Raw genomic sequence first — 57,671 nt, forward strand, 5'->3', positions numbered from 1 at the left:
CCTCTCCCGGCCCCCCGCCCCCCCAACGCCGCCGCCCTCGCCCCCCCACCCCCCCCGCCCCGCCCCCCGCCCCCCGGGGGGGGGGGGCCCCCCCCCCCCCCCCCCGCCGCCGCCGTTGTGCCCGGTCACGGCGCGGACGCGGGGGAGTTGGGCACCGGCACAAGCCCACACACCGCGCTCACCCGCGAACGACCAGGTCACCGGCGGAAATCGGGGCTACCCGCGGGTGGACGCGTGACTTCCGCCTCACGTTACGCGTGCGTAACCTCACGGGGATGAGCGGACAGACGACCGTGACTCCCGGCCCGGCGCCGCACCGGGCGAAGGCCCCGGCGGACCGGCTCGACGGCGCCGTACACGTCGTCACGGGGGAACCCGGCTGCGGCCGCACCTGGTTCCTCGAACGCGCCGCCCGCTCCTTCGCCGACGGACCCGTCGTGCGCGTCCGGGCCGACCCGGCGTGCCCGGCCGTCCCCGGCAGCGGTCTGCGCACACTGCTGCGCGCCCTCGGCGACGCCACCGGCCGCGCACCGGCGGGCGGCTCCGGTCAGGCCCTCCTCGGCATGCTGTCCGCCGGCTCCCGCCCGCTGCTCGTCTGCGTCGACGACGCCCACCTGTGGGACCCGCTCTCCCGCACCGCGCTGGGCGACGCCGCCCGGCACCTGCGCCGTACGACGACGGCGGCGCGCCTCCTCCTGACGGTCCCCGGACACCGCCCGCCCGCCCCGGAGTTCGCCGGACTGCCGGTGACCAGGGTGGACCCGCTCACCCCGCCCGAGGCGGCCGCGCTCCTCGACGAGGTGACCGGCGGCGCCGTCGACGGGGGAGTCAGGGACGACATCGTCGATGCGGCCGAGGGCGTTCCGGCCCTCCTGCTGGCCCTCGTACGGCGGCTCTCGCCCGCCCAGGTACGCGGGGACCGTCCGCCGCCCCGCCCGCTGCCCGGCGCCGAGGTGCTGGCGGACGTGGCGGGCGGCTGCCTGGACGGCCTCACTCCCGGCCACCGCGACCTCCTGCTGACCGTGGCCGCCGCCGCACGGGACGACGAGGACACCGCCGTGGACCGAGGACTCGCCCTGCGGGCCATGGCTCACCTCGGGCAGGACAGCGCCGTACCGCTGCCCGATCTGCTCGCGACGGCCGACGACGAGGTCCGTTTCCACAGCGAGCTGCTGCGCAGGACGGTGTACGCGGGGGCGCCGGAGGAACGGCGGCGGGCCGTGCACCTCGCCCTGGCCGGGGAGCTGGCGGAAGGGGACCCGCGGGCGCTGCTGCACCGGGCCTGGGCCGGAGTCGTACGGGGGCGGGAACTGGAAACGGTCGCCGGGGACCTGCCGTCCCGCCGTTTGCGCTGTGCCGCGTACGCCCGTGCCGCCGAGCTGTCCGACGACGGTCCGCAGCGCGCCGAGCGGTACACGGCCGCCGCCGGACAGGCCCTGCTCGGCGGACGTTCCCACCAGGCCCTGCGGCTCCTCGACGCGGCGCGGACCGGCGCCGCCCCCGCCGTCGTACGGGGCCGTGCCGCCCTGCTGCGCGGCACGACGGTGCTGCACGACGGGCCCGTCGACGAGGCCCAGGCCTCCCTCCTGCACGCCACCACCCTGCTGGCCGCCCGCTCCCCGGCCGACGCCGGGACAGCCGCACTGGCCGCCTGCGACGCGGCATGGGCGGCGGGCGACCCGGCGGGATGCCTCGCCGCACTCGAACGCTGCGGGCGGATCGAGGGCCACGACGCCCAGGACGGGTTTCGCGCCGACTACCGGCTCGGGCTGCGGGCCCTGCTGGAGGCGCGGTTCGAGGAGGCGGCGGCACGGCTGCGCCGGGTGGCGCGGCACGACGACTCCGAGTCCTGCGGCGACCCGGAGGACATCCTGCGGGCCGCCGCGGCGGCGCTGATGCTCGGCGACCTCGCCGGCGCCCGCCGGGCGGGCGCGCGGGCACTCGCCGCCGCCCGCACCCTGGACACCGTCGCGGCGGTCCCGCGGGCCCGGGAGTACCTCGCCTACGCCGAACTGCGCGCCGGACGGCACGCGCTCGCCCGTACCCACGCCGAGGAGGGACTGCGCGCCGCGCACCGGGCGGGGCAGCGCAACACGGCCGCCCACCAGCACGCCGTACTGGCGCTGGCCGCGTCCATCGAGGGGGAGACCGAGCTGGTCGCCGGGCATGTGGCCGCGGCGCTCGGCACCGCCCGTCGGCACGGTCTCGCGCAGGCGGCGACGCTGGCGGAGTGGGCGGCGGCCCGCGCCGACCTCGGGCGCGGCCGGCCCCAGGAGGCCGCCGACCGGCTCGGGCCCCTCGTGCGGCCGGGCGCGCGGCGCGGGCACTTCGCGTTGTGGATGCTCGCCGTCCCCTGCTACGTCGAGGCCGCCGTGTCCGCCGGACAGCCCGAGGGTGCCCGGAGCGTGGTCGAGGAATTCGCCCGGTGGGCCCTCTTCGGCGCCGACCCCCAGGCGCCCGCCCAGCTCCTGCGCTGCCGCGCCCTGCTCGCCCCGCCGGACCGGGCCGACGCCCTCTACGGGCAGGCCGTCGACCTGCACGACACGGCCGACGGCGACTTCGAGCGGGCCCGCACCGAACTCCTCCACGGCAAGTGGCTGCGCCGCAGACGCCGCCTGCGCGAGGCCCGTGACCGTCTCGGCGCCGCCCTGGTCGGCTTCGAACGCTGCGGGGCCCGCGCCTGGGCCGAGCAGACCCGCGACGAGCTGCGCGCCAACGGTGCCGAGGTGAGCGGACCGCGGACGGCGGGATCCGCGGACCTCTCCGGGCTGACCCCGCAACAGCTGCGCATCGCGCGCCGCGTCGCCGAGGGCGCGACCAACCGGGAGGTCGCGCTGACCCTGTCCGTGAGCACCCGTACCGTCGACTATCACCTGCGGAAGGTCTTCGCCACACTCGGCGTGCGGTCCCGCCTGGAACTGGCCCGGCTGGTCGAACGGGCGGAAAAGACCGGTGCACACCCCTAGGGACCGACCGGACGGTATGTCATCCTTCGGGGCAGGACCCGCCAGCCGGCGGGACCCGCGCGGACCCGTCGGCCGGCCAGGAGCCGGACGGAGCACGGCCGCGCGGGAGCCGCCGGGTGAACCGACCTCTGGGGGAGGACCGGATGCAGCACGCCCTTCGGCCACGGATCGCGCTGCGCCCCGCGCCGGCCGGGCCCACCGGACCCGGCCCGCGGCCGCGCCCGCGCGTCCGGTCGCTGATCGACGCCGACGCCCTGCACGTGCTGCACCGCGCCGCGCGAGTACTGCTCAACGACCTGCCCGACCTCACCGACCGGCTGGTCGCCGCCCTCCAGGAACTGGAGCCCGCCTACCGCGTCGCCGTGGAGAGCGACCCCGCCACCACCTGGCAGGAGGTCCACCGCTCGCTGCGGCACAGCGTGAACTCGCTCCTCGACCCGCGCGGCAACCGGGACGCGGCCCGCCGCTGCTCCTGGAAGATCGGCGCCACCCGCGCCGAGCAGGGCCTGCCGCTCGACGCGCTGCTGCACGCCTTCCGGCTCGGCGGGTCCCTGGTCTGGCAGGGCCTGGTCGAGGAGACCTCCCGCTCCGCCCCCGAGGACGTACGCCTCCTCGTGCACGTCGCCGCCGACGTGTGGAACTTCGTCGACGAACACTGCACGCTCGTCGCCGACGCCTACCGTCAGGTCGAACGCCAGCTCGCCTGGCGACGCGAGAACCGGCTGCGGCTGCTGGCCGCCGCCCTCCTGGAGGGCACCAGCCGCATCGCCGACCTGCCCGAGGCCGCCCAGGCCCTGGACCTGCCCGAACAGGGCCGCTACGTCGTCGTCGCGGTGTCCGGCGGCTCCCCGTCCGAGGCGGCCGGTGCACGTGCCTCGGTAGGACGCGGTGCGCGTGTGCACTGGCACACCGGGGTCGAGGTGGACTACGGCATCGTCCTGCTCGTCGACGGGCAGGACGAGACGGCGATCGACGGCGGCCCGCCCACGGGCGCCCGCATCGGTGTCGGTACGGCCGTGTCGGGCCTGGCCGCCGTCGGCGACGCCCGCCGGCTGGCGGACACCGCGCTGCGGATGTGCCCGGGGACCGGCGGCACGATCCGCCTGACCGAACACCTCCCCGCGGCCCTGGTGGTCTCCTCACCCGACCTCGCGACCGCCCTCGCCGACCGGGTCTTCGGCCCCCTGAGAACCCTGGAACCCGCCGACGCGGCCGTCCTCCTGGACACCCTCGCCACCTGGCTGGCCTGCGACGGCTCCGCCCAGCGGGCGGGCGAACGCCTCTACTGCCACCGCAACACGGTCCTCAACCGCCTCCGCCGCTACGAACAGCTCACGGGCCGTTCCCTCTCCCGCCCGACGGACGTCGTCGAGATCACCCTGGCCCTGGCGGCCCGCCCCGCCCTCTGAGGAGCGCGGCACCCGCCGGTACGGGCGAGGCGGCCGTGGCGCCGCTCGTGCCTGCCCGCGGTCCTCCGCCCTCTCAGCGGCGCGTGTCCCGCCGGGCCTGCTGGCGCGGCCGGGATCCGGTGCACCGCGACACCGGCCCTGGTGGCGTGGCCCGCACTCCGGTGCACCGCGACTTGGGGCACGGCGGGCGGGCGTAGCGCCGCTCGTGCCTGCCCGCGCTCCTCCGCCCTCCCAGCGGCGCGTGTCCCGCCGGGCCTGCTGGCGTGGCCCGTACTCCGGTGCACCGCGACTTGGGGTACGGCGGGCGGGCGTAGCACCGCTCGTGCCTGCCCGCGGTTCTCCGCCCTCCCAGCGGCGCGTGTCCCGCCGGGCCTGCTGGCGCGGTCCGGGTCTCCGGTGCACGGCGACCTGCGGTACGGCGAGGCCGCCGTAGCGCCGCTCACGCATGCCCGCGGCCCGCGCGCCCGCGTCTGCGCGGCCGCGTTCCCCGCCTGGGCAGCCGCACAACCCCCCGCCCCCCGCACTGGGCCCGCGCAGCGACCCCGTCCCGGTGCCTGTACCAGCCCCTCGGCCCCGTGCTGTGGTGAGCGCCCCCCGTCCCCCGAAGTGCCGTGACCGGCCGGCACGGACCCGAGGAGCCGCGATGCCCGAAGCACCACCGCAGGATCCGCCCGCGCTGCACGTCGAAGGGCTCGACGTCATGTACGGGCGAGCCCTGTCAGCCCTGCGTTCCGTGTCCCTGACCGTTCCGCACGGCGCGGTCGTCGCACTGCTCGGGGCGAACGGCGCCGGCAAGACCACGCTGCTGAGGGCCGTCTCGGGCACCCTGCGCCTGCACCGGGGCACCGTCACCGCGGGCCGGGTCCGCTACGGCGACACGGACCTCGACGGCCGCGACCCGGTCGCGGCGGTCCGCGCCGGCGTCGTCCAGGTGCCCGAGGGCAGGCGGGTCTTCGCCGGCCTCACCGTCGAGGAGAACCTGCGCGCCGGCGGCCTCGGCCTCGGCCGGCGTGCTCCCGCGCTGGTCCGGGAGTCCCGCGACCGCGTCTACGGCCTGTTCCCCGTCCTCGCCGAACGCAGCGGCCAGGCGGCCGGCCTGCTGTCCGGGGGCGAGCAGCAGATGCTCGCCATTGGCCGCGCCCTGATGGCCGCCCCCCGCCTGCTCCTGCTCGACGAGCCGTCCCTCGGCCTCGCCCCGCGCATGGTGTTCCGCATCGCCGAGGTGATCCGCGAGATCAACGAACAGGGCACCGCCGTCCTGCTCGTCGAGCAGAACGCCGGCATGGCCCTGTCCCTCGCCGACCACGCGCACGTCCTGGAAGTGGGCGAGATCCGGCTGTCGGGCCCCGCCGACGAACTCGCCCGCACGGACGCCGTACGCCGCTTGTACCTCGGTGAGACCGCCGACGAGCCGGCCGGCGACCAGGGGGCCGCGTGAACATCCGCACCACCGGCCGTACGGGCACCGGCCCCGCCGCCGGTTCGCAGGCCGCACCCCCGGCGCTCCACGTCCGGGACGTCACCGTCCGCTTCGCCGGTCTCACCGCCCTGGACGCGGTGTCCTTCACCGTCGCCCCGGGCTCGGTGCACGCCCTGATCGGGCCCAACGGCGCGGGCAAGTCGACCTGCTTCAACGTCCTGTCGGGCCTGTGCCGCCCGGCCGCCGGTCAGGTCCTGCTCGGCGACACCGACCTGACGGGACTCGCCCCGCACCGGATCGCCGCGCTGGGCGTGGCCCGCACCTTCCAGAACATCGTCACGACCGAGGGCACGGTCGCCGACAACCTCATGCTCGGCCGGCACGCCCTGTCCCGCGCCGGCTTCGCCGCCAGCGCCCTGCGGCTGCCGAGCGCCGTACGCGAACAGCGCGCCCACCTGGAACGGGTCCGCGAGATCGCCGAACTCACCGGCCTCGGCGCCCATGTCGACACCCCGGTGGCGCTGCTGTCGTACGGCGACCGCAAGCGGGTCGAACTCGCCCGCGCGCTCTGCCTGGAGCCGCGCGTGCTGCTGCTCGACGAGCCGGTGGCCGGCATGAACGGCGCCGAACGCGCCGCCACCGCCGACGTCGTGCGCACGGTCCGCGAGCAGCTCGGCCTGTCCGTCGTCCTCGTGGAACACGACATGGGCCTCGTGATGCGCCTCGCCGACGAGGTCACCGTCCTCGACTTCGGCCGCCGGCTCGCCCACGGCACCCCCGACGAGATCCGCCGCCACCCCGAGGTGCTGCGCGCCTACCTGGGGACCGGCGCCCCCGACGAGACCCCGGAAATCCCGGAGGCCACGGAAATCTCGAAAACCGTCAACGCCACGAAGACCACCGCACCGACCGCACCGACCGCACCGACCGAGCCCACCGAAGAGACCGAAGTGACCGAACCTCCCGGGGAGAACGCTCCGTGACCACCCTCCTCGACACCCTCCTCAACGGCCTCGCCCTGGGCGCCGTGTACGCCCTCGTCGCCCTCGGCTTCGTGGTCATCTTCAAGGCCTCCGGCGTCCTCAACTTCGCCCACGGCTCGCTGCTCCTGCTCGGCGGCTACCTCGTCGCCGTCCTCCACGACGACCTCGGCTTCGCCGGCGCCCTCGCCGTGGCCGTCCTGGCGACCGCGGCCGTCGCCGGCGCGCTCGACCGGCTGCTGCTGCAACGCGGCGATCCCGATCCCAAGGCCGCGCATGTGCAGACCATCGTCACCATCGGCGTGGACATCGTCCTGGTGACCGACCTGTCCCGGCGCATCGGTGGTGACCTCCTGACCCTCGGCGACCCGTGGGGCGACGCGGTGACCGGCCTCGGCCCGGTGACCGTCGCCGACAGCCGGCTCGCCGCGATCGCCGTCTCCACCGTCGTCATCGCCGGCGTCTTCGCCCTCTTCCGGTTCACGCCCTGGGGCCTGTCCCTGCGGGCGGCGGCCGAGGACGTGGAGGCCGCCGCCCTGATGGGCGTACGGCTGAGCCGGGTGCGCATGCTCGCCTGGTGCCTGGCCGGTGCGCTCGCCGCGCTCGCCGCCGTGTTCCTCGCCGCGTTCCCGGCGCCGGGCCTGGAGCGCACCACCGGCCAGATCGCCCTGAAGGCGTTCCCCGCCGCCATCCTCGGCGGCATGGCCTCACCGCCCGGCGCCCTCGCGGGCAGCCTGCTGATCGGCCTGACCGAGGCCCTCGTGGCGGGCTACCAGTCCGAACTGCACGTTCTCGGCGAAGGGTTCGGCGATGTCGCGCCGTACGCCGTGATGGTGGTCGTCCTGCTGGTGCGGCCCACCGGTCTGTTCGGCGCGAAGGGAGCGGTCCGTGTCTGAACTCGTCCCGAAGTGGGGCAAGCTGCTGCTGCCCGCCCTTCTCCTGTGCGCCCTGCCCTTCTACCTCGACGCCTTCTGGCTGCGCATCGGCCTGTTCTCGATCGCCGCCGCCATCGGCGCCGTCGGCCTCGGCCTGCTCAGTGGCACCGCGGGTCAGCTCTCGCTGGGCCACGCCTTCTTCCTCGCCGTGGGGGCGTACGGCTACACCTGGCTGGCCGGCGATCCCGGCCCGGCCCTGCCCCCGGCGCTCGCCGCCGTCCTGGCCGTGCTGCTGGCGGGCGTGGCGGGCGGCCTGTTCAGCCCGGTCGCCGGCCGAGTCCGCGGCATCTACCTGGGCATCGCCACCCTCGCGCTGGTCTTCCTCGGCCACCACCTCCTGCTGACCGCCGACTCCGTCACCGGCGGCTTCAACGGCCGCTCGGTACCGCCGCTCACCCTGGGCGGGTTCGGGTTCACCGCCGACGATCCCGAACTCACCGTATTCGGCGTGCCGTTCGGCGCCGAGGAACGCCTCTGGTACCTCGGTCTCGCCCTGTTCGCCCTCACCTGGTTCACCGCACGCGGCCTGCTGCGCGGCCGTCCCGGCCGGGCCCTCTCGGCCGTCCGCGACAGCGAGACCGCGGCGGCCGTGATGGGCGTGAACGTCGCCCGCTACCGCTCGGCCGCCTTCGTCGTGTCGTCGATGTACGCGGGCCTCGCCGGGGTCCTGCTGGCCCTCGCCTTCCGCCGGGTCGTGCCCGACTACTTCGGTCTGGCCCTCTCCGTCGACTACCTCGCCATGATCGTCATCGGTGGGCTCGGCTCGGTCGCCGGAGCCACCGCGGGCGCCTTCTTCGTCACCGCGCTGCCCCTGCTGATGACCCGGTACGCCGACCAGCTCCCGCTGGTCGCCGCCCCGGGCACCGGAGGCGAGGGCGCCCTCGGACCGACCGAGGCCGCCCGCTACCTCTACGGCGCCGTGATCGTCGTGATCCTCCTGTACGCCCCCGACGGACTGCACGGCCTGTCCCGCCGCGTCCGCGCCCGTCTGCGGCCCGCCCGGTCACCCGACCGGCCGTCGTCCGCACCTCCGCCACCCACCACGGACGCCTCACCCGCCACGCCCGCACGAGCCAAGGAGCACACCCCGTGAACCCCAAGCACCGCACCCGCGGCACCGCCCTCACCGCGGCACTGGCTGCCCTGCTGATCGCGGCCACCGGCTGCAGCTCCAAAGCGGACGGCGGCAGCACCTCCGACGGCGCCGACGGAGTCAAGTCCGGCCCCGGAGTGACCGACAAGACGATCAGACTGGGCGCCCTCACCGACCTGACCGGCCCCTACGCCACCCTCGGCAAGAGCATCGTGCAGGCCCAGCAGATGTGGGCCGACGAGACCAACGCCAAGGGCGGCATCTGCGGCCGCGAGGTGGAGATCGTCGTCAAGGACCACGGCTACGACGTCCAGAAGGCCGTCACCGCCTACGCCGACATCTCCCCGGACGTCGTCGCCCTGCCCCAGGTCATCGGCTCCCCGGTGGTCGCCGCCCTCCTCGACGACATCGAGCGCGACCACCTCCTCACCTACCCCCAGGCCTGGGCCGCCTCCCTGCTCGGCAAGGACTCCGTCCAGGTCATGGCCACCACCTACGACCTCGACATGATCGCCGCCGTCGACTTCCTCACCCGCACCAAGGGCCTGGCCAAGGGCGACACCGTCGGGCACGTCTACTTCGAGGGCGACTACGGCGCCAACGCGCTCGAGGGCTCCACCTGGGCGGCGAAGAAGGCCGGCCTGAAGATCGCCGGCCAGAAGATCAAGGCGACGGACACCGACCTCTCCGCCCAGGTGACGGCGCTGAAGAAGGACGGGGTCAAGGCGATCCTGGTCAGCGCCGGGCCCGCCCAGACGGCGTCCCTGGTGGGCGTCGCCGCCTCCCGGGGGCTGCGCGTCCCCGTCGTCAGCAGCGCCCCGGGCTTCGCCCCGCAGCTGATGAAGACGCCTGCCGCGCCGGCCCTGACGGCGATGCTGAACATCGTCAGCGGCGCCCCGGCCGTCAGCTCCGACATCCCCGGCGTCAAGGCCATGGTCGCCGCCTACACCAAGAAGTACCCGGCCTCCCCGGTCGACTCCGGGGCGCTGTCCGGCTACAGTGCCGCCCAACTCCTGGGCGCAGACCTGAAGAAGGCCTGCGAGGCCGGCAGTCTCGCCCGCGAGGACGTGGTGAAGGCGCACCGTTCGCAGAAGAACGTCGACACCGGCCTCGGCAGCCCGCAGAACTTCTCCGACGTCGGCCGGCCCGCCGCGCTGTCGACGTACGTGCTGAAGCCGGACGCGAAGGCGGCCGGCGGTGTGGTGGGCGTCGAGGACGCGCACCAGGCGGCGGGGGTGGAGGAGTACCTGACGTCGAAGTCCTGATCCGGGTCCGCATTCAGCGGCCCCACTGCTGAATGCGTTCGCTTTCTTCCATTGGACCTCCGAGGCCGGCCGGGGTCAGGCTGGGACGCGTCCGGTGCACCGCGATCACCTTCCGGTGCACCGGACTTCGTCATGTCCCGACTTCCGAGAGAAGTCACGAGCCGGGCACTCCCGGGGAGGACCTCCGCCGATGGCGTCGTCGCTCGACAGACCCCTCGACCACCGCTACCGCGACGAACACCCGATCCGCACCCTCGCCTACCTCTTCCGCGCCGACCGGCGCCGCCTGGCCGGCGCGGTCGTCGTCTTCACCGTCAAGCACAGCCCCATCTGGCTGTTGCCGCTCATCACGGCGTCCATCATCGACACCGTCGTCGAGCACCGGCCCATCTCCCGCCTCTGGACCAGCACCGGCGTCATCCTCTTCATCCTGATCGTCAACTACCCGCTGCACCTGCTCTACGTCCGCCTCCTGTACGGCAGCGTCCGCCGCATGGGCACCAGCCTGCGCTCCGCCCTGTGCACGCGCATGCAGCAACTGTCCATCGGCTACCACTCACGGGTCAGCGCCGGTGTGCTCCAGGCCAAGGTCGTCCGCGACGTCGAGGCCGTCGAGCAGATGGTGCAGCAGACCGCCGAGAACGGGCTGGGCGCGACCACCGTACTCATCGGCGGCCTCGTCATCATCGCCGTACGCACCCCCGAGTTCGTGCCCGTCTTCCTGGTCGTGGTGCCCGCCGCCGCGTTCGTCGTGGCCCGGCTGCGCTCCCGGCTGCGCGCCCACAACGAGCACTTCCGCCACGAGGTGGAGACCCTCTCCTCACGGGTCACGGAGATGACCCGGCTGATCCCGGTCACCCGCGCCCACGGCCTCGAGGGCAAGGCGCTCACCCGCATGGACGGCACCCTGCGCCGCCTGCTGACCTCCGGGATGCGCCTCGATTTGGTCAACGGCCGCTTCGGCTCGATCGCGTGGGTGGTGCTCAACGTGGTCGGCGTGCTGGTGCTGACGGGCGCCGCGCTCGTGTCGTACTACGAGGTCTGGGGCGTCACCCCCGGTGACGTCGTCATGCTCAGCGCCTTCCTCACCACCCTCACCAACTCCACGACCACCCTGACCGGCCTGGCGCCGGTCATCACCAAGGGCCTGGAGTCGGTCCGCTCGGTCGGCGAGGTCCTCCAGGCGCCCGAACTGGAGGACAACGAGGGCAAGGCCGAACTCGCCTCGCTGGACGGCGCGGTGACCTTCGAGGGCGTCGGACACGCCTACGACGCCGACCGGCCGGCGGTGCGCGACTTCACCCTGTCCGTGGCGCCCGGCGAGACCGTCGCCCTGGTCGGCGCCTCCGGCGCGGGCAAGTCGACCGTGCTCAACCTCGTCATCGGCTTCATCCGGCCGACCTCGGGCCGGCTGCTGCTCGACGGCACCGACATGAACAGCCTCGACCTGCGCACCTACCGGCGGTTCGTCTCGGTGGTCCCGCAGGAGTCGATCCTCTTCGACGGCACCGTCCGCGAGAACGTCGCCTACGGCATGGAGGACGAGGCCGACGAGGAGGCGGTCCGCGCCGCCCTGCGCGACGCCAACGCCACCGAGTTCGTCGACCGGTTGCCCCAGGGGCTCGACACCCTCGTCGGCGAGCGCGGGGCCCGTCTGTCGGGCGGGCAGAAGCAGCGGCTGGCGATCGCCCGCGCGCTGATCCGGGACCCCAAGGTGCTGATCCTGGACGAGGCGACGTCCGCGCTCGACACCCGCTCGGAGGCGCTGGTCCAGCAGGCCCTCGCCCGTCTGCTGCACGGACGCACCACCTTCGTGGTGGCGCACCGCCTGTCCACGGTGCGCGGCGCCGACCGGATCGTGGTCATGGGGGAGGGGCGGATCCTGGAGACCGGCACGCACGAGGAACTCCTGCGCCGGGGCGGGGCGTACACGGCCCTGCACAGCGGACAGGCGGCCTGAAGCCACCGGGGGCGGGGGCCAAGTGGCGAAAACCGTGCCCCCGGGGGGTGACATGCGTCCCACGCGTGCATGAATCGCCCGTGTTCGGGCACACGCAGCGCACCACACCTGGAGAAAGGGGCGCTCGTGATCGTTCCGGACCCGAAGACCGTCAGGACGCTGCTCACCCGCTACGCGTCGCTGAGGATCGCTCAGGCCGAGCGGGAGACACCGCACACGGCCCGCGAGCTGGAGGACGTCACCTACACGCTGTGCGTCCTCATGGCCACGTCCGACGTCCGTGAGGCGGTCGCCGCGGCGGACGCCCTGCTCGCCGCCGAGGTACGGCCGCCGACGGCCCGGCTGCCGAAGCAGGACACGGACGCGGCCAGGGACGGAGAGCGGGACGAGGAGAGCGGACTGTCCCTGGCGGTCTGAGAACGCCGGGAGCACGCCTCTGCCCGGCTCACGGCACCGCCGAACCGCAGCGGTCCGCGTGCCGGTCCTCCTGCTGAGCGGGCAACCCGGCCAGCCACTCCGCGATGGTGCGGGCGATCGGCTGGCCGGTGTCCACCTCGACGAAGCCGAACTGCCCCGACTGGTTGCACTCCAGGAACCACCACGTCCCGTCGGCGTCCTCCGCGAAGTCGAAGGCGCCGTACGCCAGTTCGGCATCACGCAGATAGGTGCGCACGGCGTCGGCCAGGCGCGGCGGCACGTCGACCGGGTACCACGGCGCGGTGGACGGGGTGAAGCGCACGTCCACCACCTCCGGGTCGCCGTCGGCGCACACGGCCTTGCGGGCGGCCAGCAGCCGGTCGCCCACCGCGGTCAGCCGGATGTCGGCCCGCTTGGCGACCCGCCGTTGCAGCAGCGTCGGGCCGTAGGCGACGGCGGCGAAGTCGGCGCCGGGCGGGACCCGGGTGGTGGGCACCGCCCGGGGCGGGTCCTGCGGATGCGCCCCGGACACCGGCTTGACCACGAGGTCGGGGTAGCGCTCGGCGAAGTCCCGCGCCGCCTGCGGGAACGTCGTGATGAGCGTGGCCGGCACGGGCAGCCCGCTGCGCTGGGCCAGCCGCAGCTGCCAGGGCTTGTGCCGGGCCCGCCGGGACGCGTCCGGATGGTTCATCCAGCGTGCCTCGCTGCCGCGGAGCATCCCGTACAGCGCCTGCGCGGCCTCCTCCGTGAGCCACGCCGACGGTTCGGGAGCGCGGGCCGCCGCCGCGCCGGGCCGGCGGACCCACACCGAGCGCAGCGAGTCGAGGCTCACCAGCCGCCCGGCGGACGACAGGTGGCCCCGGAAGGCACCGTGCACGTACTCCCCGGAGAGCGCGACGGAGCCGGTCAGGTCTGCGGGATCGAGCCGCACGACGGGAACGCCGGCGGCGTTCAGGTGCACGACCACCATGTCCGCCGTGACGTCCTCTTCACTGGTCAGGATGAGCACGGTCATCTCGGGCGTCCGCGCTCAGTCGTCGAAGTGCGTCTTGGAACCCGCTGTGGAGGTCGTCGTCCCGAGCTCTCTCAGCAGGGCGTGGTCGCGAGCGGCGATCCGGCCGTCGAGGAGCACGTTCAACTGCAGTCCTGGGTCATAGGCGTACGGAGTGGCGAACTCCAACTCCGCTGCCGGGCGTGCGTAGTTGAGCGCGAACGGTTTCATCGTCTCTCCCTCGTCGGTACTGCATCGATCAAGCGGTGCCGCCGTGCGACGTCACTCGGGCCCGCTGCGGTGGTGCGACCTTCGGTGCGGTGGCGCGACCTTCAGTCACTTATACGAATCGAACGGGTGGTTGGTTTCCTTACTCTCCGTGATCATCGCCGGGTCCGGCCGGGCACAGGGAGCTGAGCAGGGGTGATGAGCCCTGCGAGGGGTGAAAACGTCTTCCCGAGCGGTCAGTTGGCGATGCCCGCGCGGTCGGGGGCACGGCGCAGGGAGCGCAGGGCGACGAGCAGGACACCGATGTCGTCGAGATAGACCGGGTCGGGCAGCAGGTCGGTGGGGAGGACGAAGTAGGCGACCGCGCCCCAGAACACCCAGCGGGGGCCGGTCGGCAGGCCCGCCCGCCGGAGGCCGCGCCGGGCCCGGACCAGCCGCACCATGACGGTGGCGGCCACGGCGAACAGCGCCGCCGCCACTACCGCGGCGACGGTGACGAGCGTGGTGGTCGCATCCACGGGCCCTCCCTGTGCGCGGTCCGTCGCGCGGTGTCCGGTGGTTCCCCCGACTGTCGGATTCCCCGTTCTCGATTGCCGAATGCCCCGTCCGGCGCGGGAAAATCGCGCCGATCGGGTGCCGGTCGCCGGCGCCGGCCGCGGGATTCGTCCGCGCGCCCCGCGGCCCGGGGCGCGTTCACACGGCTGCCGCGTCCGAGTGGCGGTACGGGCCGGGGTCCGTAGTAATGGTGATCGTCACATGGCGTGTCGTACCTCGGGGGCGCAGGTGCGACCGCAGTCCTCAGGGAGAGTCAAAATGATCACCCCCTCCACACAGCCCGGTTCGCACCGTGCCGTCACACCGTTCCCGCCCCTCACCGACGCGGACCGCGGATCCCCACCGGGAGACGGCCCGCCGTCCCCGGCGGAGGTCTCCCGCCCCACCTACCCCGACCCCGTCGACGGGCTGCTGCACGCCGCCGCGGCCCACCGGTCGCTGGAGGACGTCACCGTCCTCATATCCCTCCTGGAAGAGTCCGAAGAGGGTCGGCAGGCAGCGGCCGACGTGCTGCGGGTCATCGGGACCGACCGCCCGGTCGAGGACGTCACCCGCCTCGTGGCCGTGCTGTCCCAGCCGCCCTACGACGTCGGGCACGCCGACCACATGATCCGCGCCGCGGCCGAGAACCGGCCCGTCGAGGAGGTGACGAGGCTGATGGCGCTGCTGTACCGGGAACCACTGGACCAGCACTGCGGCGAAGAGGCGGTCCGCGCGGCCGCCACCCACCGGCCGGTGGAAGACCTGGCCGAACTCGTGGCACGGCTCACGCGACAACGCGAGGAGCAGGCAGCCGATCAACGGGCGGCCACCGGTCCGGCGGAGTCGGTCAACGAGGACCCCCTGGCCGCGTTCGACGTCGCCGGCGAACCGCCGCCCGGACCCGCGGGGCCTCCGGCCCGCCGGACGCCCGCTCCCGCCCGCGCGCCCGCCCTGTCGCCATGGGAGGCCTGGACGGACTGGGCGGCCGCCGTGGCGCTGGCGCTGTGCGGTGTCGCCCACGTCCCCGTGCACCGGCAGGGCGTGCCCGTCGGCGCCCTCGCCACCGCGCTGGCCCTGTCCGGGCTCTGCCTCCTGCTCGCCCTGGCGCTGCTGCGCCGGCCCGCCCTGCCGTTGCTGGTGATGGGCGTGCTGGTGCCGGTGGTGTTCGCGGGCGCCCAGGTGTCCGCCGGACGCGTCGACGTGGTGGGGCTGCTGCCGCTCACCGAGGCCACCCTCACCCCGCCGTGGATCGCGGGCCCGGTCGCCACGGCCACCGTCGTGGCGGTGACGGTGGCCCTCCTCGCCCACCTCCTGGGCGACCGCCGCCCGGCCCGCGCCCCGGCGCGCCGGAAGCCCGCGGTACTGCCCGCACGGGACTGATCCGGCCCGACGGCCGGCCCCGCCCACGCGCAGGTGGGCGGGGCCGGCCGTCGGTTCAGTGGCCGGACTCCAGCAGGGCGGTGAGCACCCGGTCCGGGGTGAGCGGCAGTTCTCGCAGACGAACGCCGGTGGCGTGGTGGACCGCGTTGCCCACCGCGGCGGCCGTGCCGACGATGCCTATCTCACCGATGCCCTTGCTGCCCATGGGGTTGAGGTGCGGATCCTCCTCCTCGATCCAGTGCGCCTCCACGTCCGGCACGTCGGCGTGTGCCGGCACGTGGTACGACGCCAGGTCGGACTCCGCGAAGTCGCCGAACGCGGCGTCCAGGGTGCTGCCCTCGGTGAGCGCCATGCCCAGCCCCATGGTCATGCCGCCGACGAACTGGGAGCGCGCGGTACGGGCGTTGAGGATGCGCCCCGCCGCGTACACCCCGAGCAGCCGGCGCACCCGCACCTCGCCGGTCACCGGGTCCACCGCGACCTCCGCGAAGTGTGCCCCGAACGCGTGCCGGGAGTAACGGGAGTCGGCGTCCGCCGTACCGGCTGTGTCGGCGTGTTCCACCAGGCCGTGCTCGGGCACCGGCCCCGGGAACCCGGCCAGCCGCTCCGCGAGCCGGACGCACGCCTCGTGGACCGACCGGCCCCAGGACGCCGTACCGGAGGAGCCGCCGGCCACCGGGGCGGACGGCAGGTCGCTGCTGCCCAGCCGGACCCGGAGGCTCTCCAGGGGGACGTCCAGGGCGTCCGCCGCGATCTGCGCGAGGACGGTACGGGCGCCGGTGCCGATGTCCGTGGCGTTGACCTCGACGAGGAAACTCCCGTCGGGCAGGGCGCGGGCCGCCGCGGCCGACGGGAGCATCATCACCGGGTAGGTGGCCGCGGCCACGCCCGTCCCGGTCAGCAGCGGACCCTGCGGGCGGGAGCGCGGGCGCGGATCACGCCGTTCCCACCCGAACCGGCGGGCTCCCTCGCGCAGGCACTCGACGAGGTGGCGGCTGCTGAACGGCCTGCCGCTGTCCGGTTCCGTCTCCGGCTCGTTGCGGACCCGCAGTTCGACGGGGTCCATGCCCAGTTCCACGGCCAGTTCGTCCATGGCCGACTCCAGGGCGTACATGCCCGGCGCCTCGCCGGGCGCGCGCATCCACGAGGGGCTCGGCACATCGAGGGGCACCACGCGGTGGGCCGTACGGCTGTGCGGGGCGGCGTACATGACGCGGGCCGGAACAGCCGCCTGCTCCACGAACTCCTTCACCCGCGAGGTGTGCGTGGTGACCTCGTGCTCCAGGGAGGTCAGCCGGCCGTCGGCGTCCGCGCCGAGGCGCAGCCGGTGCAGGGTGGGCGCCCGGTGCCCCACGACCGAGGGCAGGAAGCGGCGCGGCAGGACGACCGTGACCGGCCGCCCGGTGTGCCGCAGCGCGGCCATCACCGCGAGCACCACGTCCGGCCGGGGCGTGCCCTTGGAGCCGAAGCCGCCGCCGACGTGCTCGGCGACGACGGTGATCCGCTCCTCCGCCAGCCCGAACAGCTTCGCGAGCACGTCCCGTACCGCCGTGGTGCCCTGGCTGGAGGTGTGCACCGTCAGGTGCTCCCCGTCCCAGCGCGCGGTGCTGGCGTGCGGCTCCATGGGGTGGTTGTGCAGGGGCGGCACCCGGTAGCCGACATCGACCCGGACAGGCGCGGAGGCGAACGCCTGCTGCGGATCGCCGCGTTCACGGACGGCCGGATACCCGCCGTTGGCCTCCTGCGGCACACGGGCGTCCGGATGCGTGACGGACAGCGTGACGTCGAAAGGCTCCGCCGAGCAGTCGACGTGTACGGCGGCGGCGCCGGCCCGCGCGGCCTCCGGGCCGTCGGCCACCACCAGGGCGACGAACCAGCCCCGGTGCGGAACCCGCGCGTTCTGGAGGAGGGCGAGGGTCGCGTCGTCCGGTTCGGCGAGCCGCGGCGCGTTCTCGTGGGTGAGCACGGACACGACGCCGGGCAGGCCGAGCGCGCCCGACACGTCCACGCCCGTGACCCGGCCGCGCGCGACCTCGGCGGGCACCGGGCGGGCGAACAGCCGCCCGGGGAAGGGGAATTCGGCGGCGTAGCGGGCGGTGCCGGTGACCTTCTCGCGACCTTCCCGGCGCTCGACGGGAGCGCCCGTGACAGGGGACCTCATGACGCCTCCTCCCCGTCCCGAGCGAGCCGCGTGAGGACGTCGACGGCGAGGCCCCGCGCGAGGGGCACCTTGTAGGCGTTGTCGCGCAGCGGCCTGGCCCGCTCCAGTTCGATGCCGACGGCCCGCTCGCACGCCGCCTCGGTCGGCGCGACGCCCAGGAGCGCCTCCTCGGCCCGACGGGCCCGCCAGGGCCGGTGCGCCAGCCCGCCGAACGCGATCCCGGCGTGCGCGACCACACCGTCCGACACCTTCAGCGCCACGGCGACGGAGGCCAGCGCGAAGGCGTACGAGGCCCGGTCACGCGCCTTGCGGTAGGCGGACGGCACCCCTGCCGTGGCGGCCGGGAGCAGGACGGCGGTCACCAGTTCACCCGGCTCGACCACCGTGTCCCGCTCCGGGTGGTCCCCGGGCAGCCGGTGGAACTCCGCGGCGGGCACCCGCCGTACGCCCGCGAGGCCGTACAGCTCGACCTGCGCGTCCAGCGCGGCCAGGGCGACCGCCATGTCCGAGGGGTGGGTGGCCACGCAGTGCTCGGAGTGGCCGAGCACCGCGTGGTCGCGGTGGATCCCGGCCAGGGCGCCGCAGCCGCTGCCGGGCTCCCGTTTGTTGCACGGCTTGGACACGTCCTGGAAGTACGGGCAGCGGGTGCGCTGGAGCAGGTTCCCGCCGGTCGTCGCGGCGTTGCGCAACTGACCGGAGGCACCCGCGAGCAGCGCCTGCGAGAGGGCGGGGTAGCGCTCGCGGACCCGGGGGTACGCCGCGAGGTCGCTGTTGCGCACCAGCGCCCCGACCCGCAGCGAACCGTCCGGCAGCTCGGTCACCCCGTCCATGGGCAGACGCGTGACGTCGATGAGGGCGGTCGGCTCCTCCACGCCGAGTTTCATCAGGTCGACGAGGTTGGTGCCGCCGCCCAGATAGCGGGCGCCGGGGTGGGAGGCGTAGGCGTCGGCCGCCTCGGCGAGGCTGCCGGCCCGTACGTAGGCGAAGGGCTTCACCGGATCACGTCCTCGACCGCGTCGACGATGCGGGGATACGCCCCGCACCGGCACAGGTTGCCGCTGAGCCGCTCGCGGATCTCGTCCCGGCCGAGCGGCACCGGTCCGGAGACCGCCCGCACGTCGGTGACGTGCGAGGGGTGGCCGGCCTCCGCCTCGGCGAGGGCGCCGACCGCGGAGCAGATCTGGCCCGGGGTGCAGTAGCCGCACTGGAAGGCGTCGCGTTCCAGGAAGGCCCGCTGGAGCGGGTGGGGCTCCTCGCCGTCCCCCGACAGGCCCTCGACGGTCGTGACGTCGCAGCCGTCGGCGGCGACCGCGAGCAGCAGGCAGCTGTTGACCCGCCGCCCGTCGACCAGGACCGTGCAGGCGCCGCACTGCCCGTGGTCGCAGCCCTTCTTGGCGCCGGTCAGGTCCAGATCCTCGCGCAGGAGGTCCAGCAGCACCCGCCGGTGGTCCACGGTCAGGGTGTGCGGTTTGCCGTTGACCCGCAGGGTCGTCTCGGAACGGTGGGAAGGCGGTGCGCCGACGCCGTGCGCGGATTCGTGCTCGCTGCCCATGTCGTGGATCCCTTCGGCAGATCCGTCGTGCCGTGGGGACCGCGTATCCAGCGGACGGCACTCGACACGTCCCGGGCCGGGAGGAACCGGGCGCGGCGGGTGCGGCCGGTCACCCGTCGGCGGTCCTGCCGTCCTCGCCGTCCGCACTCCCGGCGATCCGGGTGTCGCGCTCCCGCAGGCCCTTCGCCGTCTCCCGGAGGCGCTCCAGGGTCCGGCCCAGCTGCTGGAACGGCGAACCGGCCGGCTTGGCGGGCGGCTGCGGCAGCCCACCCGACTCGGCGGCCGCCTCCCGGTAGGCGGTCAGCGCCTCGTGCGCCTGCTCGGCGGCCTCCCGGTACAGGTCGCGGGACTCCGTCATCGCCTCCAGAGCCTCCCGGTACATGGCCGCGAGGCGGCGCTCACGGGCCAGCTCCTCCTCCAGCGTGAGCAGCCGCCATTCCTCCCGCAGCGCGGTCAGCGCGGCCTCGCCGCCGTCCGGCAGCGGCTTGGGCAGGGCCGCGAACCGGGTCACGGCGTCCAGCAGCTCGGTGGGGTGCGTGCCGTCCAGGAACACACTGCGCACCGAGAAGTCGGCGGCCTCGTACCCGGCCGGGACGGGTGAACCGGGCAGTACCACCGCGCCGCCGCGGGGCAGCTCCACGTCGAACTCGCGCAGCGCCCAGTTGGCGGTGCGCAGCTGATGCGGTGCCGCCCGGTGCTCCACGACACGGTGGTGCAGTCCCGCGGGCAGCAGCGGGATCAGGGAGCGGCGGCCCCGCTCGTCGGGCGTCATGGCCTCGTGCACCACCACGTCGATGGTCCAGGTGTCCCGCTGGGCGCCGCGCAGCACCCGCCGCAGCTCCTTGTCGTCCGCCGGGAGCGGACTGACGTCGAGGTAGCGCCCGCCGGTGACCGTCTCGTGGCCCCACAGGCCGTCCGCGTCCCAGGGCCAGAACATGGAGGCCGGCGACGGCCATCGCTGGTCCCACGGCCGCTCCGCCTCCGCGACCAGCGTCCACTCCTGACCGGACCCGGACCACTCGCCGAGCGTCAGCCGGGCCCGCACGGTGACGTCCTCGGGCACCTGCCAGCGGGCTTCGAAGACCAGTTCCCCCTCGGGGGTGTCGGCGTCGGGGAGCTCCAGGAAATCGTGGAGCGTCCCCTTCTCCTTGAGCGACCGGAGGTTCTTGCGCAGGACGTCCGGCGCGGCGGGCCCGGTGTGGCGGCCGCGGGTCAGCCACACCGTGGAGGGTGTCGGGGCCGGGACGGTCGGGGAGGTGAGCATGAGTCCCTTCGTGAGGAGCGGGGCGACGGGGGACTGTCAGTATCGCCGTCGCGGCGGGTGGATGATCGGCGGGGGTCGGTGCAAATCAGGTCGTGGTGCGCATTCCCACCCGCGGCGTGCGTCACGCGTGGAGCGGGGCACCTGACCGGCGGCCCTCGCGCCGCGCGTACCCGCCGGGTCGGCGAGGGTGGGCGGGGGAGCACCCCGGCCGAGCGACCGTACGCAGGAGGACGAACCGATGAAACTGGATCTCACAGGACGGACGGCGCTGGTCACGGGCTCCTCGCAGGGCATCGGCGCGGCGATCGCCGCCGGCCTGGCCCGCGCCGGAGCCACCGTGGGCGTCAACGGACGTGACGCCGGCCGCCTCGACCGGAGCGTCGGGGAACTGCGGCGGGCGGTGCCGGACGGCCGGTTCGTGGCGGTCGCCGCCGACGTCGGCACCGAGGAGGGTGCCGCCCGCGCGGTCGACGCCCTGCCCGACGCGGACATCCTCGTCAACAACCTCGGCATCTTCGGCGCCCGGCCGGCCCTGGAGATCACCGACGACGAGTGGCGCCGCTACTTCGACGTCAACGTCCTCGCGGCGGTACGGCTCACGCGCGCGTACCTGCCGAGGATGACCGCGCGCGGCTGGGGCCGCGTCCTGAACATCGCGAGCGACTCCGCCGTGGTCATCCCGGCCGAGATGATCCACTACGGCATGACGAAGACGGCGCTGCTCGCCGTCAGCCGCGGCTTCGCCAAGGAGGCGGCCGGCACCGGCGTCACCGTGAACTCCGTCATCGCCGGGCCGACCCACACGGAGGGCGTCGAGGAGTTCGTACGGCAACTGGTCGGCACCGACCTGCCCTGGGACGAGGCCCAGCGGGCCTTCATGCGTGAGCACCGGCCCCAGTCCCTGCTGCACCGGCTCATCGAACCGGAGGAGATCGCCCACCTCGTCGTCTACCTCAGCTCACCGCTCGCCTCCGCGACGACCGGCGGCGCGCTGCGCGTGGACGGCGGGTACATCGACTCGGTGCTGCCGTAGACGCGGCACCGCCCTGCCGTCGTGGCCCTCGGTGTTCGCCGTGACCCGTGCGCGGTCCGCACACGGGGTGTGCGGCGTTCACCACCGGACGCGGGCGCGCACCCGTGGTCCGGGCCGCCGCGGGCGCCGACAATCGACCCGGCGGACAGGGCTCGCCCACCATCCGCGTCGGGGCGGGCCCTGTTCCCGTGCCCGGAACGCCGCCCCCGCCGAGCCGGTGCACCGTCTCCCGGAGCCGGGCCGCACGTTCCAGAGGAAAATGCCAAAGCCGTCCCCCGGGCCCGCCACTTTCCGTAACCTCGGGATCACGCTCTCGGTGCTGCCCCGCGACCAGGCCCCGCCGGACCGGTGACCGCCGCGCCGTCGACACGCGCCGCAAGGCGAAAGGAGACTGGTCATGGCCGTCGAGGCCGAGGTCCTGAACGAACTGCACCGGCTGCGCGCGCGCATGCCCCAGCTGACGGGGGCTCTGGCGGCCAGCGTCGACGGATTCGTCCTCGCCCAGGACATGCCAGGCGTCCAGCCGGAGGGGCTCGCGGCCCTCACCGCGGCAGCCCTCGGCGTCGGCCACCGCATGGTGGACCTCACGGCGCGCGGCGAGTTCCGCGAACTCCTCGTGCGCGGGGCCGGAGGGTACGTCGCCACCTACGCGGCCGGCCCTTCCGCCATCCTCACCCTGCTCGCCGACGACCGCGCCAACGTCGGCCGCCTGCACCTCGAGGGCCGGCGCAGCGGCGCCCACATCGCCGGCCTGATGGCGGCCCGGCACACATCCGACCCGGCGTCACCGGCCCCGGCGTACCCCGCCGTTCCCCCTGTTCCGCCCGCACTCCAGAACCGGCCCCTGAGCGCCCTGCCGACGCGCATCCCGCGGCAGTTCAGACCTCGGCGGGGGTCGGAGTACGGAGGCTGAACCGGCGCCGGCCCGCGCCCCGAGTCCTCCCTCACGCCCCGCCGCCCTCCGCCCGCCCCCGGCGTCGCCCCACCCCGCGCCGCTGCCCGACGACCCGGTCCGCGCCGCCAGGGTTCGCCGCGGGCGTGCCGGGTGCGCTGAACCCACCGGGCACCAGCCGTGGAGGTGCCACGGCCGGGACGGACCGCGGGCGGACGTCCGCCGGGCGCGTTCCGCCAGGACCCGGACCCTGACCGCCGGCGTCGGCCGTCGGCCGCGTCGCGCGGCCGATGATCCGGGTGTGTGTCATCAAGGAGGCGCAGGCCGTGCACACTTCGCTGAGCGTCCACACCTGGCCCACGGCGGGATCGTGCCGCACCACGAGCAGGACCGCGCCCGCGCAGGAGACCCGGGTGCCCTCGTGCAGCGCGCACCGCTCGTGCCGGCACCAGCAGGCGGCGTCGTACCGTACCGTCGCCGCTCTGGCGTGCGCGGCGGCATGGGCTTCGGCGAAGCGGCGCAGGGCCGCGAGGTCGCGCGAGCGCGGCGGCATCGCGCACGCGGAGGAGCAGGTGACCGACGCGGTGCGGTCCCGGTGCCCGACCACACGAATGGTCCAGGAACGGCCGGGACGGCGGGCTGACGGTGCCTCAGGGTACGTTTGAGCCAAGACCACATGTCCTTCGTGGGATGCGGGCGGGGGGAAGGGGCACTCCGGTCCGGAACCGGCACGGCCCGCCGGAAGTGACCTCGCCCAGAGCATGCCCGTGGCCCCGCGGCCCCATTCGCGCGGTGCCCCGTACGGCAGGGGCACGGGGAGGTCACACCGGGGGCACGAGCGGGCGCGCCGTACGCCTAAGCTCCCTTTCCATGAGCACAGGGGGATCCGACAGACGTGTCGTCGACGGCCGGTTCGAACTGGTCGAGCGGCTCGGCGGCGGGGGCATGGGCTGGGTGTGGCGGGCGCGCGACCTCGCGCTGCACCGCGACGTCGCCGTCAAGGAGGTGCGGCCGCCCGATCCGGACCTCGCCGAGTACGACCCGGAGGGCGCCCGCCTGTTGCGCGAGCGCGTCCTGCGGGAGGCCCGCGCGCTGGCCCGCCTCCATCACCCCCATGTCGTCACCATCCACCACATCGTCGACGGCGGCGACGCCACGTACCCGTGGATCGTGATGGAACTGGTGGAGGGCGGATCGCTCCAGGACCGCCTGGACCGCGGCACGTTGACGCCCGCCGAGGCCGCACGCCTGGGCCGGGACCTGCTGTCGGCGCTGCGCGCCGCGCACGCCGTCGGCATCGAGCACCGCGACGTGAAACCGGCCAACGTCCTGCTGCGCCCCGACGGCCGGCCCGTGCTCACCGACTTCGGCATCGCCGCCGTCCGCGAGTCCGTCAGCCTCACCGCCACCGGGGCCGTCATCGGCTCACCCGACTTCATGGCCCCGGAGCGCGTCAGCGGCAAGGAGGGCGGCCCCGCCGCCGACCTGTGGTCGCTCGCGATGCTGCTGTACGTCGCCGTCGAGGGCCACCACCCGCTGCGCCGCGGCAGCACGCTCGCCACGCTGGCCGCCGTACTCGGCGAGGACGTGCCCGCACCCCGGCGGGCCGGACCGCTGACCCCGGTCCTCACCTCGCTGCTCGTGCGCGACCCGCAGGGCCGCCCCGACGCCGAGCAGGTCGACCGGATCCTCGCCGCCGTCACCGGCGGACCGGTTCCCCGGACGGACGCGGACGCCCCGGCCGCCGCCGCGCGGACCTCCTACCCGCTGGCACCCCCCGCTCCGGGAACGCCGGCGACGGGCCCCGCCCCGGCCCGCGTCACGGCGGCCCCCGGACCGCACCGGCCGCGCCGCGCCCGTACCGCGGCCATCGCCGCGGCGGCCGCGGCCACGGCCCTCACCGGCGTGCTCGTGTGGACGCTGCTCCCGGACGGGGGCAAGGCCGACGGCACGGCCGGGCCGCGCGGCACGGCGTCCGCGTCCACCGGGGCGACGTCCTCCGCCGGTGCGTCCCCCAGCGCCTCACCCGTGGACACCACCGGTGACCCCGTCGACCTCCTCAGCGCGGCCGGCCTGCGCACGACCGTGGCGAAGCTGACCGACGCGATGGGCGGCTCGAAGGTCGCCAGCCTGGTCGTGTACGGGGAGTACGCCGTCGCCACCGGTCCCGTCCCCGGCCGTCCCAAGCTGTACGACCGCTACATCTACCGCGGCGCGGACGTGGCGGTGAAGTTCGGGCCCGGCGGCACCATCACGCAGGGCACGGTCCCCGTCGACATGAACGACTTCGCCTGGGACGCCGTACCCGCGCTGCTCACCAAGGCCGACCGCACCCTCGGCATCCCGGACCCGACGAGCCGCTACCTGATCGTCAGCCCGGCCTCCACGACGCTCGACAGCGACCCGACGATGAGCGTCTACCTCTCCGACGAGTACGGCAGCGCCCACCTGGAGGCCAACGCCCGCGGCGAGGTCATCGAGACCCGTCCGCGCGACGACGGCTGATCCCTCACACGGGCGTGTGCCCCTCCAGATGGACCCGCACGGACTCGGGCAGCCCGCCGGCGCCGATCGCCTCGGCGAACCGGACCCAGCGCAGCTGCTCCGGGGTGAGCCGCCCGTCCCCGGACGGGTCCTGCGTGAGCAACTGGCACACCACGGCCGAACCGCGCGGGTCCAGTGGCGACGAACCGTCGACCGGATACCCCGTCAGCTCGTACACCAGGCGCGCCGCCGTGGCCTGCGGGGACTCGGCGGGCTCGGGAACACCCGAGGGCAGCCCCCAGCCGCCCGGTACGTCCACCAGCAGCAGGTGTCCGTCGTACACGACGACCGCTTCCACCGAGCCCGGGGCAGCCTGCTCCGGCGTCATGGCCCACCGTTCCTTCCCGTACCGCGTGACCGTCCGGCCCCGTCCGGGCCCTTCCCCCCGTACGGCCCGCCGCAATGACGGAAGGACCCGCGGACGGCAGTCCACGGGCCCTTCCCACCGACGGTCACGCGCCGCTTCCGCGGCCGGTCACGCGCCGCTCTCGCGGAGCATGTCCTCGCGCTCGACCAGCTTCACGCGCTCGCGGCCCTGCGGCTCGCCCAGCGCCTTCTCCGCGGCGTCCAGCTTGTACCAGCCCTCCCAGGTGGTGAAGCGGACGTCCCGCTCGGCGAGGAACGCGTCCACCGCCTCGGGAGCGGGTGCGGACGGCGTGTGCAGACGGCCGTTGGAGAAGTCGTCCAGCAGGTTCGACACCGTCTCGTTGGCGTCGCCCTTGGTGTGGCCGATCAGACCGACCGGGCCGCGCCGGATCCAGCCGGTGACGTACGTCGACTGGAGGTGCGCGCCGCTCTCCTCGATGACCCGGCCGCCCTCGTCCGGGACGGTGCCCGAGTCGAGGTCCCAGGGCAGCTTCGGCAGCTTCTCGGACAGGTAGCCGACGGCGCGGTAGACCGCCGTGACGTCCCAGTCCTTGAACTCGCCGGTGCCCTTGACGTTGCCGGTGCCGTCGAGGGCGGTGCGCTCGGTGCGCAGACCCACGACCTTGCCGTCCTCGCCGAGGATCTCCGAGGGCGACTCGAAGAAGTGCAGGAACAGCTTGTGCGGACGGTCGCCGGTGTCGCGGATCGCCCAGTTCTCCAGCGTCTTGGCGACCATGTCGGCCTGCTTGTTGCCGCGCCGGGTGGCGATCGAGCCGTCGTCGTAGTCGATGTCCTCGGGGTCGACGATGACCTCGATGTTGGGGGAGTGGTCCAGTTCCCGCAGCTCCATCGGGGAGAACTTCGCCTGGGCGGGGCCGCGGCGGCCGAAGACGTGGACCTCCAGCGCCTTGTTGGCCTTGAGGCCCTCGTGGACGTTCGGCGGGATCTCGGTCGGCAGCAGCTCGTCGGCCGTCTTGGCGAGGATGCGGGCCACGTCCAGGGCGACGTTGCCGACGCCGAGGACGGCGACCTTCTCCGCCTCCAGCGGCCAGGTGCGCGGCACGTCCGGGTGACCGTCGTACCAGGACACGAAGTCGGCGGCGCCGTAGGAGCCGTCGAGTTCTATGCCCGGGATCGACATCTCGCGGTCGGCCATCGCGCCGGTCGAGAAGATCACGGCGTCGTAGAAGGCGCGCAGGTCGTCCAGGTTCAGGTCGGCCGGGTAGTCGACGTTGCCGAAGAGACGGACCTGCGGCTTGTCGAGGACCTGGTGCAGGGCGGTGATGATGCCCTTGATCCGGGGGTGGTCGGGGGCCACGCCGTACCGGATCAGACCGAACGGGGCCGGCATGCGCTCGAAGAGGTCGATGGAGACACCGGGGGCGGTGGCCACATCCGACTTGAGCAGCGCGTCGGCGGCGTAGATCCCGGCGGGGCCGGCTCCGACGATGGCTACCCGCAGGGGGCGGGGCATGATCAGGTTCCCTTCGAGCGGCGACAGATCGACTCGGGGGAAGCCTAAACTAAGGCAAACCTTACCCGGTACGCGGGTCCGGTCTATGAGCCCATAAACGTCATTTATGAGCCGGGAGGGCTTCACGGGACGGCTCGGCGGGCCCTCCGGGCGCTCTGCGGAGTGCGCTCAGGGCAGCGACTGCTCCGCCCAGATCACCTTCCCGGTCGGCGTGTAGCGGGTGCCCCAGCGGTCCGTGAGCTGGGCGACCAGGAACAGCCCGCGCCCGCCCTCGTCCGTCATGGCCGCGTACCTCAGGTGCGGCGAGGTGTTGCTGCTGTCGGAGACCTCGCAGATCAGCGCCCGGTCCCGCAGCAGCCGGACCCGGACGGGCGGGCTGCCGTACCGGATCGCGTTGGTGACCAGCTCGCTGAGGATCAGCTCCGTCGTGAACGACAGGTCCTCCAGGTCCCAGCGCGCCAGCTGACGGGCCACCGCCGCCCGTACCTCGCCGACGGCCGCCGGATCCACCGGCACCTCCCACTCGGCGACCCGGTCCGCGCCGAGCGCCCGGGTGCGGGCCACGATCAGGGCGATGTCGTCGTTCGGGCGGGCCGGCAGCAGCGACTCCAGGACGGCCCGGCAGGTCTCCTCGGGCGAGCCGTCACCGTGCCCGAGCGCGGCGCGCAGCCGCTCCAGACCGGTGTCGATGTCCTGCTTGCGGTCCTCCACCAGCCCGTCGGTGTACAGCACCAGCCGACTGCCCTCGGCCAGCTCCATCTCGGCCGTCTCGAACGGCAGCCCGCCCAGCCCCAGCGGCAGACCCGCGGGGACCTCCAGGAACTCCACCCGCCCGTCGGGATGGACCAGCGCGGGCGGCGGATGACCGGCGCGGGCGACGGCGCAGCGCCGGGACACCGGGTCGTAGATGGCGTACAGACAGGTCGCCCCCGCCACCGGCGCGCTGGTGCCGTCGGCCGTCTCGTCCTGGTCGATGCGGCTGACCATCTCGTCGAGCAGCACGAGAAGTTCCTCCGGCGCCAGGTCCAGGGCGGAGAAGTTGTGGACCGCGGTGCGCAGCCGCCCCATGGTGGCCGCGGCGTGCAGCCCGTGCCCGACGACGTCCCCGACGACCAGTGCGACGCGGGCCCCCGACAGCGGCAGTACGTCGAACCAGTCGCCGCCGACGCCCGCCTGCGCGGGCAGATAGCGGTAGGCGATGTCCAGGGCGCCCTGCTCGGGAAGGGTGCGCGGCAGCAGGCTGCGCTGGAGGGTGACGGCCATGCCGTGCTCGCGGGTGAAGCGGCGCGCGTTGTCGATGGAGATCGCGGCCCGCGCCACCAGCTCCTCCGCGAGGGCGACCTCCTCCGGGTCGAAGGGCTGGGGCCGCTCCGAACGCCAGAAGCTGACCACTCCCAGCACCAGGGCCCCGGCCCGCACGGGCACGGTGATCAGCGAGTGGATGCCGAACTCCACCACCTGCTCGGTCCGCTCCAGGTCCTGCGCCCGCCAGCCCGGCGACTCGGCGAGCCGGGCCTCCAGGACGGGCCGCCCCTCGGCCAGGCCGCGGGACTGCGGGGACGACTCCACGAACGTGATCTGCTCGCCCACCGCGTACAGCGGCGCGCCCTTGCGGATCGCGCTCATCGCGGTGCGCCGCAGCGCCCCCCGCGGCTCCGGCTCCTCGCCCGCCAGCACGGCGTCGAAGAGGTCGACGCACGCGAAGTCCGCGAACCGGGGCACCGCCAGCTCCGTCAGCTCCTCCGCGGTCCGCGTCACGTCCAGGCTCGTCCCGATGCCCACCCCGGCCGCGTACAGCATGTCCAGGCGCTCGCGTGCCGCCTCGGCCCGGCCGGACAGGGCGCGCAGCTCGGTCGAGTCACGCAGCGTGGCGACGCTGCCGGCCGGCCCGCCCGCGACCTCGGTGGGCCGCTGGTTGATCGCCAGCAGCCGCTCCCCGACCAGGTGCACCTCGTCCGTCGCCATCCGCCCGGAGGCGAGCAGCTCGGCGGTGTCGGCGTCCAGGCCCAGGTCGAACACCTTGCGGACTTCGGCGTCCGGCGGCAGGCCCAGCAGCCGGTGCGCCTCGTCGTTGGCGAGGAGCAGCTCGCCCTCGCCGCCGACGATGATCACCCCTTCGCGTACGGCGTGCAGGACCGCGTCGTGGTGCTCGTACATCCGGGTCATCTCGCGCGGGCCCAGGCCGTGCGTCTGGCGCAGCAGACGGCGGCTGACCAGTGCCGTGCCCGCGGTGGCCAGGACGAGGGCCGCCACGGTCGTGCTCAGCACCAGCGGCAGCTGACGGTTCGCGTTCCCGCCGACGTGCTCGGTGGTGATGCCGGCCGACACCAGCCCGGCGACCCGGCCGTCGGCCGCCTTCACGGGCACCACGGCCTGCACCAGCCGCCCGATGGTCCCGTCGACCTCCTCGACCACCGTCCCGCCGGCCTGCGCCGGGGCCAGCGTGCCGACGAACTGCTTGCCGATGCGGTCCGATTTGGGGTGGGTGTACCGGATGCCGTCGGTGTTCATGACGACGATGAAGTCGACATCCGACGCCTCGCGGGCGGCCTCCGCCCGCGGCTGGAGCACTGCCGTCGGGTCGGGGCCGCGCAGCGCCTCCAGCATGCCCGGGGAGTTCGCGAAGGTCTCCGCGACGGCGAGCGAGCGGTTGCGGGCCTCCTGGGTGGTGTCGTGGCGCGCCTGGAGCACCAGGGCGACGACGGCCGCGACGCCCAGCAGCAGGACGACGACCACTTGCAGGACGAACACCTGCGCGGCGAGGCTGCGCCCGCCGAGCGTGGTCTCGGGCGTGCGCCGCACCAGCGGGCCCCGGGGACGACGGGCCGGCCGGGTACCCGATCGCCCCAGGAGTCGGACCATGTGCCATGTCTACACTGCCCGGCCCCGTCAGGCGAGGGGCGTTACGCGGTGTGACGGACCCCGGCGCCCGGACGGCGCGGTGCGTCCGGACGGCCCTGTGGCGGCGGTCGCGGTGACGCCGAACCCCCGCCCCCTCCGGCAGTTCCACGACGTGCGTACGTCCGTCGGGGTGGCGGGACATCGGTGGCGGGCAGCGGCGGAGAAGGAGGAGGGCGTCTCGCAGGAGGCCCGCGCCGCCCGGTGCCGCCGTCTACGCGGAGGCGGCACCGGCGGTCCGCAGCGCGCGGGCGTGGGTCAGGAAAGCGGTCAGGCCCACCTCGAAGGCGCGGTCCGCCCGGCCCTCGGGCACGGCGGCGAGGGCGCGGGCCAGCCGCGGGGTCGGGGCACGGTCGGTGAGTTCCCACATCGTCTCGGGGGCCGCGAGGTCGAGGGCGGAGCCCAGGACCAGGTTCTCCAGGGCGATGAGCAGCGGCATCACCTCGCCGACGGCGAACCCGGCGTCCAGCAGCAGCGTCACCGCCCGCTCGTACTGCTCCAGCACCCGCGGCGCCCGCACCGGCGAGGTCATCAGCAGCGGAATCGCGCGGGGATGGGCGGCGAACGCGCCACGGTAGGAGCGCGCCCAGGCCTCCAGCGCGGCGTCCCAGGGCGAGCCGTCCAGGGTCGCGGGGTCGATCGTGGCCGCCACCCGCTCGCGCAGCAGTTCCACGATGCCGTCCCGCCCGTCCACGTGGTGGTACACCGAGCCGGTCTGCACCCCGAGCCGCCGTGCGATCTGCGGGACGCTGAACTCCCCCTGCTCGTCGACCAGTCGCAGCGCGGTCGTGGTGATGCGCTCTCGATCGAGGAGCGGTGTGCGCGGCCGTCCCATGGTCAGCGTTCCCCCTGAGGTCTTTCTGAGGTCTTCCCGGATGCCCAACGGAAGGTTACATTGCGGAAACCGAAAGCCTTTAGATTTACGGCTCCCGGCGCACGCCACCCCCGGTGTGCCGGGACCGTCGGCGCGACCTCCGTCGCCCCCGCATGCCACCCCGCGGCCGCCTCCACACCGCCCGGAACCGTCCCCTCCGCCGTCCGAAGGGCTCTCCATGTCCCTGACCACTCCCGAGCCGCCCCAGGAGAGAGCGCCGTCCGCCCCGGCCGGCCTGCGCTCCGGCACCCTCGGCACCTCCGACATCGCCTTCTTCGTCGTCTCCGCCGCCGCACCCCTGACCGTGATGGCCGGCGTCGCCCCTCTGGCGATCCTCCTCGGCGGCATCGGCGCCCCCGTCGGCTACCTGGTCGCCGGCCTCACCCTCGCCGTCTTCGCCGTCGGCTTCACCACGATGAGCCGGCACGTCACCAGCGGCGGAGCCTTCTACGCGTACATCACCCGCGGTCTCGGCCGCCCGGTCGGCGTCGGCGCCGCCCTGCTCGCCCTGGTCGGCTACAACGGCATGGAGATCGGCGTCTACGGCCTCCTCGGCACCGCCACCCAGGACACCGTGCACGCCCTCTTCGGCGTCGACGTGCCCTGGCTGCCGATCTCCCTGGCCGGCCTGCTCCTCGTCGGCTACGGCGGCTTCCGCTCCATCGACTTCGGTGCCAGGCTCCTCGGCGTCCTCCTCGCCGCCGAGACCGGCATCCTCGTCCTCCTCGCCGCGGGCGTCCTGCTCGAGGGCGGCGCGCACGGCCTGTCGGCCGCCTCCCTCGCGCCCGGAAACGTCCTGGTCCCCGGCACCGCCGCCGTCCTCGCCTTCGCGTTCGCCGCGTTCACCGGCTTCGAGTCGACCGTCATCTACCGCCGCGAGGCCCGCGACCCCCAGCGCACGATCCCGCGCGCCACCTACCTCGCCGTCGGATTCCTCGGCCTCTTCTACGCGTTCGTCGTCTGGATCGCCGTCCAGGCCTTCGGCGACGCCGAGGTCGTCGGGGCCGCCGCCAAGGACCCGGCCGGCCTGTTCTTCACCGCCATCAGCACCTACGTCGGCGGCTGGGCAGCCGACCTGATGCACGTCTTCATCGTCACCAGCGTCCTCGCCTCCCTGCTCGCCTTCCACAACGCCATCAACCGCTACGGCCTCGCCCTCGCCGAGGAGGGCGTGCTGCCCCGCGCCCTGGGCCGCGTCCACCCACGCCACGGCTCGCCGTACATCGCGGGGCTCGCCCAGACGGTCCTCGGCGCGGTCGTCGTCCTGGCCTTCTGGGCGGCCGGCGCCGACCCCTACGGACAGCTCCTGCTGTGGGTCAACACTCCGGGAATGCTCGCCCTGTTGCTGCTCCAACTGCTCGCCGCGATCGCCGTACCCTGCTACTTCCGCCGCGTGAGCCACCAGGAAGGCGCGCTGCGCACCCTGGTCGCGCCGATCGCCGCGACCGTCCTGCTGACCACCGCGATCGTCCTCGTCGTCGGCCACCTCGACCTGTTCACCGGCGCGTCCCCCCTCGTGAACGGCGTCCTCGCCGCCGTCGCCCCCACGGTCTTCGCCGTCGGCCTCCTGCTGGCCCGGTGGCTGCGCCGCCGACGGCCGCAGGTGTACGCCGACTTCGCGGGCGACCGCGCCGAATGACCGTACCGAGGAACCGAACGACCGCACCGAACAAGGGAGTTCACCCCATGCCCACCGCCGACCTGATCGTGACCGGAGCCCGGGTCCGCACCCTCGAACCCGCCCGCCCGAGCGCCACCGCCGTGGCGGTACGGGACGGGATCGTCGTCGCGGTGGGGGAGGAGGCCGACGTACGCGACTGGCGCGGGCCCGGCACGCGGGTCGTACCGCTCGGCGGCGGGCATCTCGTGCCGGGTCTGGTGGACGCGCACAGCCACCCCGTCTGGGGGCTGGACATGGCCACCGGTACCGACCTGTCCCGCGTCACCGACCTGGCCGGGCTGCGTGCCGCGCTGGCGTCCGCCGAGCGCGTCGACGGCTGGGTCCTCGGCCACGGCCTCGACCACAACGCCTTCGGGGGACGGCCCGTCGACCGCGCCCTCGTGGAGGACGTCCTGGCCGGATCACCGGCCTTCCTCCGCCTGTACGACGGCCACTCGGCGCTCGCCGACGGCAAGGCGCTGGCCGCCGCCGGGGTCAGCGGCCCGCGGCACTTCGCGCAGCGCTCGGAAGTGGTGTGCGACGCCGACGGGCGGCTCACCGGGCACCTCGTCGAGCACGCGGCGATGGACCTGGTCGCCGCCGTCGCCCCCCGCCCGTCCCCGGCGACCCGCCGGGCCCGGCTGCTGGAGCTGCTGTCCGCGATGGCGGCCACCGGGCTGACCGGCGCGCACGTCATGGACGCCGGAGACCCCGACCTCGTGACGTCCGTGGCCGAGGAGACCGTCCTGCCCGTACGGCTGCGCTTCGCCCCCTGGTGCATGCCGGGCGCGGACGCCGCCGACCTCGCGGAACTGATCGAGGCACAGGGCAGGGGCGGGCGGCACTGGCTGGTCGGCGGCGTCAAGTTCTTCATGGACGGGACCGTGGAGGGCGGCACCGCCTGGCTGGAGCGCGCCGACTGCCACGGTCGGGGCACCGACGCCTTCTGGCCGGACCCCGACGGCTACGGCACCGCCGTACGCACCCTGCACGCGGCCGGCGTACGCACCGCCACGCACGCCATCGGCGACGCGGCCGTCCGCCATGTCCTGGCCACCGTCGCCGCGTTGGGTCCGGGCGGCCGGGGCAGGCACCGCATCGAGCACATCGAGACCGCGCCCGACGACCTGCTGCCCCGCTTCGCCGAGGTCGGCGTGGCCGCGTCGATGCAGCCCCCGCACACCGCCTACACCCGCGCCGACGGCAGCGACGAGTGGTCCCGCCGGCTCGGCACGGACCGCGCCGCCCATGCCTGGCGGCTGCGCGACCTGCGGGACGCGGGCGCCACCCTCGCCCTCGGTTCCGACTGGCCGATCGCCCACCACGACGTCCGGGCGGTCCTGGCCACCGCACGCGCCCCGCGCGGCGCGGCCGCCCGGCGGCCCGGCCTGACCGGCCTGGAGGCGCTGGAGGGCTGCACCACGCACGCCGCCCGCGCCGCCGGGGAGTCGGACCGCGCGGGCCGCATCGCGCCCGGATACCGGGCCGACCTCACCGCCCTGGCCGTGGACCCGGTCGAGGCGCCCGCCGACGAACTGGCCGACGCACCCGTCCTGTTGACGGTGACGGGTGGTCACCTCGTCCACCGGGCCGGGTGACCGGCGGCTGACCCGGCCCGTCCGGGGTAACCGGCCGCCATGGGCGAGATACTGACCGGCTCCTGTTCGTGGACGGACCGGGCACTCCTCGGCAGCGGCTGGTACCCGGCCGGACGGCGGGACGCGGAGGGCCGGTTGCGGCACTACGCCGAACGCTTCCCCCTCGTGGAGGCCGACGCGACCTACTACGCCCTGCCCTCCGAACGCACCAGCCGGCTGTGGGCGGAGCGCACCCCCGACGGGTTCGTCTTCGACGTGAAGGCCTTCTCCCTGCTGACCGGCCACCCCACCCGGTCCGCGGTGCTTCCGCCGGGGCTGCCCGACGACATCCGCTCCCCGAAGGCGCTCGACGAGGTGTGGCGGCGCTTCACGGACGGCATCCGGCCGCTGCGCGAGGCGGGCCGGCTGGGCGCCGTCCTCTTCCAGTTCCCGCCGTGGCTGCGGCCCGGCCCCCGCGCGCGTGCCGTCCTCGCCGGGTGCCGGGAGCGCACCGCCGGGTGGCCGGTCTGCGTGGAGTTCCGGCACCCCGACTGGTGGCGCGGCGAACAGCGGCCTGCCACCGAGGAGTTGCTGCGGTCGTACGGTTTCGCCGCCGTCGCCGTCGACATGGAGCCGTCACTGCCGTCGTCGATCCCCCCGGTCACGCCGGTGACCTGCGAACGGCTGGCGGTCGTGCGGTTCCACGGCCGCAGTCACGCCTGGGGCACGGGGAGCAAGGAGGACCGCTTCCGGCACGAGTACACCGACGACGAACTGCGCGAGTGGCTGCCCAGGGTGCACGCGCTCGCCGAACGGGCCGAACGCGTGCACGTGCTGTTCAACAACTGCTGCGCCGACGCGGCCGTTCGGGCGGCCACGCGGATGCGGGAGCTGCTGGCCGGCTGAGCGACCTGCCGGGCCGGGCTGCGTCAGGCAGTCGCCTTCAGAGTGCTCCTGGCCAGCTCGTAAGCGGGCAGCATGGCCTCGTGCTCCTCGGTGTCCATGCCCCCGAGGTGGACGACGACCGGGCCGTCGGGCGTGCTCACGGCGAGGGCGCGCTCCTTCTTCGTCTCCTCCAGCAGCTCGCTCGTCGTCGTGTACTCCACCTCCGTACCGGAGAGGGAGCCGGCCTTGAACGCGCGGTACTTCTCCCCGCTCGCCGTCTTCTCGGCGCCCACGAAGCCCTCCAGCACGGTGCGGGCGTCCGCGTCCCCCGGCCTGCCCGTCCACACGCGGAGGAAGCCGAGCTTTCCGGCCGGCTTGGCGTCGACCTCGCAGGCCATGGTGACCGGGCCCTGGTGCAGGAAGGCGTCGGTGAGCGCGTCGGACACCTCGTTGCCGCTGTCGCTCTCCTGGGAGGCCGCGTCGATCTCCTCGGCCTCCCAGAACTCGGCGATGTCGAAGGTGACGGGAAGCTCACAGGCCGAACCGGCGGCCCCGATACTCCCCCCGCGCGCCGCGACCTCGGCGGTGGCCGACGCCTTGCCACCGGCCGAACCCGAGTCCTCCCCCGATTCTCCGCACCCCGCCGCCATCCCCGTCAGCAAGACCGCCGCCGCAAGCCCTCGCCAACCGTTCCCCACCCCGAAGCGCACCGCTGTCTCTCCTCTGCTCGAAACCGGCTTCTGTTCGATACCGGCGGAGCACTGTAACCGAGAGGCACGGGAATGACCTCGCCTCCTCCGCTGTTGCACATCTCGACTGGCATGCACCGCTCAATGAGTGCGATGCCGGTGAAAGGAGGCCCCCATGGCACGCAGCACGGCGCGCCCTGTCGTCACCCTGAGGTCCACGGCCGGTACCGGCGCGACCTATGTGACCCGCAAGAACCGCCGCAACGACGCCGACCGCCTGGTCCTGCGGAAGTACGACTCCGTCGCCGGACGGCACGTCACGTTCCGCGAGGAGCGCTGACCCGAGGAGCGTCGGCGCCACGGCGCTGACCCGAGGAGGGCCGCCCCAGTGCGTCGGCCCGAAGGTGGAACAGAGGAGGCAGTCATGAAGGTGCGCAATTCCCTGCGTTCCCTGAAGTCCAAGCCCGGAGCCCAGGTCGTGCGCCGGAAGGGGGTCACCTTCGTCATCAACAAGAAGGAGCCCCGCTTCAAGGCCCGCCAGGGCTGACAACCCGGCAGCCGCCCGGTGGACCCGGTCCCGACCAGCCAGGGGCCGGGTCCACCGGGCTGCCGCCGCCGGTCACCCGGCCCACCCACCCGCCGGGCGGTTTCCGTGCCGTCGTCCTACGGTGGGGGAGCGGCCGGTTCCCCAGGGGAACCCCAGCCGCTCCCGGCCGGCGCCGACTTCCCCCGTCTCCGATCCGGCCGGGAACCCGCACCCCTCGCCACGCGAGGGGTGCGGTCCGGCGTTCTTCCTGATCACAGCACCGGAGTGATCCCCGAAGGCCTTCCTGGCGTCTCCATGGGCGTACGACCCGGCGCGCGGGTCCGGCCGACCGGGCCGGTACCGCCCGCACGGGTGCCGGGTCCGGCCGTGCGCTCCCCGCGTGCGGCGAGTGGTTGGGGAGAGCTTGGGGATCGTGCGTCCAGCGGAGGAACGGCGCGGAGGTGCCGACGAGGACCGCGCCGTGCGCGACAGGGCGCCGGGCCTACCGGCCCGTGCCGGCGCGTTCGTCCTGCGCACGCTCCGGAACGAGGCCCGCAACATCCTCGTCGGCCCGGTACGGCGACTGCGCCGGCGCGGACCCGCCGGGCTGCTGCTCGCCGGTGTCGCCGTCGGGGGCGTCATCTTCTTCCACGCCCTCGCCCAGCGGCCGGCCGGGGCGGACGTGGTCCGGGCCGTCGGCGGCGTCCAGGGAGACCTGCCCCTGTGGCTGGCCCTTCTGCGGACCCCGGTGTCGCTGTACGTCCCCGCCCTCGACCTGCCGGTCTGGGCCGGCATCACCCAGCTGTTCCTCGCCTTCGCGCTGGCCGAGAACAGTCTCGGCCGGTCCCGCACGCTCGCCGTCGCCTACGCGACCACGCTGGCCGGCACCCTCACCGCCCGTGTGATGATCATGGCGGGCCCGGACCGGTGGGGGTTCGGCCTCCCGCCCGAGGCGGGGCAGGTGCTCGACACGGGCCCGTCGGCCGCGGTCGTCGGCCTGTTCACCTACATCTCCGTCGTCCGGCGGGCCCCCGTCGTGTTCACGCTCACCGGCGGCTCGATGGTCTGGGAGTCGATGGCCAAACCCAACCTGGCCGGCCGCGAACACCTGGTGGCGGTGGCCGCCGCGATCGTTCTCGGTCTGCTGCACGGCCGACGCCCCGCCTGGCTCCCCGACCCGCGCCGCCTCCTGCGCCGGCCCGCCGAGATCCCGTCGTCCAGGGCCGACGCCCGGGTAAACATGGATATCTGAGAAACTCCCATGAATCCGTGGGGCGGTTGAACACTCCTGGGTCCGGTTGCGTATAGAGCCGCGGGGATGTCATGTCCTGGCCGCCGACGACGTTTTGGAGCACTTCGTGGGACACACAAGGCGCAGGCGCCCGACGGGCGGACGACGAGCGACGTTCGCCGCGGTCGCGCTGATGCTCGGCGGCGGAGGGTTGATGGCCGCGAATGTCTACGCCTCCGCCACCGAGGACGACCAGGGGCCCTGGACCTCCGGTTCCGTCACCGTCGACTGCCCGGACGTGGGCAGCCGGCTGACCTCGGTTCCGGACGGCGCGGGCGAGGAGGTGGACCGCGAACTCGCCCTGCTCGACCAGCAGATAGCCGCCGCATACCAGCAACTCCAGGGTTCGGCCCAGGCCGTGCGCGACGACGCCGGCTTCGCCGACAACGCGGTGATGAACCCGTTGAAGCAGAAGCGCGCCGCGACCATCGAGCGCATCGGCATCGCCATCGACCGCGTGGCCGACCGCCCGGAGGGCCTCTCCGACCTCGCCGCCTGCACCTTGCGCACCGCCGACGACAACGCGGGCGAGGAGCCCGGGGGCAACGGCGGAGACGGCCAGAACCAGGGCGACGGCCAGGACCAGGGAGACGGTCAGCAGGGCGGAGAGGGGCAGCAGGACAACGGCGGCGAAGGCGACGGCCAGCAGGGCGACGGAGGCAACGAAGGCAACGGCGGGCAGGCGGGCAACGGCCCCGTGGCCGCCGACTTCGTCGACATCACCACCGTGCAGCCCGCCCAGCAGGCCGCCGACCCCGGCGCCGGCCCCTCCAGGGGCACCTTCGCCACCAGCTGCGGCGTCAACGCCAACGGCCTGTTCAACTCCGACAACGTGATCGTCGCGCCGGGCGTCACCAACGGCGCCCACCACTTCCACGACTACGTCGGCAACCAGGCCAACGACGCCTTCGCCTCGGACGACGACCTCGCCAACGGCGAGACCACCTGCGTGGACCAGGGCGACAAGTCCTCGTACTTCTGGCCCGTGCTGCGGCTGCAGAACGGCACCCAGGAGCAGGACGCCCAGTCGCCCGGCGGCGGCGTCGAGGGCAACGCGGGCGAGATCGTCACGCCCAAGGAGGTCACCATGACCTTCGTGGGCAACGCGCGCTCCGAGGTCACGGCCATGCCGCGGCTGCTGCGCATCATCACCGGCGACGCCAAGGCGTTCGTCAACGGTACGGCCAACGCGAACGCCTCCTGGAGCTGCACCGGCTTCGAGGACCGGCAGCTGAAGGACAAGTACCCGGTCTGCCCGAACGGCAGCGACGTCGTGCGCTCGTTCCGCTTCCAGAGCTGCTGGGACGGCAACAACATCGACAGCGCCAACCACCGCACGCACGTGGCGTTCGCGGCGGCCGACGGCAGCTGCCCGGCCGGCTTCGAGGCCATCCCGCAGCTGGTGCAGCGCATCGTCTACGACGTCGACGCGCCGAGCCTCCAGGACGGCGGACGTACGACCCCGCTGTTCGCGGTGGACTCCTTTCCCGAGCAGCTCCACAAGCCGGTCACCGACCACGGCGACTTCATCAACGTCTTCGACGAGGACCTGATGAACGAGATGGTCGCCTGCATCAACGAGGGCCGCACCTGCGGCGCCGGCGGTGACAACGGCGGCGGTGACAACGCCGGTGGCGACAACGGCGGCGGTGACAACGCCGGTGGTGACAACGGCGGTGACAACGCCGGTGGCGACAACGGCGGCGTGGACCAGCCCGACCAGGACCAGGGCCAGGGCCAGGGCCAGGACGACGGCCAGCAGGAGCCCCCGGCCCAGAACTCCGAGAAGCCCCAGAGCGAGCCCGCTGCGGGCGACGCCGGCTCCGCCGACACCCCCCGCACCGCCGAGCCCCGCGTCTACACGAAGCCGAGCGCCAAGGCGACCGAGCCCACGGCGGAGACCCCCGCCCAGGACAGTGGCGCCAAGAGCGAGATCGGCACCCCCGCGACGGCGGCCCCGGACCAGAGCCCGGTCGCGGCGGACACGGGCGACACGCCGTCCGTCGTGCCCGCACCGCAGGCCCAGGGCGGCCTGGCCGAGACCGGCGCCAACCTGTGGCCGGCGGCCGCGGGCGCCCTGCTGCTGATCGGCGGGTTCGTCATCCTGCGCCGTTCGGCGAAGCGGCCGTAACCGAGTTCCCGCCGAGGCAACCGCCGCGCACGGGCACGAACGGGTGCTCCCTGACGCGAGAGGCCGCCCCGCCACCGGGCCGCACGGTATATGTCGCTCGGAGTGACCGCACAGGTCGCTCCGGGCGGCACCGGCCCCGGACCGGCGGGGCGGCCGCGCGACCAGGGGAGACCCATGCAGCACACGCACACCGACACCGACCCGGAGTACTACGACCTCGGCAGCCACCGCCGTACGGTCACCACCTCCTCCGCCGAGGCCCAGCTCTGGTTCGACCGCGGCCTGGTCTGGTCGTACGCCTTCCACCACGAGGAGGCGGTCGCCTGCTTCGAGCGCGCCGCCCGCGCCGACCCGGACTGCGCGATGGCCCACTGGGGCATCGCCTACGCGCTCGGCCCCAACTACAACAAGCCCTGGGAGTTCTTCGACGACCAGGACCTCGCACGGACCGTGGAGCGCACCCACGCCGCCGTGGAACTCGCCCACGAGAGGGCCGTACACGCCACCCCCGTCGAACGCGCGCTGATCGGCGCCCTGCGCGCCCGCTACCCGCAGGAACGGCCCGCCGAGGACTGCTCGGTGTGGAACGAGCCCTACGCCGACGCCATGGCCGCCGTGCACGCCCTCGCCCCCGACGACCTCGACGTGGCCGCCCTGTACGCCGACGCCCTGATGAACCTGACGCCCTGGCAGCTGTGGGACCTGCGCACGGGCGAACCCGCCGACGGCGCGCGTACCCGCGAGGCGCGGGCCGTGCTCGACGCGGCGCTCGCCACGGAGGCCGGCGCCCGCCACCCCGGCCTGCTGCACTTCTCCATCCACCTGATGGAGATGTCCCCGACTCCCGAGACGGCCCTGACCGCCGCCGACCGGCTGCGCGACCTGGTGCCGGACGCCGGCCACCTCCAGCACATGCCCTCGCACCTGGAGGTGCTGTGCGGCGACTACCGAGCGGTGGTGTCGGACAACACGCGGGCGATCGCCGCCGACGACAAGTACGTGGCCCGGTCCGGCGCGATGAACTTCTACACCCTCTACCGCGCCCACAACCACCACTTCAGGATCTACGGCGCGATGTTCCTCGGCCGGTCGCAGGTCGCCCTGGAGGCCGCCGCCCGGCTCGAGGAGTGCCTGCCGGAGGAACTGCTGCGCGTGGAGAGCCCGCCCATGGCGGACTGGCTGGAGGCCTTCCTCGCGATGCGGGTCCACGTGCTGATCCGCTTCGGCCGCTGGGCCGACATCCTGGAGCTGCCGGAGCCCGCCGACCCGTGGCTGTACAGCACGACGACCGCGATGCGGCACTACGCCCGCGGTGTCGCCCTCTCCGCGACCGGCCGGGTCCCCGAGGCGGAGGCCGAGCGCACGCTGTTCGCGGCGGCCGCCGCCCGGGTCCCGGAGACCCGCATGCTGTTCAACAACACCTGCGCCGACATCCTCGCCATCGCCGCCGCCATGCTCGACGGCGAACTGGAGTACCGCAAGGGCCGGCACGAGGCGGCGTTCGCCGCCCTGGAACGCTCGATCGAACTCGACGACAACCTTCCCTACGACGAGCCCTGGGGCTGGATGCAGCCCACCCGGCACGCCTACGGCGCCCTGCTGCTCGAACAGGGCCGGATCGCCGAGGCGGAGGCGGTCTACCGCGCCGACCTGGGCCTCGACGACTCGCTGCCGCGTTCCGCCCAGCACCCCGGCAACGTCTGGTCCCTGCACGGACTCCACGAATGCCTCGTCCGGCTGGGCAAGGACGGCGAGGCGCGGATCGTCGCCCAGCAGCTGAAGTTCGCCGCCGCGCTGACGGACGTACCCGTCGAGGCGTCCTGCTTCTGCCGTCTCGACACCACGACGGGGACCCCCGGCACGAGCGGCTGCTGCGGCATGGACAATTGACCGACCACCCGCCCGGGATGCCGAGCCGCCCCGCCGTCCCCACGATGGACGCAGAAGGCGGCACCAGGCAGTCCGAGCGGAGGGGAGAGCGATGGCGCAGGCCACGCGGAACAGGGGGACCTCGGACCATGGCGGGCGCAGGGTGAACGAGACGCGCACGAAGAGAACCGCGGGCACGAACAGGCCACACGGCGGGATCGGCCGGGCCCGCGGCTGGGCGCGGCTGGCCCTGGCGCTGGTCGCCGGCTGCGTCGCCGTCGTCTTCTCCGGCTTCGACTCCGGCGGGTGGCTGATCCTGCTCACCGGGTTCGCCGGGCTCGCGCTGGCCGGGGCGGGCGTCTGGTGGATGCTGGCGCACCGCGGCGGCGCCCGGCTGCTGGGCGGCCTGCTGGCCGTGGCCGCACCCGTGGGCGTGCTGGTGCTCTACGCCGCGTCCGGGCTGTGGATCGTGGCCGTCGGCGCACTCGCCCTGTGGGCGGCGGCGCTCGCCTCGGCCCGCTCCGCGCTGCGCAATCTGCGCCGCCCCCGCGGCACGCACACCCGCAAGGCCCCGCCCCCGAAGCGTCCGGTGCTGCTGATGAACGTGCGGTCGGGCGGCGGGAAGGTCGAGAAGTTCGACCTCGTCAAGCGCGCCGAGGCGCTCGGCGCCCGTGTGATCGTGCTCGGCCCGGACACCTACCCCGACCCCGTGAAGGTGGCCCGGCAGGCCGTGGCCGACGGCGCCGACCTGCTCGGCGTCGCGGGCGGCGACGGTACCCAGGCGCTCGTGGCCTCCGTGGCCGCCGACCACGGACTGCCCTTCCTGGTCATCGCCGCGGGCACCCGCAACCACTTCGCCATGGACCTGGGCCTGGACCGCGCCGACCCCGTGCGCAGCCTCGACGCCCTCACCGACGGCGTGGAACTCCGCGTCGACCTCGGCGACGTCGGTGGCCGGCCCTTCGTCAACACGGTGTCCTTCGGGGCGTACGCGGAGATAGTGCAGAGCCCGGAGTACCGCGACGCCAAGGCCGCCACCGTCCTGGAGCACCTGCCCGACCTGCTCGCGGGCGAGGGCGGCACCGTCCTCGACGTCCACACCGACGACACCCATCTGTACGCCCCGCAGGCCCTCCTCGTCAGCAACAACCCCTACGCCCGCGCCGACCCGCTCGGCGGCGGCCGCCGCCCCCGTCTGGACACCGGACAGCTCGGGGTGATCGGCGTCCGCGTGGAGGGCCCGGGGCAGGCCGCCGAACTGGTCCTGCTCGGCGAACGCGCCAGCGGCATCACCTCCGTGACGTCCCGCCGGGTCACCGTGGAGGCACCCGAGGGACACATCCCGGTGGCCGTCGACGGCGAGGCGCTCGACCTGCCCGTCCCGGTCGTGTGCACGCTGCGGCCCGGCGCGCTGCGGGTCCGGGTGCCCCGCCACCGTCCGGGCGCCCCCTATGCGCCGCCCACCGTCGACTGGCGGCGCATCGTCCGCCTCGCACTCGGCCGCACCGATCCCCGTACGATCCAGGAGACGCACGATGTCTGACCGCCGAACCGAGCCACGCGTCCGCATGCCGCACCTGGTCCGCGACCTCGCCACCCTGGACCAGGCCCTGTACGAGACGGTCACCATGACCAGGACTCCCACCCTGGACACCGCTCTGCGCCGGCTGTCCGCGGCGGCGGACCACTCCAAGCTGTCCTTCGCCCTCGCCGCCGCGCTCGCGCTGCGCGGCGGCCGGTCACGGCGCGCGGCCGCCCTGGGCGTCGCGGCCGTCGGGGTGGCCTCGGCGAGCGCCAACCTGCTCGGCAAGCGCCTCGTCCGCCGTCCGCGCCCGCACCGCGCCGTCGACTCGCCGTTCCCGGGCCGGCACGTGCCGATGCCGGACTCCGCGTCGTTCCCGTCCGGGCACACCGCGTCGGCCGTCGCCTTCGCGGCAGCCGTCGGCCCGGCGTTCCCGGTCGCCGCCGTCCCGCTGGGCCTGCTCGCCTGCGCGGTGGGCTACTCGCGCGTCCACACCGGCGTGCACTACCCGGGCGACGTCGTGGCGGGCGCACTCCTCGGGACGGGTTCGGCGGCCCTGGTGCTGGCGGCGGCGGCCCGGCTGGACGGCTGAGGACAGGGGCGCGGCGCCGGAACCGGAACCGGCGCCCCTACTCCCGTCCGCAGTGCAGGAAGACGTGCGGCTCGGGTACGGCTTCGGGATGGTCGGGGGTGAACAGCAGGTTCTCCTCCGCCAGTACCGTCAGCCCCGCGCCCGTCACCATCCCGACGAGATCGTCGCGGGCGAAGCTGGTGACCCGCACCGGCTGCCCCATGAACACCGCGTCCACGCCCTCCACGTCCAGCGGCACGGTGGCGAGGACGAGGCTGCCGCCCGGCAGCAGGGCCCGCGCCAGCCGGCCGACCAGAGCGCTCTGCTGCGCCCGGTCCATCTGGAGCAGGGAGAAGTACACGCAGACCGCATGGAACGAGCCATTCTCCAGCGGGAGTTCACGCACGTCCACGCAGCGGAACGTCGCCTCGGGGACCTGCCGGGCGGCGAGAGCGACCATGACGGGGGAGACGTCGACGCCCAGCACGTCATGCCCGGCGCCCGCCAGGGTCTCGGCCGTCGGCCGGCCCGTCCCGCTGCCCACGTCCAGCACCCGGCTGCCCGGCGCGAGCCGCCCGAGCAGCCACCCCAGCGACCGGTGGTGGGCCTCCGAGTGCGCGAACGCCTTCTCGTACCCGGATCCCAGCGCGTCGAACACCGCCGCCGCGCGCCGCTTCTCGTCCTCGCCGGTCAAGTCGGTCTCCCGTCGTGGTGGGCAGGTCCCGCGCCCGAGCGGCCCTGACGGCGCCTCAGTGTAGGGCCGGGCCAGCGGAGCGGTGGCCGGTTTCCGGAAGCAGCCGGAATCCGAATTCCCACTACCGTCAGTAACATGATCCACTCTCCTTCCGAGAGGGGGCTACTGGCGAGTAGCTGAGGCCCCGCGACCGTCGTTCCCTTCGGAGGACCCCCGATGACCTCGCCCGAGGAAGCCCTGCAGCAGGCCCGTGCGACCTACGAGGAGCACGCCCGCACCTGCCGGCAGTGCCACTTCGACGCCGTGCCGTGCGCGGTGTCGAAGCATCTTCTGCGCGCCTACAACAATGCCCGCCGGGAGCAGATGCGGGCGAACTCGGGCGTGCGTTGAGCGATTTTCGTCACACCGGGTGACCGGGCCGGGTGGCGTCAGGAGGGACGTACCGCTCCGCGCAGTGCGCCCTCGCCGAGGGCGTGGACCGATTCCTCGCGGATGGCGGCGCCGGGGCCCGGGGCGTGGATCATCATGCCGTTGCCCGTGCACAGACCGGTGTGGCTCAGGTCGTCGTAGAAGAAGACCAGGTCGCCGGGGCGCAGATCGTCCAAGGCGACCCGGGTGAAGGCCTGCGCCTGGTCCAGCGCCGTCCGCGGCAGTGTCACCCCCGCGGCCCGCCAGGCGGCCTGGGTGAGGCTGGAGCAGTCGTACGACTCCGGCCCTGTCGCACCCGTCACGCACGGCCGCCCGATCTGGGCGCGGGCGAAGGCGAGGGCCTTGTCCGCCTTGCCGAGGTAGCCGGTTCCGGTCGCGTGGACGGTGAGGCCGAGCGGGGACGGGGCGGGAGTGGGGGCGGAGCCGGGCCCGGGGCCGGTCGGGAGCGTGAACTCCGGGAGCGCGAGGCCGAGTTCAGGGGCGGGGAGAGGGAACTCGGCGACGGCGAAGGCGGGTTCGGGCGTGGGGAGCGTGGCGTAGACCGGCTGGGGCGGGACGGCCGGGGCGGTGTTCCCCGCCGTGGGCGCGAGCAGGTCGCCGTAACTGGCCGCCAGGAGGCCCGTCTCGGGCTCGGGAAAGGCGTTCGAGGGTGGCGCGATCGGCGGTTGAGGCACGGCGAAACCGGACGTGGGGACGGGGAAGTCGTACGTGGGGGCGGGGAAGTCGTACGACGGGACGGGGAAGTCGTACGACGCGGCGCCGGAATCCGGCGTGGGCATGGGGAAGCCGGCCTCGGCCGTGGGGAGAACGGCGTTCTGGCCGGTCGACGTGAGGGCCGTGCTGCCGGTGGCGGCCTGCTGTCCCGCCCAGGTGTCCGTCTCCGGACGGTAGGCCTGCTGCGGCCCGGTGTCCCAGGTCCGCTCGACCGGCCACGACTCGATCGCGGGCAGTGACGGCATCGGCTGCGGGACGGCACGGGCCAGCACCTCGCGGGCGATGGCGAGCTTCCGCCCGATCCTCTCCTTGCCGCTGCGCAGGGACGCCTGCGGCGCGGCCGGGGCGGGGGAGGGGGCGGAGGCCGGGGCCGGCATCAGCGCCCTGGTCTCCTGCTGCGGGGCCTCCTGGGCCGCCGGCAGGGCGGCCACGGCCCGCCCGGTCAACTCCGGTGCGCGTCGGCCGCCCGCCTCCAGCTCGCGTACGGCTCCGCCGCCGGGCGGCAGCTCCGGTGCGCTCCGCGGGCGCGCGGCGAGTGCCGGACGGTCTGGCAGGCGGTCGGTGGGCAGGCTGGCGGGAGTCGTCGGTCCGACCCGGCTGCGCGCCATCTCGAACCACTGACGGGTCACGGCCTCCAGCGAGGGATCGGCCGCCGGGCGCCCGCTGTTGGCGACGGAGGTGACGGTTCGGCGACCGCCTCGGCCCGACCTGGCGCGGGTGGCGTTGAAGGTGCCGGTGTCGGTCTCGGCCCGGTCGTACAGGGCGCTGACCCGCTGCTGGATCTCCGCACGGCTCGGTGTGCCGGCGTCCTCGATGCGGGCGGAACCTGTCCCTGTGGGGAGCGTGGTGCGATCCGTCGCCATGGAAGACGTACTCCTTCCGTGCTCCGCCGGCCGAGTGGGCGGTGGATCCGGGAGCGGTCCTTGCAGCAAGGTGCTCCCAAGCTCGCAGCCCGTCGGGCGGTCGAGCATCTCACCCCGGGGATGGACGGTCCCGGCTCCGGCCGCGGCACTGCTGTCACGGACTCGGCGGAGGTCGCGCGGCCGGCGGGGTTCGCCGGAGTCGGTCGCGCGGCCTTGCGTCAACCTAGCCAACTTGTGTGACTGGTGTGAAGATTGAGGTGTTAAATGTCCGATACGTATTCGTGACCTTGGTCTCTCTTCACCGCAACGGCGTTTGGATCGGCCACACTTGACCTGCGCGCCCGGCCGCTGCGGTCGCGTCGTGGATCCGGCGCGCTCGCTCCCCCGTCGGCGTCCCTTTCGGGGCTGAGGGTGCGGTCCGCCTCGTCCTGGGCGAGCAGTGAGAGCAGGGCCGCCACCGTCAGGCCCGCCTCGGCCGGGTGGCGCAGTACCTTGCCCGGATCGATCCGGTAGATGTTGCCGCGCCCCTCCCGGGTGTGCGACAGGTAGCCGTCCTGCTCGAGGTCGGCGATGATCTTCTGGACGGCGCGTTCCGTCAGCCGACAGCGGGCGGCGATGTCGCGGATCCGGGCGGTCTGGTTGTCCGCGATGACTGCCAGCACGCGGGCATGGTTCGTCAGAAACGTCCATCCGGTGTGCGATTCGGGCACTCCCTCCATGGGGCCATGATACGGCCAGGGATTCATGTATACAAACACTGGAACTCTTTTTCGTGTATCAGTTGACGTATGACGGGTATCAGAGCGAGCCTGGGACGGTGAGAAAGAGTGACCGGGGAGGCGGTCATGGCAGAGCCTGCGTACGACGCGGAAGGTGACGCGGGGGCGGGTGGCCTGCGGGCCGAGGCGAGCGGCGCGCCGCATGCCCGGCCGCTGCCCGAGATCGCCCTTCGTGCGGAAGGCGAGCGGGTGGCCGTGGAGATCGACGGTGAGCTGGACCTGGAAAGCGCCGAGCAGCTGGAGCATGCCCTCCGGGCGGCGTTGGCCGCGGCGGTCGGTGCCGTGGACCTGGATCTCGCCGGGGTCACGTTCTGCGACTGCGCAGCCCTGAACGTGCTGCTCGAAGCGCGTGAGCGGGGCCTGCGGCAGGGTAAGCCGGTCGTCATCCGCTCGGCCGCCCCCGTGGTCGAACGGCTCCTCGACCTGACCGGCACCGCCCCGCTGTTCGCCGGCACCGACCCCGATCCCCACCATGACGACGACGCCCCTGTCCCGCCGGAAGACCACGGCGGCGAACAGGACCTGCGTGTCGAGGTCGTCCAGCTGCGGCGGGCCATGCAGACCCGCCCGGTGATCGACCTCGCCCGCGGCATCCTCATGGCCTCCTTCGCCCTGAGCGCCCAGGACGCCTGGCGGGTCCTGGTCGACGCCTCCCAGCACACCAACACCAAGCTGCACCACCTCGCCCACGACCTCGTCGACGCCGTGGAGGGAGACCCGCCACCGGAGGCCGTACAGGAACAGGTGGCGGCGGCCGTCGCCAGGGTCCGGTCCGCCTCCCCGGCGGGGGCGAGGGCCGATCACGTCGACGAGTGACCCGAGCGTGACGGCCGTCGCGTCGCGCGCCCACGGGCACGAGTGCGTCCTCGGTCGAGGCCAGGGGCGGCGTCCGGCCGGGCCCGGTCGGTCGGGTAGAACTGGCGGCATGCGCATCGACTACGCCCCCGAAAGCCTGGGCGCCGGAGCCTTCTACCAGCTCCTCACCTCCGTCGTCGTGCCCCGGCCCATCGCCTGGGTGTCGACCCTCGCGGCCGACGGCACCACGGCGAACCTCGCACCGCACTCGTTCTTCACCGTCGCCTGCACCTCTCCGCCGATCGTCCAGTTCACCTCCGTGGGACGCAAGGACTCGCTGCGCAACATCGAGGCCACCGGCGAGTTCGTCGTCAACCTCGCCCCCGAACCGCTCTTCGAGCAGATCAACGCCAGCGCGGTCGACTTCCCCGCCGAGGTGGACGAGTTCGCGGCCGTCGGCATCGAGCGGGAGCCCTCGCTGCGCGTCGGTCCGCCCCGCGTGGCCGCCTCCCCGGTGGCGCTCGAATGCCGGCTCCATTCCACCCTGGGCATCGGCAACTCCACCCTGGTCCTCGGCCAGGTCGTGCACGCCGCCGTGCACGAGGACGCCGTCGTCGACGGCCGGCCCGACATCCGCAGGCTGCGGCCGCTGGCCCGGCTCGGCGGCAACGAGTGGGGCACCATCGGCGAGGTCCGCGAACTCGCCCGCATCCCCTACCGCGACTGGCCCAAGGCCTGACCCCGCGGCCGTCGCCGCGGCCGACGGCGCCTGACCGAGGGCGGCGCCATCCGGCTTCGTAGAGTGACCGTGTGATCCAACACGACGCGCCCGATGCCCATTTGCCGCCGCTCACCGTCGCCCGAGCCGACCGCCTGCGCGCCCTGACGGCCGACCATTTCGCCGCCCGACACGGCATACGGCCCACCGTGGAGGCGGACGCCGTCGAGCACGCCGGCCACCGGCACCCACTGCTCAACCTCGCCCGCTGGTGCGAGGACGCGCCCGAGGAGGCCTGGCCCGAACTGGTGCGGCAGCACTTCGCCCGGCTGGAGTCCGCCTCCCGCGGCGACGAGGACGCCGAGCAGCTGCTGAGCCGCACCTTCCTGCGGCTGCTGCCGTCCGACGCCCTGCCCGCCGACGGACAGTTCGCGTACGTCCGTCCGGTGGCCGAGGACCTGATCGCCGCGCTGGCGCTGGACGGCCCCGAGTCCGTGCGGATCCTCGGCGACCGCGACGTGGAGCGGGCGGGACTCGACGACCTGTGGGCCGCCGGGCGGGCGAACCTGCTGGCCGAGCCCGTCGAACACGCCGAGTTCCCCGGCCCGTCCGGGGCGGTGCTGCACTCCGTGTACGGCGACTCCCACTTCGTCGCCGGCAAGGCGCTGGTCCTGCCGGAACTGGTCCGCGACCTCACCGGCCGGGACCTGCCGGAGGCCGGCGCGCTCGTCGCCGTACCGACCCGACACCTCCTGGCCTTCCACCCCATCGTGGACGGCACCGTCGTCGACGCGGTCAACGACCTCGGGACGTACGCGCTCGGCGCCCACCAGGACGGCCCCGGCTCGCTGAGTCCTCGGCTGTACTGGTGGCACCAGGGGCGGCTGGACCGCCTCACCACCTTCGACCACGACACCCGCGCCCTGTCCGTCGTACCGCCGCCGGAACTGCTGGACCTGATGAAGCGGCTGCGCGGCGGCGGGGAGCCGACCGCCGGCCCGAACGACCCGAACGGCCCGAACGATCCGTACGACGTGGACCGGCTGGCGCGCGTCGTCGCCGAGTCGACCGGGCGCCTCGCGGACGATCCGGCCGGCTTCGGGCCCGCGCTCGACGCCGCCGTGGCCCACGCCCACGCCCTGTGCGCGGACGACCCGCGGGCGGCGAAGGTGGAGACCTGGGCGGCCTGGGTCACCGCGACGCAGATCGGCGGCGCCCTGTTCGGCACCGCCCTCGCCCGCGAGGGCACCGTGCGGTGCCGGATCGGCCACGAGACGTACACCCTGCCCGCCACCGGCCCCGCCCCGCACGCCGACGCCCGCGCCTGGCTCGACGCCTTCTGGACCGCCGTCGTCTGCCGCGACGGCGACCGGCTGCGACTGCTGTGCCAGGTTCCGGTGGAGGACCTGCGCCGCTCGGGGCCCGACCTCGACGACTACGTCTTCCACTGGATCGACACGTTGCAGAGCTACCTGGGCTCCGTACCCGCGGAGGACCTGGTGAAGAAGCTCGTCACGACGATGGAGACCTCCGACCCCAAGGTGGCGACCCGCACCCCGGCCGATTTCCTCAACCTCGTCGACTACCAGCCCATCGCCCTCTTCCACCGCGTGCTGACCCGTCAGGAGGACCACTTCACGCGGGCGCTCGCCGAAGCCCTCGACCACCACGCCGTCTACTACCGGGACTCCACCGACCCGCGCGGCCGGGTGGCCCTCGGCCCCCTCGCCCTGGTGTGCCTGGCCCGCGACATCGGGTTCGCGGTCGACACCACCTCGCCGTACCTGCCGAAGCACCTCGTCGAGGCGTCCTGGTACGGCGAGTTCGACACGTGAGACAGGGATGAGGCAGGGGCGGGACGGCGGAGGGGCGGGGGCGGGGTGACGCGCTCGCCCACGCCCTCGAACGCCCGGTGCCCACAGCGCACCGGGCGTTGTCAGTGGTCACCGGTAGCTTCGTTCTTGTCGCGCCGACTCCGGTGCGACAGCCCCCCTGCGCTGCGCCGACCTGGCGCGACCGGGCTTTGTGCTGCAAAGGAGATGGTGCGTTGTCGCACTGGGAGAAGTCGAGCACGGCACGGGTGGTGCCGCCCGCGCGGCCCCGCAAACTCGCCAAGGTCCCCTTCGTCGAACTGGCCGACGGACGCCTCCAGGGCGTCGTCTCCAGCGGCTCGGACATCGAGCGCGTGTACGTCTCCTCGGTGGCCGCCGCGACCTACGCGTTCGCGTGCAGCACCAACAACAACCGCCCCTGCGGCGGCGCCCGGGGTTCGTTCTGCAACCACATCCGCGCCCTGATCACCGAGGCCGTCCTGCAGTACGGCGCCGAGCGCGTCGCCCGCTATCTGCGCGTCGAGCCGGCCGGCGGGGAGGCGACGGTCCCCGGCATCACCGGCGCCATGACCGCCACCCGGCCGGCCCCCGCCGACGGCAAGACCGCGGCCGCCTCCGTCTTCAGCCGGTTCCTGCGGCACCTCGCCTACCTCGAACTGGCGCCCACCACCGCCCCGCTGCCCGAGATGCAGTGGTTCCCGCCGACCAGGACGGCGGCCGCCACCGAGGTGCCCCCGCGGGCGGCCGAGCCGGTCACGGAGGAGCGGCGCGCGGACCCGCTGACCATGCCCGTCGAGGGACTCGGCGAGGCCCTCGCGGCGGTCGACGCCTTCGACCGGGAAGGTCGCGGCCGGAGCCGCGGGCGAGGACCATCTCGTCGCCCTCGCCGCCGCCCGCACCGCACTGCTGGGCGCGGCACACGACGCCCTGGCGGCCCGCGCCGACGAGAGCACCGGCCGCGCCCGCGGCGAGGCCACGGCAGCCGCTCCGGAACAACAACAGACCGTCAACCTGCTGTCGGCCGCCCGGACCTGGCTCGCCGACCTGGCCCGCGCCGGCTGGCAGGGCATCGACCACGAACTGGTCGGTTCGGCCGCGCAGATCGTCTCCGCGATGCTGCCCGACCCCGCCCTGCGCCGACTGGCCACCCTGCTCGACGGCTTCGCCGCCGAACTCGCCGCCTCCTGCCCCGGCGCCTCCCTGGACCGCTTCCCGGCCCGCCGCTGGGGCGACCTGTGGGCGCGCGCCCTGCTGCTGACCCGCCCCGGCGCCGCCGCACCCCGGCCGGCCGCCCCCGCCACCGGCCGCCTGCTTCCCCTCGGCATCGACCTGCACGAGCACGCGACGGCCGCCCAGGCGCAGGTCCACGCGGTGTTCGAGCCCACGGACGGCGGCACGCCCCGCCTGGTGCGGGCGAGCGTCTCCGTGCCCAAGCCGGACACCGTCGTCGCGGCCGGCGTCTGGCAGCTCCTGCGGCCGCACCTGCCGCTGCTCACGGCCCTCGGCGAAGGCCGGTCCATGCAGCTCACCGACATGCCCCTCACCGAGGACGGCGACCTGATCTGGGACGACGACCGGGCCCGCGCGGGCGGACCGGCCGACGCCTTCGCCACCGCACGCGTCGCCCTCCCGGTCGCCACGGCCCCGCCCACCGCACCCCTGGACCGCCACACCGCGCGTCTCGCCGAACCGGTGTTCCTGGAGGGCTACGCCACCCGGCAGGACGACGACTCCCCGCTCACCTTCGGCTTCGCCGGACACTCCCTCACCGTGGACACGGACCGCATCCCGGCCGCCGGTCCGCTCACCCCCGAGGCGGTGGCCGCCTCCAGCGCCTGCATCGGCCTGCTGCGCTGGGACGACGGCGAGTTCCACGTCCAGCCGCTCGCCGTCGAGACCACGGTGCGCAAGAAGACCGTCGCCCTCCAGGCGGGCGCCTGGGCGGGCGGCACCACCGACAAGACCGGCGCCAAGGCGGAGAAGGCCGCCACGGACGCCGTGACCGTCCTGCGGGAGCGGGCGGGAAGGCTGCTGCGCACATGAACCAGCCCGAGACCACCCTCGCGCACTCGGCCGAGCACGCCGCCGAGGCCGAGCCCCACCACAACCGCCGGCAGGTCCTCTACTGGAGGCTGCTCGCCCGCCTCTTCGACCCGGAGGAGCAGGCCGCGCTGGAGTCCGCGAGCCTCGCCGTCGTCGAGGACATCGGCCTGCCGCCCGCCCTGCTGGACCCGGGGGCCTCCGTCGACTCCATCGTGCAGCGCCACCCGGAACTGGCCGCCGAGTTCGACGGCCTGATGGTCCCCGAAGCCGAAGCCGAAGCCGGAGCCGGAGCCGGAGCCGGAGCCGAGCCCGACGCGGACGCGGACGCCGGTGAAGATGACGCCCGCGACCGCCCGGCCGAGGTGCGGCGCGCGGCCCTCGTCTCCAAGGTGCTGCTCAACGTCTTCTCCACCGGCACCGGAGCCGTCAGCGCCGGTCAGCTGGCGCGCTGGCAGTCCGACGCCGGCTGGCTGGAGCGGGCACTGGGCTGCACACCCGGCGACCTGCGAGGCGGCCGGGCGGGCGGCGGCCGGGGCGTCGGCCCGACCGGCTCGGGCGGCAACGGCAGGACACCCGACCTCAGCCGGCTGATCCCGCAGATCGGACCCGAACTCGGCGCCCTCGAAGGCGATCTGGTCAAGCGGATGCACCTGCGCGAGGTGCTCGCCGATCCCGCGCTCGCCGCCCGGCTCACGCCGAGCATGTCGCTGATCGAGCAACTGCTGCGGGACAAGAACAACCTGTCCGGCGTCGCCCTCGCCAACGCCAAGGCGCTGATCCGCCGGTTCGTCGACGAGGTCGCCGAAGTGCTGCGCACCCAGGTCGAGAAGGCCACGGTCGGCGCCATCGACCGGTCCGTCCCGCCGAAAAGGGTGTTCCGCAACCTCGACCTCGACCGCACCATCTGGAAGAACCTCACCAACTACAGTCCGGAGGAGGAGCGGCTCTACGTCGACCGCCTCTACTACCGGCACACCGCCCGCAGGACGACACCGCAGCGGCTCGTCGTGGTGGTGGACCAGTCGGGCTCGATGGTCGACTCCATGGTCAACTGCACCATCCTCGCCTCGATCTTCGCCGGGCTGCCCAAGGTCGACGTCCACCTCATCGCGTACGACACGCAGGCACTCGACCTCACCCCCTGGGTGCACGACCCCTTCGAGACCCTGCTGCGCACCAACCTCGGCGGCGGCACCGACGGCACCGTCGCCATGGCCCTCGCTCAGTCGAAGATCGCCGAACCGCGCAACACCGTCGTGGTGTGGATCTCCGACTTCTACGAGTGGCGCAGTGAGCCCCTCTACGACAGCATGGCCGCCCTGCACCGCTCCGGGGTCAAGTTCATCCCCGTCGGCTCGGTGACCAGCTCGGGCCGCGGCAGCGTCAACCCCTGGTTCCGGGAACGCTTCAAGGACCTCGGCACGCCGGTGCTCTCCGGCCACATACGCAAGCTCGTGCACGAGCTGAAGACGTTCCTGACCTGAGACGCCCGCTCCTCTCGCTCTCCCTCCCTTTCTCACTTCCTTCTCGCCCTTCCGCAGAAAGGCATGTCGATGTCCGACCTGTTGCGCGCCCCCGCCGAGATCAAGTACGCCGAGGAGCTGGACTGGCTGGAGTCGGTCGACGACGGCCCCAAGCCGTTCTCCTGGCGGCTGTCGCCGAAGACGGTCCGGCTGTTCGTCCTCGGTTCCGAGCGCGCCGACGGTCTCGACCGGGACGTCTCGCAGAAGTGGTTCGGCGACCGCAGCATCGTCGAGCGGGCCATCGTCACCCTGGCCTCCGACCGAGGTCTGCTGCTCATCGGCGACCCGGGCACCGGCAAGAGCTGGCTGGCCGAGCTGCTGGCCGCCGCGATCTGCCGCAACTCCACCCAGGTCGTGCAAGGCACGGCCGGCACCACCGAGGACCACATCAAGTACTCGTGGAACGTGTCCATGGTGATCGCCAAGGGCCAGTCCCGCGAGTCGATGATCCCCTCACCGATCATGACGGCGATGGAGACCGGCACGATCGGCCGCGTCGAGGAACTCACCCGCTCCACCAGCGACGTCCAGGACGCCCTGATCTCCATCCTGTCCGAGAAGTACATCTCGGTGCCCGAACTCGACAGCGACAACATCGTGTTCGCCCAGCCGGGCTTCTCCGTCATCGCCACCGCCAACAGCCGCGACCGGGGTGTCAACGATCTGTCCTCCGCGCTCAAGCGCCGCTTCAACTTCGTCCGCATCCCGGTCGTGACGAACAGGAAGAGCGAGGCGGAGATCGTCCGCTTCCGCACCGAGGAACTCCTGCGCCGCCACCAGATCGAACTGGACGTCCCGCCCACCCTGCTGGACGTGCTGCTCCAGAGCTTCGCCGACCTGCGTGCCTCCTCCGCCGCGGCGGCCGGTGACGACGAGAAGCTGGAGTCCGCGCTGTCCACGGCCGAGCAGATCGGCGTGCTGGAGGACGCCATCCTGCGCAGCAACTTCTTCGGCGAGCGCGCCCTGACCGCGCACGCCCTCGCCTCCTCCCTGGTCGGCTCCCTCGCCCGCCGTGAACCGGAGGACCTGGCGATCCTCAACAAGTACCTGCACGGCGTCGTCGAGCCGCGCAGCAAGGAAGAGGGGGGCTCCTGGCCGGAGTTCCTGGAGGGCGGCCGCGACGCGATCGCGACCCTCTCGTGAGCACCCCGCCCGAGGGCACGTTCACCGCCCTGCGTACCCAGCTCCAGGACGCCGCCACGGCGTTCGCCGACGGACCCGGCGCCCTCGAAGGCATCCTGCGGGGCATCGTCGACGACGTCGAGCGCGCGGTGCGCGAGCCGCTGGAGATCTTCCCCGTCTGTCACCACTCCCCGGCCTCGGCGCTTGCCATGGCCCGCCGGCTCCGCGAGAAGCAGCCGAAGGTGGTCTACCTGGAGCTGTGCGAGGACATGGCGCCCCTCCTCACCGAGCTGCGCAACTGCCGCCTCCCGGTGGCGGTACAGGCCTTCGCGTCCGAGCTCGAGGGCTTCCCGGCGGACTGGGCGCCGCTGTCCGTCGTCGCGCCGGTCACCGAGGCATCCGCCGAGTACCAGGCGATCGCGTACGCCCTCGACACCCCGGGCGTCGACCTCGTCCTCGTCGACCGCTCCTCGGACCACGTCTTCCAGTGGGAGACCCCGCCCGCCGCGGACGCCGGAACGGACGCCCCGCCCGCCGACGAGGAGAGCGCCCTGCACGGCGACGCGGTCGGCGTCGAGATCGGCGACCTGCGCCCCCGCTTCGCCGAACTGGAGGAGCACCTGCTGCGCCACGGCCGCGTGCGGCACTGGTCGGAGTGGTGGCACCAGTACGTCGAACTGCCCCTCGGCGGCAGCGACCACGACACCTACCGCCAGGTCATGCTGCTCGTCGGCAGCCTCTTCCGGCGCCTGGCACCCGGCGACCAGCGCCGGGTCCGGGTCGACGAGGACCGCGAGCGGTACATGTGGACGCGGATGCGCGAACACCTCGCGGCCACCGGCACCGACCCAGCCGACTGCCTCTACGTCTGCGGCGCGTTCCACGCGGCCAGCCGCGTCGAGGAGTTCGGCGTCGAGGGCAGCGACACCTTCACCATCAGCCCGCCCACCCCCACCGCGTGGCGGCACGGACTCATCCCCTCCAGCCACGCCGCGATCGAGGCGCAGTTCGGCCTCGCCGCCGGGTCGGTGTCCATCGCCGCGACGGAATGGGCGAAGAACCTCAAGCGCACCGGAGTGCGGCCCTACCGCCTGGAGGGACAGGCCGGCACGAAGAGGAGCAGCAGGCCGAGAAGGACGGCCGTGCCCGCGCTGTCCGCCGCCGCGGCCCCACCCGCCGACCGGCTCACCGGGTTCCTCCAGCGGCCGCCGGCCCTCGACCCCCTCGACGAGGCCGAACTGCTCGGCTGGTCCGTGGAGATCGTGCGGGCCGCACGGCGGGGCGGCTACCTCGCCTCCACCGCCGACGCCATCGCCGTGTTCGAGACGTCGATCCTGCTGGCCGGGATGCGCGACCGGGTCCGCCCGACGCCGTACGACTTCCAGGACGCGGCCGTCACCTGCATCGAGAAGGAGGCCGTACCGGGGCGGCGCGATGTCGCGCGGCTCGTCGAGATCATGATGGGCGGCGACCGGATCGGCCAGGTCGGGTACGACGCGCTGCCGCCCCTCGCCCGGGACGTCCACGACCGGCTCGCCCCGCTGAACCTGAAGCTCCAGCAGCGCGGCGTACAGCGCGCCCTGCTGGACATCGCCGGCCGGCCGGAGCTGGAGCGCTGCTCCGACCTGCTGTGGATGCTGCGGCGGCTGCTGCCGCACGGCGCCGCCCGGCCGATCATGGGCGACCGGCGCCTCGGGGAGCGCGCGATCCAGGAGTCCTGGGACCTGGCCCTCGGCACCCACCAGCGGGCGCTCATCGAGCTGGGCTACGAGGGCGTCAGCATCGAACAGGTCCTGGAACAGCGGCTGCGGCGCGCCGCGTACGCCCCGCAGGCCACGGCGGCGCAGGTCCTGGAGGCCGTCGAGGACGCCATCCTTCATCTGCGCAGCCGTCGCCTCGCCGACGAACTGGGCACCCGCGCCCTGGAGGTCCTCGCGGGCGAGCGCAGTGTCGACGGGGCACCCGAGGTGCTGCGCCGCGTCCGCCGCCTGCTGGCCTACTACCGCACCGGCGAGCCGGTCCTGCCGCCCTGGATCGAGTCCTTCGTCAAGACCGGCTACGCGCACTACTGCACGCTGCTGCCGACGGCGTTCACCGACGAGGACGCCACCGTGCGGCAGGTCGCGGCCATGCTGGGCTTCCTGTTCGGCATGGAGGGCCTCGCCCTGTCCCTCGGCTGCGACCGTACGCAGCTGGAGCTGGCCCTCGCCCAGTCCCACCCGCAGGAGCCGTCCCGCACGGCGCTGCTCTGGGCGGCGCAGACGCACCTGGGCACGCTGTCCCGGACGGACCTGCGGGCCCGCTGCGACGAGCTGCTCGGCAACCCGCTGGTGGTGCCCGCGTACCCGCGCTATCTCAGCGGGTTCGTGCACGCGCTGGAGCCGGTGCCGGGGCTGGCCGACTTCGTCGTCGAGGCGGTGTCGAACGCCTTCGCGCGGCTTCCGGATCCGGTCCTGCTGCCCTGGCTGCCGACGCTGATCACCAGCCTGCGGGCGGGCGGTGCGGAGCTGGCCCCGCTGCTGATCCGTGAGGCGGGCCGGGTCTTCCCGGCCCGGCTGGCGCAGCTGGACTCCTGGGTGCCGCCGTGGCGTGCCCCGCAGGAACTTCCGGCCGTCCGGCCGGGACAGGTCACCGGAGCCCCCGGAGGTGTCGCCCTCCTCGCCACGCATCCGGCGACCTGCGACGCGCTGGCGGAGCTGCTCGGCTGCGACGGCACCTGGGCGAGCCCCGAGGCGACCGCCCCGCGGGGCGCGGAGCTGCTCGCCGGTCACCCGGCGACCGCGACGGCACTGGAGGCGC

46 protein-coding genes and 2 pseudogenes (1 of these 48 only partly in view) are annotated in these 57,671 nt (G+C 74.0%); 32 read left to right on the forward strand and 16 right to left on the reverse strand.

Features of this window, described 5'->3' with window-relative positions; translation table 11 throughout:
- The first annotated feature begins 275 nt into the window (after positions 1-275).
- The 9 genes from ACFWJX_RS26515 (at position 276) to ACFWJX_RS26555 (ending at position 12,445) form a co-directional block, all read left to right on the forward strand.
- Entirely contained in the window at positions 276-2,966 is a 2,691-nt protein-coding gene (locus ACFWJX_RS26515) for a LuxR C-terminal-related transcriptional regulator (protein ID WP_383247969.1), read from the forward strand.
- A 143-nt stretch (positions 2,967-3,109) separates the two neighbouring features.
- Positions 3,110-4,375, forward strand: coding sequence for a PucR family transcriptional regulator (locus ACFWJX_RS26520; protein ID WP_383247972.1), 1,266 nt, complete (start codon positions 3,110-3,112; stop codon positions 4,373-4,375).
- A gap of 643 nt (positions 4,376-5,018) precedes the next feature.
- Positions 5,019-5,813 carry an ABC transporter ATP-binding protein gene (locus ACFWJX_RS26525; protein WP_383247975.1) on the forward strand — a complete coding sequence of 265 codons (795 nt, stop codon included), beginning with the start codon at positions 5,019-5,021 and terminating at the stop codon, positions 5,811-5,813.
- A complete protein-coding gene (locus ACFWJX_RS26530) occupies positions 5,810-6,778 on the forward strand; it encodes an ABC transporter ATP-binding protein (protein ID WP_383247978.1) in 969 nt (322 codons plus the stop codon). Before ACFWJX_RS26525 ends, ACFWJX_RS26530 begins: the two co-directional genes overlap by 4 nt.
- A complete protein-coding gene (locus tag ACFWJX_RS26535) occupies positions 6,775-7,671 on the forward strand; it encodes a branched-chain amino acid ABC transporter permease (RefSeq protein WP_383247981.1) in 897 nt (298 codons plus the stop codon). Before ACFWJX_RS26530 ends, ACFWJX_RS26535 begins: the two co-directional genes overlap by 4 nt.
- Entirely contained in the window at positions 7,664-8,803 is a 1,140-nt protein-coding gene (locus ACFWJX_RS26540; protein WP_383247984.1) for a branched-chain amino acid ABC transporter permease, read from the forward strand. Before ACFWJX_RS26535 ends, ACFWJX_RS26540 begins: the two co-directional genes overlap by 8 nt.
- Positions 8,800-10,068: an ABC transporter substrate-binding protein gene (locus tag ACFWJX_RS26545; RefSeq protein WP_383247987.1), complete on the forward strand. Its 1,269-nt coding sequence runs from the start codon at positions 8,800-8,802 to the stop codon at positions 10,066-10,068. The genes ACFWJX_RS26540 and ACFWJX_RS26545 overlap by 4 nt, the downstream gene beginning before the upstream one ends.
- Before the next feature lie 190 nt (positions 10,069-10,258).
- The gene (locus ACFWJX_RS26550) at positions 10,259-12,028 is read left to right on the forward strand and encodes an ABC transporter ATP-binding protein (protein WP_383247990.1); all 1,770 of its coding nucleotides are present in this window, start codon (positions 10,259-10,261) and stop codon (positions 12,026-12,028) included.
- 126 nt (positions 12,029-12,154) lie between these two features.
- Positions 12,155-12,445, forward strand: coding sequence for a DUF5133 domain-containing protein (locus tag ACFWJX_RS26555; protein WP_383247992.1), 291 nt, complete (start codon positions 12,155-12,157; stop codon positions 12,443-12,445).
- 28 nt (positions 12,446-12,473) lie between these two features.
- Here ACFWJX_RS26555 and tgmB read toward each other — a convergent pair whose 3' ends face one another.
- The 3 genes from tgmB to ACFWJX_RS26570 form a co-directional block, all read right to left on the reverse strand.
- Positions 12,474-13,460 carry an ATP-grasp ribosomal peptide maturase gene (gene tgmB, locus ACFWJX_RS26560; protein ID WP_383247994.1) on the reverse strand — a complete coding sequence of 329 codons (987 nt, stop codon included), beginning with the start codon at positions 13,458-13,460 and terminating at the stop codon, positions 12,474-12,476.
- 15 nt (positions 13,461-13,475) lie between these two features.
- Positions 13,476-13,667 (reverse strand): putative ATP-grasp-modified RiPP, encoded by a 192-nt coding sequence (tgmA, locus tag ACFWJX_RS26565; RefSeq protein ID WP_086773196.1) that lies wholly within the window; start codon positions 13,665-13,667, stop codon positions 13,476-13,478.
- A 233-nt stretch (positions 13,668-13,900) separates the two neighbouring features.
- Complete coding sequence (locus tag ACFWJX_RS26570; protein ID WP_383247996.1) at positions 13,901-14,182, reverse strand: DUF1232 domain-containing protein; 282 nt, start codon at positions 14,180-14,182, stop codon at positions 13,901-13,903.
- Between the two features lie 295 nt (positions 14,183-14,477).
- Between ACFWJX_RS26570 and ACFWJX_RS26575 the strand changes: the two genes are divergently transcribed.
- Entirely contained in the window at positions 14,478-15,581 is a 1,104-nt protein-coding gene (locus tag ACFWJX_RS26575) for a hypothetical protein (RefSeq protein WP_383247998.1), read from the forward strand.
- A gap of 55 nt (positions 15,582-15,636) precedes the next feature.
- Here ACFWJX_RS26575 and ACFWJX_RS26580 read toward each other — a convergent pair whose 3' ends face one another.
- From ACFWJX_RS26580 to ACFWJX_RS26595, 4 genes are all read right to left on the reverse strand, one after another.
- Entirely contained in the window at positions 15,637-17,742 is a 2,106-nt protein-coding gene (locus tag ACFWJX_RS26580; RefSeq protein WP_383248000.1) for a xanthine dehydrogenase family protein molybdopterin-binding subunit, read from the reverse strand.
- Positions 17,739-18,737 (reverse strand): FAD binding domain-containing protein, encoded by a 999-nt coding sequence (locus tag ACFWJX_RS26585; protein WP_383248002.1) that lies wholly within the window; start codon positions 18,735-18,737, stop codon positions 17,739-17,741. The genes ACFWJX_RS26580 and ACFWJX_RS26585 overlap by 4 nt, the downstream gene beginning before the upstream one ends.
- The gene (locus ACFWJX_RS26590) at positions 18,734-19,294 is read right to left on the reverse strand and encodes a (2Fe-2S)-binding protein (protein WP_383248004.1); all 561 of its coding nucleotides are present in this window, start codon (positions 19,292-19,294) and stop codon (positions 18,734-18,736) included. Before ACFWJX_RS26590 ends, ACFWJX_RS26585 begins: the two co-directional genes overlap by 4 nt.
- Positions 19,295-19,403: 109 nt before the next feature.
- Positions 19,404-20,558, reverse strand: coding sequence for a hypothetical protein (locus tag ACFWJX_RS26595; protein WP_383248005.1), 1,155 nt, complete (start codon positions 20,556-20,558; stop codon positions 19,404-19,406).
- A gap of 238 nt (positions 20,559-20,796) precedes the next feature.
- Between ACFWJX_RS26595 and ACFWJX_RS26600 the strand changes: the two genes are divergently transcribed.
- Positions 20,797-21,591 (forward strand): SDR family NAD(P)-dependent oxidoreductase, encoded by a 795-nt coding sequence (locus ACFWJX_RS26600; protein ID WP_383248008.1) that lies wholly within the window; start codon positions 20,797-20,799, stop codon positions 21,589-21,591.
- A 397-nt stretch (positions 21,592-21,988) separates the two neighbouring features.
- Positions 21,989-22,504 carry a roadblock/LC7 domain-containing protein gene (locus tag ACFWJX_RS26605; protein WP_383248010.1) on the forward strand — a complete coding sequence of 172 codons (516 nt, stop codon included), beginning with the start codon at positions 21,989-21,991 and terminating at the stop codon, positions 22,502-22,504.
- 31 nt (positions 22,505-22,535) lie between these two features.
- On the opposite strand, the gene ACFWJX_RS26610 is transcribed toward ACFWJX_RS26605, so the two are convergent.
- On the reverse strand, positions 22,536-23,090 hold the full coding sequence (locus ACFWJX_RS26610) for a hypothetical protein (RefSeq protein WP_383248012.1): 555 nt from the start codon (positions 23,088-23,090) through the stop codon (positions 22,536-22,538).
- Between the two features lie 263 nt (positions 23,091-23,353).
- Between ACFWJX_RS26610 and ACFWJX_RS26615 the strand changes: the two genes are divergently transcribed.
- Positions 23,354-24,988, forward strand: a complete 1,635-nt coding sequence (locus ACFWJX_RS26615) for a serine/threonine-protein kinase (RefSeq protein WP_383248014.1) — start codon at positions 23,354-23,356, stop codon at positions 24,986-24,988.
- 4 nt (positions 24,989-24,992) lie between these two features.
- Here the strand turns inward: ACFWJX_RS26615 and ACFWJX_RS26620 are convergent, their stop codons facing one another.
- The 4 genes from ACFWJX_RS26620 to ACFWJX_RS26635 all read right to left on the reverse strand — a co-directional run bounded on the left by ACFWJX_RS26620 (position 24,993) and on the right by ACFWJX_RS26635 (position 30,600).
- The gene (locus ACFWJX_RS26620; protein ID WP_383248016.1) at positions 24,993-25,355 is read right to left on the reverse strand and encodes an NUDIX hydrolase; all 363 of its coding nucleotides are present in this window, start codon (positions 25,353-25,355) and stop codon (positions 24,993-24,995) included.
- Positions 25,356-25,502: 147 nt separating this feature from the next.
- Positions 25,503-26,867, reverse strand: a complete 1,365-nt coding sequence (locus ACFWJX_RS26625) for an FAD-dependent oxidoreductase (RefSeq protein WP_383248018.1) — start codon at positions 26,865-26,867, stop codon at positions 25,503-25,505.
- A gap of 168 nt (positions 26,868-27,035) precedes the next feature.
- Positions 27,036-29,729, reverse strand: a complete 2,694-nt coding sequence (locus ACFWJX_RS26630) for a SpoIIE family protein phosphatase (protein ID WP_383248020.1) — start codon at positions 29,727-29,729, stop codon at positions 27,036-27,038.
- Positions 29,730-29,979: 250 nt separating this feature from the next.
- The gene (locus ACFWJX_RS26635) at positions 29,980-30,600 is read right to left on the reverse strand and encodes a TetR/AcrR family transcriptional regulator (RefSeq protein WP_383248022.1); all 621 of its coding nucleotides are present in this window, start codon (positions 30,598-30,600) and stop codon (positions 29,980-29,982) included.
- A 217-nt stretch (positions 30,601-30,817) separates the two neighbouring features.
- On the opposite strand from ACFWJX_RS26635, the gene ACFWJX_RS26640 reads away from it, so the two are divergent.
- Genes ACFWJX_RS26640 through ACFWJX_RS26650 form a run of 3 tightly spaced genes read left to right on the forward strand, consistent with a single transcriptional unit; the run spans position 30,818 to position 34,782 of the window.
- On the forward strand, positions 30,818-32,278 hold the full coding sequence (locus tag ACFWJX_RS26640; protein ID WP_383248024.1) for an APC family permease: 1,461 nt from the start codon (positions 30,818-30,820) through the stop codon (positions 32,276-32,278).
- A 47-nt stretch (positions 32,279-32,325) separates the two neighbouring features.
- A complete protein-coding gene (locus tag ACFWJX_RS26645; protein WP_383248026.1) occupies positions 32,326-33,897 on the forward strand; it encodes an amidohydrolase in 1,572 nt (523 codons plus the stop codon).
- Positions 33,898-33,936: 39 nt separating this feature from the next.
- The gene (locus ACFWJX_RS26650; protein WP_383248028.1) at positions 33,937-34,782 is read left to right on the forward strand and encodes a DUF72 domain-containing protein; all 846 of its coding nucleotides are present in this window, start codon (positions 33,937-33,939) and stop codon (positions 34,780-34,782) included.
- A 23-nt stretch (positions 34,783-34,805) separates the two neighbouring features.
- On the opposite strand, the gene ACFWJX_RS26655 is transcribed toward ACFWJX_RS26650, so the two are convergent.
- Positions 34,806-35,411: a lipoprotein gene (locus tag ACFWJX_RS26655; protein ID WP_383248029.1), complete on the reverse strand. Its 606-nt coding sequence runs from the start codon at positions 35,409-35,411 to the stop codon at positions 34,806-34,808.
- A gap of 214 nt (positions 35,412-35,625) precedes the next feature.
- On the opposite strand from ACFWJX_RS26655, the gene rpmG reads away from it, so the two are divergent.
- The 7 genes from rpmG to ACFWJX_RS26690 all read left to right on the forward strand — a co-directional run bounded on the left by rpmG (position 35,626) and on the right by ACFWJX_RS26690 (position 43,381).
- On the forward strand, positions 35,626-35,790 hold the full coding sequence (gene rpmG, locus ACFWJX_RS26660) for a 50S ribosomal protein L33 (RefSeq protein WP_073498959.1): 165 nt from the start codon (positions 35,626-35,628) through the stop codon (positions 35,788-35,790).
- A gap of 84 nt (positions 35,791-35,874) precedes the next feature.
- A complete protein-coding gene (gene ykgO / locus ACFWJX_RS26665; RefSeq protein ID WP_383248031.1) occupies positions 35,875-35,997 on the forward strand; it encodes a type B 50S ribosomal protein L36 in 123 nt (40 codons plus the stop codon).
- Positions 35,998-36,409: 412 nt separating this feature from the next.
- Positions 36,410-37,228, forward strand: a complete 819-nt coding sequence (locus tag ACFWJX_RS26670; RefSeq protein WP_383248033.1) for a hypothetical protein — start codon at positions 36,410-36,412, stop codon at positions 37,226-37,228.
- Between the two features lie 193 nt (positions 37,229-37,421).
- The gene (locus ACFWJX_RS26675; protein WP_383248035.1) at positions 37,422-39,398 is read left to right on the forward strand and encodes a DUF1996 domain-containing protein; all 1,977 of its coding nucleotides are present in this window, start codon (positions 37,422-37,424) and stop codon (positions 39,396-39,398) included.
- A gap of 174 nt (positions 39,399-39,572) precedes the next feature.
- A complete protein-coding gene (locus ACFWJX_RS26680) occupies positions 39,573-41,288 on the forward strand; it encodes a hypothetical protein (RefSeq protein WP_383248037.1) in 1,716 nt (571 codons plus the stop codon).
- A 142-nt stretch (positions 41,289-41,430) separates the two neighbouring features.
- Positions 41,431-42,810 (forward strand): diacylglycerol/lipid kinase family protein, encoded by a 1,380-nt coding sequence (locus tag ACFWJX_RS26685; protein WP_383248039.1) that lies wholly within the window; start codon positions 41,431-41,433, stop codon positions 42,808-42,810.
- The gene (locus ACFWJX_RS26690) at positions 42,803-43,381 is read left to right on the forward strand and encodes a phosphatase PAP2 family protein (RefSeq protein ID WP_383248041.1); all 579 of its coding nucleotides are present in this window, start codon (positions 42,803-42,805) and stop codon (positions 43,379-43,381) included. The genes ACFWJX_RS26685 and ACFWJX_RS26690 overlap by 8 nt, the downstream gene beginning before the upstream one ends.
- 37 nt (positions 43,382-43,418) lie before the next feature.
- On the opposite strand, the gene ACFWJX_RS26695 is transcribed toward ACFWJX_RS26690, so the two are convergent.
- Positions 43,419-44,054 carry a class I SAM-dependent methyltransferase gene (locus ACFWJX_RS26695; protein ID WP_383248043.1) on the reverse strand — a complete coding sequence of 212 codons (636 nt, stop codon included), beginning with the start codon at positions 44,052-44,054 and terminating at the stop codon, positions 43,419-43,421.
- Positions 44,055-44,270: 216 nt separating this feature from the next.
- Between ACFWJX_RS26695 and ACFWJX_RS26700 the strand changes: the two genes are divergently transcribed.
- A complete protein-coding gene (locus ACFWJX_RS26700; protein WP_383248045.1) occupies positions 44,271-44,444 on the forward strand; it encodes a hypothetical protein in 174 nt (57 codons plus the stop codon).
- Between the two features lie 38 nt (positions 44,445-44,482).
- Here the strand turns inward: ACFWJX_RS26700 and ACFWJX_RS26705 are convergent, their stop codons facing one another.
- Both ACFWJX_RS26705 and ACFWJX_RS26710 read right to left on the reverse strand, forming a co-directional pair.
- The gene (locus ACFWJX_RS26705; protein WP_383248047.1) at positions 44,483-46,060 is read right to left on the reverse strand and encodes an NlpC/P60 family protein; all 1,578 of its coding nucleotides are present in this window, start codon (positions 46,058-46,060) and stop codon (positions 44,483-44,485) included.
- A 392-nt stretch (positions 46,061-46,452) separates the two neighbouring features.
- Positions 46,453-46,779, reverse strand: a pseudogene (locus ACFWJX_RS26710) (helix-turn-helix transcriptional regulator); the annotation flags it as partial.
- Between the two features lie 126 nt (positions 46,780-46,905).
- Here ACFWJX_RS26710 and ACFWJX_RS26715 point away from each other — a divergent pair.
- From ACFWJX_RS26715 to ACFWJX_RS26750, 8 genes and pseudogenes are all read left to right on the forward strand, one after another.
- Positions 46,906-47,655: an anti-sigma factor antagonist gene (locus tag ACFWJX_RS26715; RefSeq protein WP_383248049.1), complete on the forward strand. Its 750-nt coding sequence runs from the start codon at positions 46,906-46,908 to the stop codon at positions 47,653-47,655.
- A gap of 109 nt (positions 47,656-47,764) precedes the next feature.
- The gene (locus ACFWJX_RS26720; RefSeq protein WP_383248051.1) at positions 47,765-48,373 is read left to right on the forward strand and encodes a flavin reductase family protein; all 609 of its coding nucleotides are present in this window, start codon (positions 47,765-47,767) and stop codon (positions 48,371-48,373) included.
- Positions 48,374-48,444: 71 nt separating this feature from the next.
- The gene (locus ACFWJX_RS26725) at positions 48,445-50,187 is read left to right on the forward strand and encodes an immunity 49 family protein (RefSeq protein ID WP_383248053.1); all 1,743 of its coding nucleotides are present in this window, start codon (positions 48,445-48,447) and stop codon (positions 50,185-50,187) included.
- Between the two features lie 212 nt (positions 50,188-50,399).
- Positions 50,400-50,903: pseudogene (locus ACFWJX_RS26730) on the forward strand (hypothetical protein); the annotation flags it as partial.
- Between the two features lie 394 nt (positions 50,904-51,297).
- Positions 51,298-52,227 carry a hypothetical protein gene (locus tag ACFWJX_RS26735; RefSeq protein ID WP_383248233.1) on the forward strand — a complete coding sequence of 310 codons (930 nt, stop codon included), beginning with the start codon at positions 51,298-51,300 and terminating at the stop codon, positions 52,225-52,227.
- Positions 52,224-53,711 carry a VWA domain-containing protein gene (locus ACFWJX_RS26740; RefSeq protein WP_383248216.1) on the forward strand — a complete coding sequence of 496 codons (1,488 nt, stop codon included), beginning with the start codon at positions 52,224-52,226 and terminating at the stop codon, positions 53,709-53,711. Before ACFWJX_RS26735 ends, ACFWJX_RS26740 begins: the two co-directional genes overlap by 4 nt.
- 69 nt (positions 53,712-53,780) lie before the next feature.
- Positions 53,781-54,893: an AAA family ATPase gene (locus ACFWJX_RS26745; protein WP_383248055.1), complete on the forward strand. Its 1,113-nt coding sequence runs from the start codon at positions 53,781-53,783 to the stop codon at positions 54,891-54,893.
- Positions 54,890-57,671: the 5' portion of a hypothetical protein gene (locus ACFWJX_RS26750; protein ID WP_383248057.1), read on the forward strand. 17 nt of this gene lie beyond the right edge of the window; the window shows 2,782 of its 2,799 coding nt (coding positions 1-2,782); it begins with the start codon at positions 54,890-54,892; its stop codon lies beyond the right edge, outside the window. Before ACFWJX_RS26745 ends, ACFWJX_RS26750 begins: the two co-directional genes overlap by 4 nt.

Origin of the sequence: Streptomyces sp. NPDC058335 (genome assembly GCF_042723915.1) — a bacterium.
Classification (GTDB): domain Bacteria; phylum Actinomycetota; class Actinomycetes; order Streptomycetales; family Streptomycetaceae; genus Streptomyces.

Bases quoted from the DNA above. Each gene is read 5' to 3' on its own strand.
- ACFWJX_RS26515 (WP_383247969.1), top strand. From the start codon at position 276: ATGAGCGGACAGACGACCGTGACTCCCGGCCCGGCGCCGCACCGGGCG.
- ACFWJX_RS26520 (WP_383247972.1), top strand. From the start codon at position 3,110: ATGCAGCACGCCCTTCGGCCACGGATCGCGCTGCGCCCCGCGCCGGCC.
- ACFWJX_RS26525 (WP_383247975.1), top strand. From the start codon at position 5,019: ATGCCCGAAGCACCACCGCAGGATCCGCCCGCGCTGCACGTCGAAGGG.
- ACFWJX_RS26550 (WP_383247990.1), top strand. From the start codon at position 10,259: ATGGCGTCGTCGCTCGACAGACCCCTCGACCACCGCTACCGCGACGAA.
- tgmB (WP_383247994.1), bottom strand. From the start codon at position 13,460: ATGACCGTGCTCATCCTGACCAGTGAAGAGGACGTCACGGCGGACATG.
- tgmA (WP_086773196.1), bottom strand. From the start codon at position 13,667: ATGAAACCGTTCGCGCTCAACTACGCACGCCCGGCAGCGGAGTTGGAG.
- ACFWJX_RS26575 (WP_383247998.1), top strand. From the start codon at position 14,478: ATGATCACCCCCTCCACACAGCCCGGTTCGCACCGTGCCGTCACACCG.
- ACFWJX_RS26580 (WP_383248000.1), bottom strand. From the start codon at position 17,742: ATGAGGTCCCCTGTCACGGGCGCTCCCGTCGAGCGCCGGGAAGGTCGC.
- ACFWJX_RS26590 (WP_383248004.1), bottom strand. From the start codon at position 19,294: ATGGGCAGCGAGCACGAATCCGCGCACGGCGTCGGCGCACCGCCTTCC.
- ACFWJX_RS26595 (WP_383248005.1), bottom strand. From the start codon at position 20,558: ATGCTCACCTCCCCGACCGTCCCGGCCCCGACACCCTCCACGGTGTGG.
- ACFWJX_RS26600 (WP_383248008.1), top strand. From the start codon at position 20,797: ATGAAACTGGATCTCACAGGACGGACGGCGCTGGTCACGGGCTCCTCG.
- ACFWJX_RS26605 (WP_383248010.1), top strand. From the start codon at position 21,989: ATGGCCGTCGAGGCCGAGGTCCTGAACGAACTGCACCGGCTGCGCGCG.
- ACFWJX_RS26615 (WP_383248014.1), top strand. From the start codon at position 23,354: ATGAGCACAGGGGGATCCGACAGACGTGTCGTCGACGGCCGGTTCGAA.
- ACFWJX_RS26620 (WP_383248016.1), bottom strand. From the start codon at position 25,355: ATGACGCCGGAGCAGGCTGCCCCGGGCTCGGTGGAAGCGGTCGTCGTG.
- ACFWJX_RS26625 (WP_383248018.1), bottom strand. From the start codon at position 26,867: ATGCCCCGCCCCCTGCGGGTAGCCATCGTCGGAGCCGGCCCCGCCGGG.
- ACFWJX_RS26630 (WP_383248020.1), bottom strand. From the start codon at position 29,729: ATGGTCCGACTCCTGGGGCGATCGGGTACCCGGCCGGCCCGTCGTCCC.
- ACFWJX_RS26635 (WP_383248022.1), bottom strand. From the start codon at position 30,600: ATGGGACGGCCGCGCACACCGCTCCTCGATCGAGAGCGCATCACCACG.
- ACFWJX_RS26640 (WP_383248024.1), top strand. From the start codon at position 30,818: ATGTCCCTGACCACTCCCGAGCCGCCCCAGGAGAGAGCGCCGTCCGCC.
- ACFWJX_RS26645 (WP_383248026.1), top strand. From the start codon at position 32,326: ATGCCCACCGCCGACCTGATCGTGACCGGAGCCCGGGTCCGCACCCTC.
- ACFWJX_RS26650 (WP_383248028.1), top strand. From the start codon at position 33,937: ATGGGCGAGATACTGACCGGCTCCTGTTCGTGGACGGACCGGGCACTC.
- ACFWJX_RS26655 (WP_383248029.1), bottom strand. From the start codon at position 35,411: ATGGCGGCGGGGTGCGGAGAATCGGGGGAGGACTCGGGTTCGGCCGGT.
- rpmG (WP_073498959.1), top strand. From the start codon at position 35,626: ATGGCACGCAGCACGGCGCGCCCTGTCGTCACCCTGAGGTCCACGGCC.
- ykgO (WP_383248031.1), top strand. From the start codon at position 35,875: ATGAAGGTGCGCAATTCCCTGCGTTCCCTGAAGTCCAAGCCCGGAGCC.
- ACFWJX_RS26675 (WP_383248035.1), top strand. From the start codon at position 37,422: ATGGCCGCGAATGTCTACGCCTCCGCCACCGAGGACGACCAGGGGCCC.
- ACFWJX_RS26680 (WP_383248037.1), top strand. From the start codon at position 39,573: ATGCAGCACACGCACACCGACACCGACCCGGAGTACTACGACCTCGGC.
- ACFWJX_RS26690 (WP_383248041.1), top strand. From the start codon at position 42,803: ATGTCTGACCGCCGAACCGAGCCACGCGTCCGCATGCCGCACCTGGTC.
- ACFWJX_RS26700 (WP_383248045.1), top strand. From the start codon at position 44,271: ATGACCTCGCCCGAGGAAGCCCTGCAGCAGGCCCGTGCGACCTACGAG.
- ACFWJX_RS26705 (WP_383248047.1), bottom strand. From the start codon at position 46,060: ATGGCGACGGATCGCACCACGCTCCCCACAGGGACAGGTTCCGCCCGC.
- ACFWJX_RS26715 (WP_383248049.1), top strand. From the start codon at position 46,906: ATGGCAGAGCCTGCGTACGACGCGGAAGGTGACGCGGGGGCGGGTGGC.
- ACFWJX_RS26720 (WP_383248051.1), top strand. From the start codon at position 47,765: ATGCGCATCGACTACGCCCCCGAAAGCCTGGGCGCCGGAGCCTTCTAC.
- ACFWJX_RS26735 (WP_383248233.1), top strand. From the start codon at position 51,298: ATGCTGCCCGACCCCGCCCTGCGCCGACTGGCCACCCTGCTCGACGGC.
- ACFWJX_RS26740 (WP_383248216.1), top strand. From the start codon at position 52,224: ATGAACCAGCCCGAGACCACCCTCGCGCACTCGGCCGAGCACGCCGCC.
- ACFWJX_RS26745 (WP_383248055.1), top strand. From the start codon at position 53,781: ATGTCCGACCTGTTGCGCGCCCCCGCCGAGATCAAGTACGCCGAGGAG.